At 70.0% G+C, this 51,248-nt stretch carries 51 protein-coding genes (1 of these 51 running past the window's edge); 38 read left to right on the plus strand and 13 right to left on the minus strand.

The features are described from left to right. Together Ahu01nite_RS23050 and Ahu01nite_RS23055 are read left to right on the plus strand one after the other, a co-directional pair. A protein-coding gene (locus Ahu01nite_RS23050) for a gamma-glutamyl-gamma-aminobutyrate hydrolase family protein (RefSeq protein WP_203838658.1) crosses the window boundary here: on the plus strand, nt 1–181 show its final stretch. 512 nt of this gene lie to the left of the window's left edge; 181 of the gene's 693 nt are visible here — the last part of the coding sequence; its start codon lies beyond the left edge, outside the window; it ends in the stop codon at nt 179–181. Nucleotides 182–206: 25 nt separating this feature from the next. Further along, on the plus strand, nt 207–938 hold the full coding sequence (locus Ahu01nite_RS23055; RefSeq protein ID WP_203838659.1) for a gamma-glutamyl-gamma-aminobutyrate hydrolase family protein: 732 nt from the start codon (nt 207–209) through the stop codon (nt 936–938). On the opposite strand, the gene Ahu01nite_RS23060 is transcribed toward Ahu01nite_RS23055, so the two are convergent. After that, on the minus strand, nt 935–1,513 hold the full coding sequence (locus Ahu01nite_RS23060) for an HD domain-containing protein (protein WP_203838660.1): 579 nt from the start codon (nt 1,511–1,513) through the stop codon (nt 935–937). The genes Ahu01nite_RS23055 and Ahu01nite_RS23060 overlap by 4 nt on opposite strands. A 66-nt stretch (nt 1,514–1,579) precedes the next feature. On the opposite strand from Ahu01nite_RS23060, the gene Ahu01nite_RS23065 reads away from it, so the two are divergent. Continuing rightward, nucleotides 1,580–5,221 carry a SpoIIE family protein phosphatase gene (locus Ahu01nite_RS23065; RefSeq protein ID WP_239159055.1) on the plus strand — a complete coding sequence of 1,214 codons (3,642 nt, stop codon included), beginning with the start codon at nt 1,580–1,582 and terminating at the stop codon, nt 5,219–5,221. A gap of 19 nt (nt 5,222–5,240) precedes the next feature. Here the strand turns inward: Ahu01nite_RS23065 and Ahu01nite_RS23070 are convergent, their stop codons facing one another. Beyond that, on the minus strand, nt 5,241–5,543 hold the full coding sequence (locus Ahu01nite_RS23070; protein ID WP_239159056.1) for an STAS domain-containing protein: 303 nt from the start codon (nt 5,541–5,543) through the stop codon (nt 5,241–5,243). Nucleotides 5,544–5,632: 89 nt separating this feature from the next. Here Ahu01nite_RS23070 and map point away from each other — a divergent pair, with 89 nt between their 5' ends. Continuing rightward, nucleotides 5,633–6,490 carry a type I methionyl aminopeptidase gene (gene map, locus Ahu01nite_RS23075; protein ID WP_203838662.1) on the plus strand — a complete coding sequence of 286 codons (858 nt, stop codon included), beginning with the start codon at nt 5,633–5,635 and terminating at the stop codon, nt 6,488–6,490. Then, entirely contained in the window at nt 6,487–7,179 is a 693-nt protein-coding gene (locus tag Ahu01nite_RS23080; RefSeq protein ID WP_203838663.1) for a VIT1/CCC1 transporter family protein, read from the plus strand. The genes map and Ahu01nite_RS23080 overlap by 4 nt, the downstream gene beginning before the upstream one ends. Here Ahu01nite_RS23080 and Ahu01nite_RS23085 read toward each other — a convergent pair. From Ahu01nite_RS23085 to Ahu01nite_RS23095, 3 genes are read right to left on the minus strand one after another with little or no spacing between them, the layout of a single operon-like run. Continuing rightward, complete coding sequence (locus Ahu01nite_RS23085; protein WP_203838664.1) at nt 7,168–7,878, minus strand: nucleotidyltransferase domain-containing protein; 711 nt, start codon at nt 7,876–7,878, stop codon at nt 7,168–7,170. The genes Ahu01nite_RS23080 and Ahu01nite_RS23085 overlap by 12 nt on opposite strands. A gap of 1 nt (nt 7,879) precedes the next feature. Further along, nucleotides 7,880–8,302: a ferritin-like domain-containing protein gene (locus Ahu01nite_RS23090; protein WP_203838665.1), complete on the minus strand. Its 423-nt coding sequence runs from the start codon at nt 8,300–8,302 to the stop codon at nt 7,880–7,882. Beyond that, on the minus strand, nt 8,299–8,748 hold the full coding sequence (locus Ahu01nite_RS23095; protein ID WP_239159057.1) for a hypothetical protein: 450 nt from the start codon (nt 8,746–8,748) through the stop codon (nt 8,299–8,301). The genes Ahu01nite_RS23090 and Ahu01nite_RS23095 overlap by 4 nt, the downstream gene beginning before the upstream one ends. Nucleotides 8,749–8,957: 209 nt before the next feature. Between Ahu01nite_RS23095 and rimP the strand changes: the two genes are divergently transcribed. The 11 genes from rimP (at nt 8,958) to truB (ending at nt 19,870) form a co-directional block, all read left to right on the plus strand. Then, nucleotides 8,958–9,623 carry a ribosome maturation factor RimP gene (gene rimP, locus Ahu01nite_RS23100; protein ID WP_203838666.1) on the plus strand — a complete coding sequence of 222 codons (666 nt, stop codon included), beginning with the start codon at nt 8,958–8,960 and terminating at the stop codon, nt 9,621–9,623. Further along, the gene (gene nusA, locus Ahu01nite_RS23105; protein ID WP_203838667.1) at nt 9,620–10,636 is read left to right on the plus strand and encodes a transcription termination factor NusA; all 1,017 of its coding nucleotides are present in this window, start codon (nt 9,620–9,622) and stop codon (nt 10,634–10,636) included. Before rimP ends, nusA begins: the two co-directional genes overlap by 4 nt. 19 nt (nt 10,637–10,655) lie before the next feature. Next, nucleotides 10,656–10,997 carry a YlxR family protein gene (locus Ahu01nite_RS23110; RefSeq protein ID WP_203838668.1) on the plus strand — a complete coding sequence of 114 codons (342 nt, stop codon included), beginning with the start codon at nt 10,656–10,658 and terminating at the stop codon, nt 10,995–10,997. Nucleotides 10,998–11,108: 111 nt separating this feature from the next. Continuing rightward, a complete protein-coding gene (gene infB / locus Ahu01nite_RS23115) occupies nt 11,109–14,180 on the plus strand; it encodes a translation initiation factor IF-2 (protein WP_203838669.1) in 3,072 nt (1,023 codons plus the stop codon). Between the two features lie 92 nt (nt 14,181–14,272). Next, nucleotides 14,273–15,298, plus strand: coding sequence for a TRM11 family SAM-dependent methyltransferase (locus Ahu01nite_RS23120; RefSeq protein WP_203838670.1), 1,026 nt, complete (start codon nt 14,273–14,275; stop codon nt 15,296–15,298). A 33-nt stretch (nt 15,299–15,331) separates the two neighbouring features. Then, a complete protein-coding gene (locus Ahu01nite_RS23125) occupies nt 15,332–15,625 on the plus strand; it encodes a DUF503 domain-containing protein (RefSeq protein ID WP_203838671.1) in 294 nt (97 codons plus the stop codon). A gap of 100 nt (nt 15,626–15,725) precedes the next feature. Further along, nucleotides 15,726–16,193 carry a 30S ribosome-binding factor RbfA gene (gene rbfA / locus Ahu01nite_RS23130; protein WP_203838672.1) on the plus strand — a complete coding sequence of 156 codons (468 nt, stop codon included), beginning with the start codon at nt 15,726–15,728 and terminating at the stop codon, nt 16,191–16,193. Then, nucleotides 16,190–17,227: a DHH family phosphoesterase gene (locus tag Ahu01nite_RS23135; RefSeq protein WP_239159058.1), complete on the plus strand. Its 1,038-nt coding sequence runs from the start codon at nt 16,190–16,192 to the stop codon at nt 17,225–17,227. Before rbfA ends, Ahu01nite_RS23135 begins: the two co-directional genes overlap by 4 nt. A 151-nt stretch (nt 17,228–17,378) precedes the next feature. Continuing rightward, nucleotides 17,379–17,585 carry a hypothetical protein gene (locus Ahu01nite_RS23140; protein WP_203838724.1) on the plus strand — a complete coding sequence of 69 codons (207 nt, stop codon included), beginning with the start codon at nt 17,379–17,381 and terminating at the stop codon, nt 17,583–17,585. Between the two features lie 60 nt (nt 17,586–17,645). Beyond that, nucleotides 17,646–18,965, plus strand: a complete 1,320-nt coding sequence (locus tag Ahu01nite_RS23145; RefSeq protein WP_203838673.1) for an MATE family efflux transporter — start codon at nt 17,646–17,648, stop codon at nt 18,963–18,965. 23 nt (nt 18,966–18,988) lie between these two features. Then, on the plus strand, nt 18,989–19,870 hold the full coding sequence (truB, locus tag Ahu01nite_RS23150) for a tRNA pseudouridine(55) synthase TruB (RefSeq protein ID WP_203838674.1): 882 nt from the start codon (nt 18,989–18,991) through the stop codon (nt 19,868–19,870). Between the two features lie 4 nt (nt 19,871–19,874). Here the strand turns inward: truB and Ahu01nite_RS23155 are convergent, their stop codons facing one another. Further along, entirely contained in the window at nt 19,875–20,282 is a 408-nt protein-coding gene (locus tag Ahu01nite_RS23155) for a response regulator (RefSeq protein WP_203838675.1), read from the minus strand. Beyond that, nucleotides 20,279–22,963 carry a hybrid sensor histidine kinase/response regulator gene (locus Ahu01nite_RS23160; RefSeq protein WP_203838676.1) on the minus strand — a complete coding sequence of 895 codons (2,685 nt, stop codon included), beginning with the start codon at nt 22,961–22,963 and terminating at the stop codon, nt 20,279–20,281. The genes Ahu01nite_RS23155 and Ahu01nite_RS23160 overlap by 4 nt, the downstream gene beginning before the upstream one ends. Before the next feature lie 101 nt (nt 22,964–23,064). On the opposite strand from Ahu01nite_RS23160, the gene Ahu01nite_RS23165 reads away from it, so the two are divergent. From Ahu01nite_RS23165 to dapB, 6 genes are all read left to right on the plus strand, one after another. Next, nucleotides 23,065–23,988, plus strand: a complete 924-nt coding sequence (locus tag Ahu01nite_RS23165) for a bifunctional riboflavin kinase/FAD synthetase (RefSeq protein ID WP_203838677.1) — start codon at nt 23,065–23,067, stop codon at nt 23,986–23,988. A gap of 134 nt (nt 23,989–24,122) precedes the next feature. Then, entirely contained in the window at nt 24,123–24,392 is a 270-nt protein-coding gene (gene rpsO, locus Ahu01nite_RS23170) for a 30S ribosomal protein S15 (RefSeq protein WP_023561775.1), read from the plus strand. Between the two features lie 199 nt (nt 24,393–24,591). Then, nucleotides 24,592–26,928 carry a polyribonucleotide nucleotidyltransferase gene (locus tag Ahu01nite_RS23175; protein ID WP_203838678.1) on the plus strand — a complete coding sequence of 779 codons (2,337 nt, stop codon included), beginning with the start codon at nt 24,592–24,594 and terminating at the stop codon, nt 26,926–26,928. A gap of 7 nt (nt 26,929–26,935) precedes the next feature. Next, nucleotides 26,936–28,312 (plus strand): M16 family metallopeptidase, encoded by a 1,377-nt coding sequence (locus Ahu01nite_RS23180; protein WP_203838679.1) that lies wholly within the window; start codon nt 26,936–26,938, stop codon nt 28,310–28,312. An 11-nt stretch (nt 28,313–28,323) separates the two neighbouring features. Further along, nucleotides 28,324–29,298, plus strand: coding sequence for a phosphatase PAP2 family protein (locus tag Ahu01nite_RS23185; protein WP_438874812.1), 975 nt, complete (start codon nt 28,324–28,326; stop codon nt 29,296–29,298). Further along, nucleotides 29,295–30,029, plus strand: coding sequence for a 4-hydroxy-tetrahydrodipicolinate reductase (gene dapB, locus Ahu01nite_RS23190; RefSeq protein ID WP_275411774.1), 735 nt, complete (start codon nt 29,295–29,297; stop codon nt 30,027–30,029). Before Ahu01nite_RS23185 ends, dapB begins: the two co-directional genes overlap by 4 nt. On the opposite strand, the gene Ahu01nite_RS23195 is transcribed toward dapB, so the two are convergent. Beyond that, the gene (locus Ahu01nite_RS23195; RefSeq protein ID WP_203838681.1) at nt 30,012–30,578 is read right to left on the minus strand and encodes a GNAT family N-acetyltransferase; all 567 of its coding nucleotides are present in this window, start codon (nt 30,576–30,578) and stop codon (nt 30,012–30,014) included. The genes dapB and Ahu01nite_RS23195 overlap by 18 nt on opposite strands. A 100-nt stretch (nt 30,579–30,678) precedes the next feature. Between Ahu01nite_RS23195 and Ahu01nite_RS23200 the strand changes: the two genes are divergently transcribed. From Ahu01nite_RS23200 to Ahu01nite_RS23225, 6 genes are all read left to right on the plus strand, one after another. Next, nucleotides 30,679–31,893: a winged helix-turn-helix domain-containing protein gene (locus Ahu01nite_RS23200; RefSeq protein ID WP_203838682.1), complete on the plus strand. Its 1,215-nt coding sequence runs from the start codon at nt 30,679–30,681 to the stop codon at nt 31,891–31,893. Nucleotides 31,894–32,043: 150 nt separating this feature from the next. Then, nucleotides 32,044–32,589, plus strand: coding sequence for a DUF2752 domain-containing protein (locus Ahu01nite_RS23205; RefSeq protein ID WP_203838683.1), 546 nt, complete (start codon nt 32,044–32,046; stop codon nt 32,587–32,589). A 60-nt stretch (nt 32,590–32,649) separates the two neighbouring features. Then, nucleotides 32,650–33,537: a 4-hydroxy-tetrahydrodipicolinate synthase gene (gene dapA / locus Ahu01nite_RS23210; RefSeq protein ID WP_203838684.1), complete on the plus strand. Its 888-nt coding sequence runs from the start codon at nt 32,650–32,652 to the stop codon at nt 33,535–33,537. Between the two features lie 17 nt (nt 33,538–33,554). Then, entirely contained in the window at nt 33,555–35,243 is a 1,689-nt protein-coding gene (locus Ahu01nite_RS23215) for a ribonuclease J (RefSeq protein WP_203838685.1), read from the plus strand. An 86-nt stretch (nt 35,244–35,329) separates the two neighbouring features. After that, nucleotides 35,330–36,640: a S1 family peptidase gene (locus Ahu01nite_RS23220; protein ID WP_203838686.1), complete on the plus strand. Its 1,311-nt coding sequence runs from the start codon at nt 35,330–35,332 to the stop codon at nt 36,638–36,640. A 145-nt stretch (nt 36,641–36,785) separates the two neighbouring features. Then, on the plus strand, nt 36,786–37,148 hold the full coding sequence (locus tag Ahu01nite_RS23225; protein ID WP_203838687.1) for a DUF2784 domain-containing protein: 363 nt from the start codon (nt 36,786–36,788) through the stop codon (nt 37,146–37,148). On the opposite strand, the gene Ahu01nite_RS23230 is transcribed toward Ahu01nite_RS23225, so the two are convergent. Next, nucleotides 37,119–37,535: a type III secretion system chaperone family protein gene (locus Ahu01nite_RS23230; protein WP_203838688.1), complete on the minus strand. Its 417-nt coding sequence runs from the start codon at nt 37,533–37,535 to the stop codon at nt 37,119–37,121. The two genes, Ahu01nite_RS23225 and Ahu01nite_RS23230, sit on opposite strands and share 30 nt — an antisense overlap. 87 nt (nt 37,536–37,622) lie before the next feature. Here Ahu01nite_RS23230 and Ahu01nite_RS23235 point away from each other — a divergent pair, with 87 nt between their 5' ends. The 7 genes from Ahu01nite_RS23235 (at nt 37,623) to pspM (ending at nt 45,308) form a co-directional block, all read left to right on the plus strand. After that, on the plus strand, nt 37,623–40,154 hold the full coding sequence (locus Ahu01nite_RS23235; RefSeq protein ID WP_203838689.1) for an FtsK/SpoIIIE family DNA translocase: 2,532 nt from the start codon (nt 37,623–37,625) through the stop codon (nt 40,152–40,154). Between the two features lie 19 nt (nt 40,155–40,173). Continuing rightward, nucleotides 40,174–41,700 carry a 30S ribosomal protein S12 methylthiotransferase RimO gene (gene rimO, locus Ahu01nite_RS23240; protein WP_203838721.1) on the plus strand — a complete coding sequence of 509 codons (1,527 nt, stop codon included), beginning with the start codon at nt 40,174–40,176 and terminating at the stop codon, nt 41,698–41,700. Continuing rightward, nucleotides 41,697–42,287 (plus strand): CDP-diacylglycerol--glycerol-3-phosphate 3-phosphatidyltransferase, encoded by a 591-nt coding sequence (gene pgsA, locus Ahu01nite_RS23245; RefSeq protein WP_239159059.1) that lies wholly within the window; start codon nt 41,697–41,699, stop codon nt 42,285–42,287. Before rimO ends, pgsA begins: the two co-directional genes overlap by 4 nt. Further along, nucleotides 42,284–42,775, plus strand: a complete 492-nt coding sequence (locus tag Ahu01nite_RS23250; RefSeq protein WP_203838690.1) for a CinA family protein — start codon at nt 42,284–42,286, stop codon at nt 42,773–42,775. The genes pgsA and Ahu01nite_RS23250 overlap by 4 nt, the downstream gene beginning before the upstream one ends. 191 nt (nt 42,776–42,966) lie before the next feature. Continuing rightward, the gene (locus tag Ahu01nite_RS23255; protein ID WP_203838691.1) at nt 42,967–43,371 is read left to right on the plus strand and encodes a helix-turn-helix domain-containing protein; all 405 of its coding nucleotides are present in this window, start codon (nt 42,967–42,969) and stop codon (nt 43,369–43,371) included. A gap of 301 nt (nt 43,372–43,672) precedes the next feature. Continuing rightward, entirely contained in the window at nt 43,673–44,527 is an 855-nt protein-coding gene (locus tag Ahu01nite_RS23260; RefSeq protein ID WP_203838692.1) for a PspA/IM30 family protein, read from the plus strand. Nucleotides 44,528–44,543: 16 nt separating this feature from the next. After that, nucleotides 44,544–45,308 carry a phage shock envelope stress response protein PspM gene (gene pspM, locus Ahu01nite_RS23265; RefSeq protein WP_203838693.1) on the plus strand — a complete coding sequence of 255 codons (765 nt, stop codon included), beginning with the start codon at nt 44,544–44,546 and terminating at the stop codon, nt 45,306–45,308. A gap of 29 nt (nt 45,309–45,337) precedes the next feature. Here pspM and Ahu01nite_RS23270 read toward each other — a convergent pair whose 3' ends face one another. Beyond that, entirely contained in the window at nt 45,338–46,495 is a 1,158-nt protein-coding gene (locus tag Ahu01nite_RS23270; protein WP_203838694.1) for a Scr1 family TA system antitoxin-like transcriptional regulator, read from the minus strand. A 157-nt stretch (nt 46,496–46,652) separates the two neighbouring features. Between Ahu01nite_RS23270 and Ahu01nite_RS23275 the strand changes: the two genes are divergently transcribed. Then, the gene (locus Ahu01nite_RS23275; RefSeq protein ID WP_203838695.1) at nt 46,653–46,811 is read left to right on the plus strand and encodes a hypothetical protein; all 159 of its coding nucleotides are present in this window, start codon (nt 46,653–46,655) and stop codon (nt 46,809–46,811) included. Here Ahu01nite_RS23275 and Ahu01nite_RS23280 read toward each other — a convergent pair. Both Ahu01nite_RS23280 and Ahu01nite_RS23285 read right to left on the minus strand, forming a co-directional pair. Beyond that, nucleotides 46,804–47,592: a DNA-formamidopyrimidine glycosylase family protein gene (locus tag Ahu01nite_RS23280; protein WP_203838696.1), complete on the minus strand. Its 789-nt coding sequence runs from the start codon at nt 47,590–47,592 to the stop codon at nt 46,804–46,806. The genes Ahu01nite_RS23275 and Ahu01nite_RS23280 overlap by 8 nt on opposite strands. Before the next feature lie 17 nt (nt 47,593–47,609). After that, the gene (locus Ahu01nite_RS23285) at nt 47,610–48,395 is read right to left on the minus strand and encodes an SAM hydrolase/SAM-dependent halogenase family protein (protein WP_203838697.1); all 786 of its coding nucleotides are present in this window, start codon (nt 48,393–48,395) and stop codon (nt 47,610–47,612) included. 67 nt (nt 48,396–48,462) lie between these two features. Here Ahu01nite_RS23285 and Ahu01nite_RS23290 point away from each other — a divergent pair, with 67 nt between their 5' ends. Together Ahu01nite_RS23290 and Ahu01nite_RS23295 are read left to right on the plus strand one after the other, a co-directional pair. Then, on the plus strand, nt 48,463–49,392 hold the full coding sequence (locus Ahu01nite_RS23290; RefSeq protein ID WP_203838698.1) for an LLM class F420-dependent oxidoreductase: 930 nt from the start codon (nt 48,463–48,465) through the stop codon (nt 49,390–49,392). A gap of 86 nt (nt 49,393–49,478) precedes the next feature. Then, the gene (locus Ahu01nite_RS23295) at nt 49,479–49,985 is read left to right on the plus strand and encodes a GNAT family N-acetyltransferase (RefSeq protein WP_203838699.1); all 507 of its coding nucleotides are present in this window, start codon (nt 49,479–49,481) and stop codon (nt 49,983–49,985) included. Here the strand turns inward: Ahu01nite_RS23295 and Ahu01nite_RS23300 are convergent. Further along, entirely contained in the window at nt 49,972–51,201 is a 1,230-nt protein-coding gene (locus Ahu01nite_RS23300; protein ID WP_307794540.1) for an RNA polymerase sigma factor, read from the minus strand. The two genes, Ahu01nite_RS23295 and Ahu01nite_RS23300, sit on opposite strands and share 14 nt — an antisense overlap. Nucleotides 51,202–51,248 lie beyond the last annotated feature (47 nt).

A 51,248-nucleotide genomic window follows, 5' to 3' on the forward strand; every position in this document is an offset into this window, starting at 1 on the left:
CCATCAGGGTGTGGCTGATGCCGGTTCTCTGACCGTTGCTGCCCGGGCGGGGGATGGGCTCATCGAAGCGGTGGAAGACCCGGGGAAGAGGTTTGTGCTTGGCGTGCAGTGGCACCCTGAGGTTGTCAGAGACAAACGTATTTTCGGCGCGTTCGTGGAAGCGGCGAGCGGACGCCGGTAAGGCGCGAAGGGGAGGATGGCACCGCATGCGCAGGCCATTGATTGGATTGACCTCGTACGCCCAGAATGTCCAGTATGGCGGTACTGATCTGCTGGCGGGGATGTTGCCGATGTCCTACGTCAAGGCAGTTCATGCCACGGGTGGGCGTGCGGTGCTGATCACGCCTGACGATCCGGGCACCGACGTGCTGGAGTCGCTGGACGGCATCGTGTTCTGCGGTGGTGGGGACGTCGATCCGGCGCTGTACGGTGCCGAGCAGCATCCGGCGACGGAGGCTGACAACGTGCGGGACACGTCCGAGCTGATGTTGATGCGGGCCGCGCTGGATTCCGGGTTGCCGCTGCTCGGGGTGTGCCGGGGCATGCAGGTGATGGCGGTGGCCACGGGCGGTTCCCTGCACCAGCATCTGCCTGACCTGGTCGGCCATGAACGGCACCGGGCGGCTCCGGGCACCGACCCGCTGGCCGCGGATGCGTCCTCTTTCGGGCGACACGATGTGGTGGTCCGGGAGGGTTCGGCGGCGTTCTCGCTGCTGGGCGAGCGGCTCACCGTCAACTCGTTCCATCATCAGGCAATCGATGATCCGGGCAAGTTCACGATCACCGGGTGGTGTCCCGACGACCGGATCGTGGAGATCATCGAGGGCACCGGGCCGGTCTTCCAGCTCGGCGTTCAGTGGCACCCCGAACGCACCGGCGACCTCAGGGCGTTTGCAGCGCTGACCGAGGCCGCAATGCGTACAAAAATGGTGGTCTAGGAGACCGGGAAGGCCGACTGGAAGGCCAACCGTGTGTCGGCACCGGCTGCCACGTCCTGAATCAGGTCGTCGAGGATCATGAACGCCTCCCACGGCGCCGCGCCGAGATGCGACCCCACGCGTTCCTCCAGCTCAGGGACCCGGGCGCCTTTCCAGACCTGGTCGGCAAGGCTGACCAGGAGATCCTCGAGATCCGCGCCGGTGCTGTCCGGATGCCACGACGATCCGTGGGTGCCGGCGAAGCGCGCGAGATGCCACGGCACCCCGTACGAGAGAAGCAACTCCCGCCCGGCGTCCTCATGCAGACGGCCCGGCTGCGAGAGCTCGGAACCGTGGATCGTCTTGCCGATGTCGTGGGTGGCAGCGCCGAACAGCACCGCCGTCGTGTCGAATTCAAGGTCGGGACGGCCGCGCCCGAGCCGGTCGGTCAGCGTCCACGCGACGTCGTGGACGGCCCGCAGGTGGGCGGCCAGCCGCGGCTGAGCGTTCGTGATCAGCAGCAACTCGGTCGCCGCGGCGGGCAGTGGCCGCAGGGACGATTCGGTCAGGGCACGGTCGAGGGCCGAGGTTGTCACGCGCGCAACGATAGCTACGGTTACCGTGCAGGTTCTGTTGCGGACAGTTGACGGTACGGAGGATGGATGGCCAGCGCCCTGCCGGTTGGTGTGCAGCTCCGGGCGGCGTTCGAGCGGGGCGGCGAGATGGGTCGCCGGATGCTCGGGCTGGACTGGGCGGCGACTCCGTTGGGGGTGCCCGCGTCCTGGCCGGCCGAGCTTGTCAATGCTGTGGCGCGAATGCTCGCGTCCAAGGCTCCGATCGTCATTTTCTGGGGGCCTGAATACTGCGGCCTCTACAACGACGCGTACATCCCGGCTATGGGCAGTAAGCATCCCGATCATCTCGGCCGTCCGGGCCGGGAGATGTGGTCGGAGGCGTGGGATGTGCTTCTGGCTCTGTTCGACGGAGTTGTGGCGGCGGACGAGGCTTTCTGGGCCTCCAATCACCCGTTCATGCTGGAACGGCGCGGCTTTCTCGAAGAGACCTATTTCGACGTTTCGTACGACCCGATCCGGCGTGCGGATGGCACCGTAGGCGGCGTTTTCTGCATTGTCAGTGACACCACGCAGCGGGTGCTCGGTGGCCGCCGGGTGCGGGCGCTCAGCCGGCTCGGGTCGGGGCTGGCGGATTCACCCGATCAGGCCGCGCTCGGTGCGCAGGCCACCCGGATTCTCGGGGAGAACGACGCGGATGTGCCGTTCGCGGCGCTCTATCTGGATGATCCCGGCACCGGGGGACTGGCACTGTCCGGTTCCTACGGCGTGCCGCCGGCTGCGATCTGGCCTCTGCGGGGTGCGGCACTGCAGGCGGTGGAGACCGCGATCAAGACCGACAACGCCGGCACCGTACGCGTGGAAGACGTCGCCCATCCCCCGCCGGTGAGCGCCGCTGACCAGGCCTTGGTGCTCCCGGTCGGCATCGGCACCAGCAACATCGGCGCGCTGGTCGTCGGGGTGAGCCGCTTCCTGGCGATGGACGACGGCTACCGGGACTTCCTTCTGCTGGCCACGGCGCAGATCTCGCGGGTGGTGGCGAACCTGCGGGCGTACGAGCAGGAGCGCCGGCGTGCCGCGGAGCTGGCGGCCCTCGACGCGGCCAAGACCGGTTTCTTCTCGAATGTCAGTCACGAGTTCCGGACCCCGCTGACCTTGATCCTGGGTCCGCTGGAGGATCTGCTCGCGATGCCCGGCCTCGACCCCGGGCAGCGTGAGCGGCTGGAGCCGATGCGGCGCAACGGTCAGCGCCTGTTGAAGCTCGTCAACACCGTCCTGGACTTCTCCCGGCTCGAGTCCGGGCGGATGCGGGCCGCGTATCAGCCGACCGATCTGGCCGATTACACCGCGCGGCTGGCCAGCGCCTTCCGCGCCACCGCCGAGCGGGCCGGGTTGACGCTCGACGTGCGGTGCCCGCCGCTGCCGGCGCCCGTGCACGTCGACCGCGAGATGTGGGAGAAGATCGTCTTCAACCTGCTCTCGAACGCGGTGAAGTTCACCCGCTCCGGGGGGATCACGGTCCGGCTGAGCGAGCGGGACGGCTCCGCGTTGCTCGAGGTCACCGACACCGGCGTCGGGGTGAGCGCGGACGATCAGGCGTTGCTCTTCGACCGTTTCCACCGGGTCACCGGTGCCTGGTCACGCAGTCATGAGGGTACGGGTATCGGCCTCGCCCTGGTCCGTGAGCTGGCCGAGCTGCATGCCGGCACGGCGTCCGCGCAGAGCGAGCCGGGGGTGGGCAGCACGTTCCGGGTCAGCGTCCCGCTCGGCGCGGCGCATCTGCCGGCCGACCGGATCGTCGAGCGGGCGGGCGCCGCCACTCCGGACGATCACGGCCGGCTCTATGTCGAGGAGGCGCACTGGTGGTCGGGAGAGGTCGTGCCCGAGCCTCCGGTGCCGGCGGTCCCCGGTGCGGTGCAGGACGCGCGTCGCGGGCGGGTGCTCGTCGCCGATGACAACGCCGATCTGCGTGACCATGTGGTGCGGCTGCTGCAGCCGTACTGGGACGTCACGGCGGTCAACGACGGACAGGAGGCGCTCAGGCTGGCTCGCGAGGAGCAGTTCGACCTGGTCCTTACCGATGTCATGATGCCGGGGCTGGACGGGTTCGCGCTGATCAAGGCGTTGCGGGCCGATGAGCGTACGCGTGACCTCCCGATCCTCGTCCTCTCCGCCCGCGCGGGTGAGGAGTCCTCGGTCGAGGGCCTCGACGCCGGTGCCGACGACTACCTGGTCAAGCCGTTCTCGGCGCGCGACCTGACCGCCCGCGTCCGCGCCAACCTGGAGCTGGGGCTGCTCCGGCGCCAGATCATCAGCCGGCTGCGTGGCCTGGTCGACGCGGCCGCGGCCGTCAACACCGTCCGGACCACGGCGGAGGTGCTCGACGTCGCGGCGCGGCACGTGCGGGCGATGACCTCCGCCGGCCGGGTCGTGGTGACCACGCCGGGGGCCCGCGCCGAGGTGGACGGTGGCGCGCCCGACGCGGCCACGCCCGACACGGTGCTGGCGCTGCCCGACACCTCCGGTGCGACGCTCGGTGAGCTCAGCGTCTGGTCCGGCGAGGACGGACCGGCCGAACCGGTGCTGCTCACCCAGCTGGCCCGGCTGATCGGGTTGCGGCTGGAGAACGCCCGGCTCTACGAGGCCGAGCACCGGATCGCGAGCACGCTGCAGCACAGCCTCCTGCCGCAGTCGCTGCCGCGGGTCCCGGGCGCGATCGTGGCCAGTCGCTATCTGCCGGGCAGCACCGAGGCCGAGGTGGGCGGTGACTGGTACGACGTCATCCTCGCCCCGGGCGGGCAGCTGTTCCTGGTCATCGGGGATGTCGTGGGCAAGGGAGTGCAGGCCGCGGCGATGATGGGGCAGCTGCGTAATGCGCTCCGGGCGTACATCCTCGAGGGTTTTGACTGTGGTGAGGCCCTGAGCCGCCTCAACCGGCTGGTGGACAACCTGGGCCGGCGGCAGTTCGCCACGGTGGTCTGCGTGCGTTTTGATCCGCGTACGCAGGAATTGCACTACTCCTCCGCGGGGCACCCGTCACCGGTGATCGCGACGCCGGGTGAGGAGGGCGTGTTCCTCTACACCGCCGCGCTCGGTCCGCCCATCGGAGCGCTGGGCAGCTCGCAGTACCCGACCAGGCAGGCCACGCTCGCGCCGGGCCAAAGACTGTTGCTCTACACCGATGGCTTGGTGGAGGATCGGCGCCAAGGCATTGATACCGGACTCGCCGAGGTCCGTGCCGATCTCGCCAAGCCCGCCGACCATGTCGAGGATCTCTTGGACAACCTGCTGGCGAAGGCCGCCGCGCGCCCCCGCCGCGACGACATCGCGCTGCTGGCCGTGCAGGCCACCGAGCCGCGTGAGTTCGTGCTGCGGCTGCCCGCCGATCCGACCCGGCTCAGCGTGCTGCGCAAGCGGCTGGAGGATTTCCTCACCGCCAACGACGTGCCGGAGAACGACATCTTCGACCTCACGGTGGCGGTGTCGGAGGCCGCGGCGAACGCGATCGAGCACCCGATCGAGCCGGCCGAGCCGGTGATCACGGTGGAGGTGTCCCTGGTCGATGACGCAGTGGTGGCGACGGTGCGTGACACCGGGAGCTGGCGACCGGCGACCGGGCCCGGCTTCCGCGGCCGTGGCCTGGCGCTGATCGGCGCGTTGTCGGAGCTGTCGGTGGTTCGTTCGGAGAGCGGCACCTCGGTGACGCTGCGCCGCCCGGTCAATCGGTCATGAGCCCGGGCGGCCGGCCCGGTCAACCGTTAGTGAGCCAGGGTTGATCGCTGAGGCCTGAGATGTCGAGCACACGATGGACCTGGGGTGAGGGCAGCACCCGCAGCGCGTCCGGGTAACGCTCCGCCAGCCGGACCAGCGCGTGGATCGCGGCCGAGTCGAAGAACGTGACACCGCGCAGATCGAGGACCGCGGTGGAGGCATCCTGGCCGGTCACGGCCTCGACCATGGAGTGGGCTGTCGACATGTCGACCTCTCCGGTCACCACGGCGGTGACGAGGTCACCGGCCACCGAGGTGGTGACCGAGAAGAAGTCTTGATCCACGCTGACACGATTACACAGGGGCATCGGGGCGGCAACATCCGATACCGGACCCTCGGTGCCGCGCGCGGAGGCGGCGATAGTCTGGGGACATGACCGTTCGTGCCCCGCTGACCCCGGGAAAGCTCTCGCCATGGCGGGCGGTGCCGCCGCAGATCACCCGTCCCGAGTATGTCGGCAAGAAGCGCCCGAAAGAGTGGCGCGGCTCGCACGTGCAGACGGCGGAGACCATCGAGAAGATGCGGGTCGCCGGCCGGCTCGCGGCGCAGGCCACGCAGCTCGCGGGTGAGCACTGCAAGCCCGGTGTGACCACCGACGAGATCGACCGGGTCGTGCACGAGTTCCTCGTCGACCACGGCGCCTATCCGTCGACGCTGGGTTACAAGGGTTTCCCCAAGTCGTCGTGCACCTCGCTCAACGAGGTCATCTGTCATGGCATCCCCGACACGACGGTGCTCGAGGACGGCGACATCATCAACGTCGACGTGACCGCGTTCAAGGACGGCGTGCACGGCGACACCGACGCCACGTTCCTGGTTGGCGATGTCAGCGACGAGGCCCGCCTGCTGGTGGAGCGCACCCACGAGGCGATGATGCGCGGCATCCGGGCCGTGGCTCCCGGCCGGCAGATCAACGCGATCGGCCGGGTCATCGAGGCCTACGCGCGCCGCTTCGGTTACGGCGTGGTCCGCGACTTCACCGGGCACGGCATCGGGGAGACCTTCCACAGCGGCCTCTACATCCCGCACTACGACAACCCGCGGCTCGACGCGGTGATGGAGGTCGGCATGACCTTCACCATCGAGCCGATGATCACCCTCGGGACCTACGAGTACGAGATGTGGGACGACGGCTGGACCGTGGTCACCAAGGACCGCCGGTGGACGGCCCAGTTCGAGCACACCCTCGTGGTCACCGAGGACGGGTTCGAGATCCTGACGCTGCCGTGACGATCTCCGCTGTCGCGCCGCACCACCACGCGGACGTCTCGGGTGGCTGGCTGCGCGCGGCGACGTTCGGGGCGATGGACGGCCTGGTCACCAACATCGCCCTGATCGCCGGGGTCGGCGGTGGCGGGGTCAGCCGGCCCACGCTGATCCTCACCGGCGTGGCCGGGCTGGTCGCGGGCGCCATCTCGATGGGGCTAGGCGAGTACACCAGCGTGCGCACCCAGAACGACCAGGTCGCGGCCGAGCTCGCCAAGGAGCTGCACGAGCTGCGGGCCAACCCGGACGGTGAGGCCGCCGAGCTTGTCGAGATGTGGACCGCCCGGGGGCTCCCCGCGGATCTCGCCCGGCAGGTGGCCGACGTGCTCAAGGACAACCCCGAGCAGGCGCTGCGGGTGCACGCCCAGGAAGAGCTTGGCGTCGTCCCGGACGAGTTGCCCAGCCCGTGGACGGCGGCGTTCTCGTCGTTCGTCTGCTTCTCGATCGGTGCGGTGGTCCCGCTGCTCACCTATCTGCTGGGCTTCGACTCGCTCTGGCTGGCGCTGGCTGTCGGCGGGGTCGGCCTGTTCACCGCCGGGGTGCTCGTCGCGCGGTTCACCCGGCAGAGCTGGTGGCGCAGCGGTTCGCGGCAACTCCTGCTCGGCGCGGCGGCCGCGGCGGCAACCTACCTGATCGGGCTGCTATTCAAATAGGGCGCTGAGCGGGCCGTCCACGGGGCGGCCCCGGGCCGCGAGTTCGTCCGCCTGTGCCCTGAGCGTCGCGCCGAGCTCGGTCATGTCCGCACCGGCCAGACCGCTGCGCCGGACGGCGTCGGCCTGGTTACGGAAATGGGTGCGGCCGAGCAGACCCGCGACCATCGCGGTGTGCAGGCGCGCCTCGGCCATCAGCACCATCGCGGTGTCGGTCTCGTACCACCCGGCCAGCCGTTCGGCGCGGGCATGCGCGGCCGACGCGACGCACCAGTTGCTCCGGGCGGGTGTGCTGAACTCGGCGGGCCGGGCCGACGCGAGCTTGGCCAGGTGCGCCTCGCGCAGGTCGGCGAACCAGCCCCGCGGGTCGTAGAGGGCACGGGTGGTCAGCCAGCGGTCCGCCTCGAGCGGCCAGCGCGGGGTGATCTCCCCGGCTCGCCGCAGCACCTCGTCACCGGTGACGACGACCAGGTCGGCCAGGATCCCGTCGACCCGCCGCCGGGTGGCGCGCGGCCCGGCGCCCGCCCGGTAGGTCACGACGACCAGGTTGACGTCGCTGCTGGTCGTGTCGTCCCCGTGGGCCAGCGAGCCGTTGACCCCGATCGCCCGGACCTCGGCGGACCAGCGTTTCAGAATGACGTCGCGCAGCCGGACGGCCAGGTGCCATCGGGGGTTGGCCAGATCGATCTCGTCCGGTGCCATGTCAGGGTCTCCCCGGCCAGGCAAGGGTCGCCGGGCTGACCTTGCCGAGCCGCCGCCAGCGCGCCGCCCGGACCGCGGCATCGGTCAGCGCGCTCAACGCCGTCGCACGGTCACCGTCCTGCGTCACCGGGAGCACGGCCCGCCACGCCTGTGCGACACCATCCTCGACCTGGATCGCCAGCCTGAGGGCGGTGTCACGGTCGGTGATCTCGAACGGGAGCTCGTACCCGGCGGGTGCGGGGGCGGTGCTCGCCTTCAGTGCGGCGAGGGTCAGGACCAGGGCGTCACGCCGGTCGCGGTGGATCGCTTCGGACGACCGCGCCTCGGTCAGGTCACCCTTGGTGGTCAGTTTCACGCCCAATATTCCGTACGCGTAAATGGCCGCTTCTTCCGCCGCCAGCGCAGCCGCCATCTCGCCGCTCATCGCAGTGCCTCCGCGTGGGCGGCCCGGGCCGCGGCGATCGATCCCACCAGCGCGGCACGCCCGCTTGGCGCCGCCTTGCAGGCCGCCGTAGCGGTCTTCAGCGCGGACTGCTCGGCCTTGCGCAGCTCGGCGAGCGCGTCGGTGCCCGACTCGGTCGGCGGGCCCGACGCACCGCCCGACGGCAGCGTCGCACCGATGAGCTTTGCCAGCTCGGTCGCGTGAGCCCGGTGGTCCAGCGCCATCGGCGACAGGCGCGCGGCGAGATCGGGGGAGGCCAGGCCGGCACGTTCGTAGGCCATCGCCAGGGTGAGCGCCTCGTCCAGCACGGGCTGCAGCGCGTCCGGTGGCGGGGCCGGCTCGGGGTCGGCACCGAACAGCCCGCAGCCGGTGAGAGCGGCGAGACCGGCGCTGCCCGCGACCGCGCCGAGAACCTGACGTCTTCTCACGTGGCAATCCAACACCATCACGAGCGAACCGGGCTCGCTGACCTGCGCGTGGCGTCGATTCGGTGCGGCGCTAACCGGTCACCTGGCGTGGCGCGTTACGCTCTGCGTCAGCTGCCGGGGATTTGGCCCCGGTGGCATGCCGGTGTTCCCGGTGGTAGACCGGCGGGCGGTTCACTACCCGCCGTACTCAAGCAGAAGGGTTGGGCCCGATGACGCAGCGTGGTCGCGCCGGTGCCCGGCCGACGAATCGCCGCTCCGGTGGTGGGCGAGGCAATCAGGCCGCTCCCGAGACTCAGGCGCCCACGGCGCCACGGATCGATCTGGTGGCCGCCCGCGCGCGGGTCCGTGCCGTGATCGAGCCGGTCATCGCCACCGCGGGATACGACCTCGAAGAGGTCAATCTTTCGCGGGCGGGCCGCCGGCACGTGGTGCGGGTGCTCGTCGACGCCGACGGGGGCATCAGCCTCGACGACGTCGCGGTGGTGTCCCGGGAGATCTCGAACGCGCTCGACGCGGCCGAGGAGGCCGGCGGCGAGGTGCTCGCCGGTGAATACCAGCTAGAGGTGGGATCGCCCGGTATCGACCGGCCGCTGACCCTGCCCCGGCACTGGCGGCGCAACGTGAGCCGCCTGGTCACGGTCACCGTGGCGGGCAAGTCGGTGACCGGCCGGGTCACCTCTGCCGACGACAGCGGCATCGTGCTGGACGGCGACCGGCCGGTGGCATTCGCGGACCTCGGTCCCGGCAAGGTGCAGATCGAGTTCAAACGACTCGACGAGGCCGTCTTCCCGGACGACGAGGACGACGAAGACGACGACGATCTTGAAGATGACGACGACGAAGATGACGAGAATGGGGAGGGCGAGGACAAGTGAACATCGACCTCGCGGCGCTGCGCGCCCTGGAGCGCGAGCGGGAGATCCCGTTCGAGACGATCCTCGCGGCGATCGAGACAGCACTACTGACCGCCTACCGGCACACGGACGGATCCGAGTCCCACGCCCGGGTGGAGATCGACCGCAAGAACGGTGCGGCACAGGTTTTCGCGCAGGAGCTCGACGACGAGGGCACGCTGGTCCGGGAGTGGGACGACACCCCGCACGACTTCGGCCGCATCGCCGCCATGACCGCCAAGCAGGTCATCCTGCAGCGGCTGCGGGAGGCGACGGACGAGGCCCACTTCGGTGAGTACGCAGGACGCGACGGTGATCTGATCACCGGCATCGTGCAGGCGGACGCCGCGCGGGCCGAGAAGGGCATCGTCACCGTCGACCTAGGCAAGATCGAGGCGGTGCTGCCGCAGTCCGAGCAGGTGCCCGGCGAGGCGTACGACCACGGGTCGCGGATCCGCGCGATCGTGGTGCACGTCGCCAAGGGGTTCCGCGGGCCGCAGATCACTCTTTCGCGCTCGCACCCGGCGCTGGTGAAGAAGCTCTTCGCGCTCGAAGTGCCCGAGATCGCCGATGGCACGGTCGAGATCGCGGCGATCGCACGTGAGGCTGGTCACCGTACGAAGATCGCGGTGCACTCCAAGGTCCCCGGCGTGAACGCCAAGGGCGCCTGCATCGGCCCGATGGGTCAGCGGGTCCGTGCGGTGATGAGCGAGCTGCACGGCGAGAAGATCGACATCATCGACTACTCGGAGGACCCGGCGCAGTTCGTCGGAAACGCGCTCTCACCTGCGAAAGCCCTGCGGGTGGAGGTCGTTGACGCGGCCACCCGGACCGCTCGCGTGACCGTCCCGGATTTCCAGCTCTCGCTGGCCATCGGGCGCGAGGGCCAGAACGCCCGGCTCGCCGCCCGGCTGACCGGCTGGCGCATCGACATCCGGCCCGACAACGAGCCGGCACCGGCCGCGGAGCGGGATGCCGCCGAGACCGGAAGCTGACCGGATACGCGGGACCGGCATGCGAGGAGTAGACTTTTCATCGGCTGGCCCGGTGCGAACCTGCATCGGTTGTCGCTTGCGCGCGCCGGCCAAGGAGTTACTGCGGTTCATCGCGGTCGAAGCAGGAGACATTTTCCAGCTTCAGCCCGATCCGGACCGTCGACTGCCGGGTCGGGGAGCGCACGTGCACTCCGAGCCGGCCTGCTTTGCGCAGGCGGAGCGGCGACGCGCCTTCGGGCGTGCGTTGCGTCTCACCGGTGTTGCTGACACCGGCTTGCTTGCCGAGCACATCCGCGCGGTTATGCCGCGTGGAACGACCGATGACGAGGCGTTGGCGCCTCGTCACGACCCAGCAAGGTAGGACGACCGCAATGAGCACACGATGAAGTCCCTGAAATGACCAGGCTTCTAGTGCACGAGTGAGGTCGCTGCGGGTGCTTGCTGCTCGCACGACCTCAAAGTGAGGAGTGCAGTGCCAGGCAAGGCCCGCGTACACGAGCTCGCAAAGGAGCTCGGGGTCGACAGCAAGACCGTTCTCGCCAAGCTCAAGGAGATGGGCGAGTTCGTCAAATCCGCATCCAGCACGGTTGAGGCCCCTGTGGCCCGGCGTCTGCGTGGAGCCCTCGACGCGGACAGCAGCGCTCCGGCGCCCGCTGCCCCGGCGTCGAGTTCCCCCGCGCCCAGCGCCCCCCGTGCCAACCCGATGACCGCGCGGCCTCAGCCGCCGCGGCCAGCGCCGGTCCCGGGAGCGCCCAGTGCGCCCGCGGCCCCGGCACCCGCTCCGGGCGCCACCGTGCGGCCCGGTCCCAAGCCGCCGGTTCCCGGCCGTCCCGGCCCCAGGCCGGGCCCGGTCGCCAAGCCGGCGAGCGCTCACGACATCGAGGTCGCGGCCGCCGAGGCTCGTGCCTCGGCCCTCAAGGCCGAGCAGGAAGCCGCGGTCAAGGCAGCTCAGGCTGCCCGCACCCGCGACGCCGAGCGCCGGGCGCAGCTGCCCCCGGCCGACCCGACCTCCCGTCCGCGTCCCGCGGGTCCGGGTCCCGGTTCGGTTCCGCCGCGTCCGGGTTCCCCGGCTGCGACGCGTCCCGCTCCCGGTGCGCCCGCTCCCGGCGGCCGTCCGGCTCCCGGTGGTGGCGCTCCGCGTCCGCCGGCCCGCGGTCCGGGTAACAACCCGTTCGGCGTCTCCGGCGGTGCCGGTGGTGGCCGTCCCTCTCCCGCGTCCATGCCGCGGCCCAACCAGCCCGGCATGCCGCCGCGGCCGAGCCCTGCCTCCATGCCGCCGCGGCCCAGCCCGGCGTCCATGCCGTCGCAGCGCCCCGGTCGTCCGGCAGGTCCGGGTGGCGGCGGTCGTCCCGGCGGTCCCGGTGGCGGCGGCGGTCGTCCCGGCGGTCCCGGTGGCGGCGGCGGCTTCCGTCCCGGTGGCGGCGCAGGTGCCGGTGCCGGTGGCGGCGGTTACCGTGGCGGCGCTGGTGGCGGCGGCGGTGGCGGTGGCTACCGCGGCGGTCCCGGTGGCGGCGGTGGTGCTGGTGCCGGTGGCGGTTTCCGTCCCGGTGGCGGCGGCCCGGTCGGCGGCGCTCCCGGACGTCCGGGTGGCGGCGGTCGTGGCCGTGGCGGCGGTGCAGCGGGTGCCTTCGGGCGTCCCGGTGGCCGGCCGACGCGCGGTCGCAAGTCGAAGAAGCAGCGGCGTCAAGAGTTCGACAACCTGTCGGCTCCGCAGATGAGCTCGGGTGCTCCGCGCGGTTCGGGTCAGGAGATCCGGCTGTCGCGTGGCGCCTCGCTGTCCGACTTCGCCGACAAGATCAATGCGAACCCCGGTTCGCTGGTCCAGGAGATGTTCAACCTGGGCGAGATGGTGACGGCTACCCAGTCGTGCTCCGACGAGACGCTGCTGCTGCTCGGCGAGCACCTGGGCTTCGATGTCCAGATCGTCAGCCCCGAGGACGAGGACCGTGAGCTGCTCGCGCAGTTCAACATCGACCTCGACGCCGCGGTGGCCGAGGATCGCCTCGTCGTCCGTCCGCCGGTCGTGACCGTCATGGGTCACGTCGACCACGGTAAGACGAAGCTGCTCGACGCGATCCGCAAGACCAACGTGGTCGCCGGCGAGGCGGGTGGCATCACCCAGCACATCGGTGCCTACCAGGTCGGCTTCGAGCACAACGGCGTCGAGCGGGCCATCACGTTCCTGGACACCCCCGGTCACGAGGCGTTCACCGCCATGCGTGCCCGTGGCGCCCAGGCGACGGACATCGTGATCCTGGTGGTCGCGGCCGACGACGGCGTCATGCCGCAGACGGTCGAGGCCCTCAACCACGCGAAGGCCGCCGAGGTCCCGATCGTGGTCGCGGTCAACAAGATCGACAAGCCGGGTGCCAACCCGGATAAGGTGCGCCAGCAGCTCACCGATTACGGCCTGCTCGCCGAGGAGTACGGCGGCGACACGATGTTCGTCAACGTCGCTGCCAAGCCTGGCATCGGCATCGACGAGCTGCTCGAGGCGGTTCTGCTGACCGCCGACGCGTCGCTGGAGCTCACGGCTCCGATCGACGGCCCCGCACAGGGTGTCGTGGTCGAGTCGCACCTCGACAAGGGCCGCGGTGCGGTCGCCACCGTCCTGGTGCACAAGGGCACGCTGCGGGCCGGCGACTCGATCGTGGCGGGTGGCGCGCACGGTCGCGTCCGGGCCATGCTCGACGAGAACGGCAACACCGTGGCCGAGGCCGAGCCGGCTCGTCCGGTCCTGGTCCTGGGTCTCACCTCGGTTCCCGGCGCGGGCGACACGTTCCTCGCCGCCGAGGACGACCGCACGGTGCGGCAGATCGCGGAGCAGCGTCAGGCACGTCGCCGCGCGGCGAGCTTCGCGAACTCGCGTGGCCGGGCCACTCTCGAGACGCTCATGGAGCAGCTCAAGGAGGGCGAGAAGACCTCGCTCACGCTGCTCATCAAGGGTGACTCCTCCGGTTCGGTGGAGGCTCTCGAGGACGCGCTCTTCAAGATCGAGATTCCGGACGAGATTCAGCTCAAGGTCATCCACCGCGGTGTCGGTGCGATCACCGAGAGCGACGTCAACCTGGCCTCGGCGTCGTCGGACCAGACGGCGACGATCATCGGGTTCAACGTCCGGGCCTCGAACAAGGTCAAGGAGCTCGCCGACCGCGCCGGCGTGGAGATCCGCTACTACAGCGTGATCTACCAGGCCATCGAGGAGATCGAGGCGGCGCTCAAGGGCCTGCTCAAGCCGGAGTTCGAAGAGGTCGAGCAGGGCACGGCGGAGATCCGCGAGGTCTTCCGCTCGTCCAAGATCGGTCTCATCGCCGGTACGATCGTCCGGTCGGGTCTCATCAAGCGCAACGCCAAGGCTCGCGTCCTGCGCGACGGCGTCGTGGTTGGCGAGAACGTCACGATCAACTCGCTGCGCCGGTTCAAGGACGACGCCACGGAGGTCCGCGAGGGCTTCGAGTGTGGTGTGACGTTCTCGGGCTTCGGCACGCCGCAGATCGGCGACATCTTCGAGACCTTCGAGATGCGCGAGAAGCCGCGGGCGTAACGCCCAGCAAGTAACGCCTAACAAGTAACGCTCAGCAAGGCAGTGCGGCCCCCGGTGCGAAAGCGCCGGGGGCCGTTGTCTTTACTACGGGGATGTCCCGCTACGCCCTGTTGCTCGCACCCTCCGCCAACCGCGTCTACGCCGACCAGGCCGGCCGCCTCTCCCGCGCGGAGCTGGCCGCCTTTTCCCCGGTCCTCTCGGCGCCGCTCACCGAGGTCGCGGAGACCACGATCGGTGGCGTCGGCTACGTCACGTTCCTGGGCGACCTCGCCCCGCGGGACGTCGCGTACCTCTCGAACCTGTCCTCGGGTTACGCCCTGTTCGAACGGGTCGGCGAGGACCTGCTGCGCCCGGTCACGCTGGAGCCGCTGGCCCGCTACGACAGCGACCTGATCACCATCCCGAAGTACGCCGGCAAGACCAACGAGCAGTTCACCAAGCTCCTGCTCAACCTGACCCTGCTCGCGTCCGCGTCGGCACCGCGCATGCTCGACGCCCAGCTCACCGTCTGCGACCCCCTGGCGGGCCGCGGAACCACGCTGAACCAGGCCCTCATGTACGGCTACGACGCGCTGGGTGTGGAGATCGACGGTAAGGACGTGGAGGCGTACAAGCTGTTCCTCCAGACCTGGCTGAAGCGCAAGCGGCTCAAGCACACCGCGGATCTCGTCCCGGTACGCCGTCAGGGCCGTCGCGCGGCCCGCCGCCTCGAGGTCACGCTCGCGGCCAGCAAGGAGGATCACAAGTCCGGCGCCGTGCAGAAGATCACCCTGCTCAACGCGGACACCACCCACTTGGATGGCCTGCTCAAGCCGAACTGTGCCGACGTGCTGGTCGCGGATCTGCCGTACGGCGTCGCGCACGGCAGCTACGACGACGAGGGTGGCATCAACCGCCGCCCGCTCGACCTGCTGGAGCGTGCGCTGCCCGTGTGGCTGCCGTTGCTGCGTGCCGGTGGAGCCCTCGGCCTCTCCTGGAACACCAAGGTCGCCAAGCGCGAACTGGCCGAGGACATCCTGCTCGCCAACGGTCTCGAGCTGGTCGCCTACGAGGAGCTGAGCCACCGCGTCGACCAGGGCATCGAGCGCGACGTCGTCGTAGCCCGGAAACAGGGCTGATCTTGTCGCTCGGCGGGCGTATCGTGCTCGCTGATGTATACGGAGACTGCGATATTCGATCTTCTGCTCCCCGGTGACTCCCAGTCGCTCAAGCAGAAGCGTTCCTACGTGCGGCCGATCATCGCCATGCTGCGCAAGTTCGAGGTCAGCGTGGCGGAGGTCGGCGTGCACGACCTGCTGGGCCGGGCCGAGATCGGCGTGGCCGTGGTCGCTGCCGAGGCGGCCCAGGCCAGGGCGGTGATCGACACCTGCGAGAACCAGATCGCGGGCCGGCCCGAGATCGAGCTTCTCTCGGTGAAGCGCCGGCTGTTCACCGATGAGGATTGACCGGTAGGCGCGACGTTCGACGCCGGTCGGGCATGGGTAGGCTTCCAGGGTTAGGCGGGGCTGGTGCAGCCCCGCACGCACGGTTGTCGGAGGTGGCGATATGTCGGACCCGGCCAAGGCGCGGCGGCACGCGGAGCGGATCAAGGAGCTCGTGGCCTCGCTGGTACGCGAGATCAAGGACCCCCGGCTCGGCATGCTGACCGTCACGGACGCCCGGATCACGGGAGACCTGCGCGACGCGCACGTCTACTACACGGTTCTCGGCGACCCCACCGAGCAGGCCTCGACGGCGGCCGCGCTGGACAGCGCCAAGGGCATGCTGCGCACCAGGGTCGGCCACGCGCTGGGCCTGCGTCACTCGCCGAGCCTCACGTTCGTGCTGGACAACGTCCTGGACAACGTCAAGGAGATCGACGACCTGCTCGAGGCCGCCCGGCACCGCGATGCCGAGGTGCAGCGGCTGGCCGCCGGCAAGAAGTACGCCGGTGACGCCGACCCGTACAAGCCCGAGACGGACGACGAGGACGAGGACGCCGACGAGCGAGTGGGCGCCGAGGAGAAACGGTGACGGACACGGTCGCCCGGGCGCTGCCCGCGGCCATCCCGGACGCGGAGTGGTCCGCGGCCGTCAGGATGGTCCGCGAGCTGGCCTCGGGCGGCCGTGTGCTGCTCATCTGTCACGTCAACCCCGACGGGGACGCGCTCGGGAGCATGCTCGGCTTCGCGCTGGGGCTGCGCAGCCTGGGCGTGGCGGACATCCAGGCGACCTTCCCCGGTGAGTTCGAGGTCCCGGCGCCGTTCGCGGCGATGCCCGGTCTCGATCTGCTCGTCGCGGCGGGGGAGGCCTGGGCCGACCCCGATCTGCTCATCATCTTCGACGTGGCGGCCGAGTCACGGCTGGGCGCGCTCGCCGACCGGCTGGACCGGGCCCGCGAGAGCATCGTTCTCGATCATCACGCCTCCAACACCGGCTTCGGTGGGGTGCAGCTCGTCGACCCGCACGCCGCCGCGACCTCCGTGGTCGTGGAGCAGTTGCTGGACCGGCTGGACATCCCGCTCGACCGCGGGATCGCTGAGTGCCTCTACATCGCGTTGTCGACCGACACCGGGTCGTTCCGGTTCGACATGACCACGCCGCGGGTGCACGAGATGGCTGCCCGGCTGATCGCGACCGGGTTGCGTCCGGCCGAGATCTCACGCCGCATCTTCGACAGCCGTCCCTTCGGTGCCATGAAGCTCTTCGCCGACGTGCTCGCGCGCGCCGAGCTGGAGCCCGGGGCCGCGGGCGGGCTCGGGTTGGTGTGGACCTACGCGACCCTCGACGACCTGGCCCGGCACGAGCAGCGACCGTATGTGCTCGACGCCCTGATCGACCCCGTGCGTTGTGTCGCCGAGGCGGATGTCTCGGTTGTCGTCAAGCAGGTGGCCGAGGGCGAGTGGGCGGTGTCACTGCGGAGCAAGGGCGCGGTGGACGTCAGCGCCGTCGCGGTAGCTCTCCGTGGTGGCGGCCATCGGTTAGCGGCCGGTTTCACCGGTTACGGAACTCCGAGTGAGGTAATGGCAACAGTGCGTGACCAGCTGAACCACCAGACCGCCATCTAGCAGCACAAACATCGATGAAAGGCCAGCCTTCGGGCTGGCTTTTCGCGTTTTGGTGTCCCGTTTGCTGGGATGGGCTGCGCAAGGGGCGGGACTTAACGATAGCTTGGGTGAACGGTGATTTGGTTTTTGCACGGTCACATCATGACCATGAGTGAAGGCCGACCTATGGGGTTTCCCCGCGTTGCCGCACCGCCCGTCCGGTGATCCCGGGCCGGTCCACGCGACGCTCGCCCCGACCGATTTCTGTGGAAGGACCGCCATCATGGCCGCCATGCCCAAGCCCAAGCCCCAGCCCGCCGACGAGGCCCGCGAGCAGCTCCGCCGTGCGCTGCAGACGTCGATGGACACCCGGCAGTAGAGATGTAACTGGCTGGAGCGCATTGCGCTCCTTACGGCGCAGCGGGCATCATGACGATTCATGAGCCCGCCCGCCGTGGTCATCGACCGCTCCCTCACGCGCCGCATCGCCGCCCTGGCGTTGCCTGCCCTGGTTGTGCTCGCCGCCGAGCCGCTCTACGTGCTCGTCGACACGGCCGTGGTCGGTCATCTCGGGAGCGTGCCGCTCGCCGCCGTCGCGGTCGGCGGGACGGTGATGTCACTCGCCGTCTGGTTCGGCACCCTGATGGCCTACGGGACGACCGGCCGGGCCGCCCGGCGCTTCGGTGCCGGTGACCGCACCGCCGCGGTCGAGGAGGGTGTGCAGGCCTCCTGGCTCGCCCTGACCACCGGTGTCGTGCTGGTCCTGCTCGCCCAGGTCTTCGCCGGCCCGCTGACCCGCGCTCTCGCGAGCGATCCCGAGGCCGCGCACGCCGCCGCGGGCTGGCTGCGCATCGCGGTTCTCGGCATCCCCGGTCTGCTGCTCGCCGCGGCCGGCAACGGCTGGATGCGCGGGGTCCAGGACACCCGCCGCCCGCTGTACTTCGTGCTCGGCGCCAACGTCCTGTCCGCGGTGCTCTGCCCCGTGCTCGTCTACGCGGCGGACTGGGGGCTCACCGGCTCCGCGGTCGCGAACGTCACGGCCCAGTCGATCACCGGTGCCCTTTTCCTGTGGGCGATCATTCGGGAGCGGGCGCCGCTGAGACCCGTACCGTCGGTGATCGGGAATCAGTTGGTCCTCGGCCGTGACCTGCTCATCCGGGGTGCGGCCTTCCAGGCCTGCTGGCTCTCCGCCACCACAGTCGCGGCACGTTTCGGAGTCGCCGCGCTCGGCGCCCACCAGATCGCCCTGCAACTGTGGTTCTTCGCCGCGCTGGCCCTCGACGCGGTGGCGATCGCCGCCCAATCGCTGGTCGGCGCCGCGCTCGGAGCCGGTGACGAACCGGCCGCCCGGGAGGTCGCCCGCCGGGTCACCCTCGTCGGCGGGATCGCCGGTGTCTGCTTCGCGGTCCTCGCCGCGGCCGGCGCCGGCATCATCCCCGGCCTGTTCACCGCGGACCGGGCGGTGCACGACCAGGCCGCGATCGTCTGGCCCTGGTTCGTCGCGATGCTGCCGTTCGCCGGGGTGGTCTACGCCCTCGACGGGGTGATGATCGGTGCCGGGGACGTCGGCTACCTGCGCACCATGACCCTGGTGGGCGCGCTGGGCGGCTTCCTCCCGCTCATCTGGCTCTCGTACGCCCTGAGCTGGGGCCTCCCCGGCATCTGGGCCGGCCTGGCGATGTTCACCCTCGTCCGGCTCGTTGCCCTCCTACTACGGTGGCGCGGAACCCGATGGGCGGTGGTGGGCGCGACCCGCTGAGCGCCGTCTGATTGGGTGGAGCCGTGAACGTCGACGGTCTCATCGTTGTGGACAAGCCCGCCGGGATGACCTCCCATGATGTGGTCGCCCGGATCCGGCGCCTCGCCAAGACCCGGCGGGTGGGTCATGGCGGCACCCTCGACCCGATGGCCACCGGCGTGCTGATCATCGGGGTCAACCGGGCGACCAAGCTCCTCACGTACGTCATCGGCTCCAGCAAGAGCTACACGGCCACGATCAGGCTCGGACAATCCACGGTCACCGACGACGCCGAGGGTGACGTGACCTCGACCGCCCCGACCGGCGACGTCACCGACGAGGCGATCCGGGCCGAGCTCGCCGCCCGCACCGGCGAGATCGACCAGGTGCCCAGCGCCGTCAGCGCCATCAAGGTGAACGGTCAGCGGGCCTACAAGCGGGTCCGCGACGGCGAGCAGGTCGAGCTCGCCTCCCGCCGCGTCACGATCTTCCGCCAGGACGTCCTCGATATCCGCCGCACCGGCGACGCGATCGACGTCGACGTCGACGTGACCTGCTCCAGCGGTACCTACATCCGGGCCATCGCCCGCGACCTGGGAGTCAAGCTCGGCGTCGGCGGCCACCTCACGGCGCTGCGGCGTACGGCGGTCGGAGATCTGACCCTGGCCGAGGCGGCCACCCTGGAGCAGCTGGAGGAGCGAGCCCCGGACGTGGTGTCGCTGCCCATGGCCGAAGCGGCGCGCCAGACCTTCCCGCAGCGCGAGGCGACCCCGGAGGAGACCCGCACGCTCAGCCACGGCGGGCCGCTCGAGCCGGTGGGCATCGAGGGTCCCTACGCCGTCTTCGACCCGGACGGCAACGTCCTGGCGATCGTCGCCGAGCGCGACGGCAAAGCCCGCGCCGAGATCGTGCTGGCCCCGGCCTGATCTTCTAACGCTTCGACAGGTGCTCGGCGACGACGGCGACCAGGTCCGCGGCGGCATAGGGCTTGTCGAGGAAGCCGTCGCAGCCCGCCTCGATGGCGGCCGCGCGGTCCTGGGGCAGCACGCTCGCCGTCACGGCGACCACGCTCGGCTTGCGGCGGCCCGCGCCGACCTTGCCGGCGGCCAGCTCGCTCGCCAGGGACAGGCCGTTGCCGTCGGGCAGGTTCATGTCGAGCAGGACGAGGTCGACGTCCTGGCTGCTCAGCTGGGTGCGCGCGGCGCCGAGGCTGGAGGCGTCCAGGACCTCGGCGTCGCGTACGGCGGCGATCGCGGCCCGGGCCAGGACGGCCTTGACCAGCGTACGGTTCAGCTCCTCGTCCTCGACCAGCAGGATTCGGGGATTGTCGGCCGTCACGGGCTCTCCTTCTCGTCCACGTCTTCCGCACCGCGTACGCCCAGCAGCGGAGCGAGCTTCTCGGAGCCGGCGCCCCCGGCCATCGCGTCGGCGACGATGCCGCCGGCCATCGCGGTCGCCACCAGGGAGGCCTCGCCGGCCGTCGACGCGAGACCGAGCACGGGGGTCCGCCGGGTCGACGGCTCCTGCTCCATGGCCGCCAGCATGCTGAAACCGTCGACGGCCGGCGACTGCATGTCGCAGACGATCAGGTCGAACTGGCTCTCGCGGCTCATCGCCAGCCCGTCGTGCCCGTCGGCCACGGCCACCACGTCGGCACCGCCGGCCCGCAGGCCGTCCTCGATCGCCTGCCGGATGGTGTCGTCGTGATCGACGACAAGCACCCGCGGGGCGGCCGGGCGGGCGGCCACCGAGCGGGCCAGCGCGCCGAGCAGGGCGGCCTGGTCGACCGGTTTCACGAAGTAGTCGCGGGCGCCGAGCGCGAGCCCGGCCTGCCGCTCGTCGATGATCGTGGCGAAGAAGACCGGGATGTCGGCGAGGCGCCGGTCGGCCTTCAGCTGCCGGATCACCTCGAAGCCGTCGATGCCGGGCAGGGCGACATCGAGCACGATCGCGTCCGGCGGGCGGGCCCCGGCGGCGGTCAGGCCCGCCTCGCCCGTCCCGGCCACGTCGACCTGGTACCCGGCGTGCTCCAGCTGGGTCTGCAACAGCTCGGCGGACTGCGGGTCGTCCTCCACCAGCAGCACCCGGGCGCCCTGGCCCGCGCTGGTGGAGGTGAGGGACTGGACCACGACGGCGCCGGGTAGGCGTACCGAGAAGGCACTGCCGTAGCCCAGCTCCGAACGCACCCAGATCTCCCCGCCGTGGGCTTCGACGAGGCGTTTGGTCAGCGCCAGCCCGAGCCCGGTGCCGGCCCGCTGCCGGTCAGGATCGCCGACCTGCTGGAACTCCTCGAAGACCCGTTCCTGGTCCTCGACGGCGATGCCCACACCGTCGTCCGCGACCGTGACCAGCACGTTCTCGCCGTCGCGAACCGTCGAGACGGTCAGCTGGCCGCCCTCGGGCGTGAACTTGATCGCGTTCGAGAGCAGGTTCTCCACGATCTGCCGGAACCGTACGCGGTCGGCGCTCGCGGTGGCCGGCGACAGCTCGGTCACCACCGTCAGGGACTTCGTGATGAGCAGCGGCGACAGCCCGGTGAGCAGTTCCTGCACCGCGGTGTCGATGCGCAACGGCGCCAGCCGCAGCTCCAGCCGCCCGGCTTCGACCTTCGCCAGGTCGAGGATGTCGTTGATCAGCCCGAGCAGGTGCCGCCCGCTGGTGTGGATGTGCTCGACCCAGTCCGCGGGGACCAGGCGGCGGTCGCCGTCCGGCTCCTCCTGACGCATCAGATCGCTGAAACCGATGATCGCATTCAGAGGGGTACGCAGCTCGTGGCTCATGTTCGCCAGGAACGCGCTCTTCGCCTGGCTGGCCCGGGTCAGCGCTTCCACGGAACTGCTCAGCTCCGTCGCGAGCCGGCGCTGCGCGGTCACCACGGACATCCGCTCGGCGAGAATCCCGGCCTGCCCGCCGAGCAGCGCGAAGAGCCGCAGGTCATCGTCGCTGAACAGGCTGCGGTGCCGGTTGAACAGCAGCACCGCGCCCTCGGAGTCGGGCGGCACCGGCATGCTCAGCAGGGTCACGAAGTCGTCGCCCAGATCATCGCCGTAGTGCTCGACCAGCGCGTCGCCACCCTCGCGCAGCCGGGCCGGCTGACCCGCGCGGATCAGTTGGGTCAGGTCATCAAAACCGAGCTCTTCGGGGGTACGGATGCGGGGGCCCGCGTACGCGATGGGAGCGAGAAGACCGTCCTTGCGGGGCATGAGCACGGCGACCGCGTCAGCCCCGGTCTGCACGCGCATGATGTCCGCGTAGGTCTGCCAGACCTCTTCGGCGGATTCGACCTGGGCCCGCAGCATGCGTTCGCTGACCGACTGCGCTGTGCTCGCCGAGAAGAGGCGGCGCAGCCAGCGGGGCGGCGCGAACGCGATCAGGTACCCGATGCTGCACATCAGGCCGAGCACCCGGTAGGCCGCGATGAAGTTGTCCGCCAGCGGATGCGGCTCCTGGGGATTCATGGCTTCCCAGGGGAGGCGAGAGATCGAACCCGCGGCCAGCAGGGCGACCATCAGGCCGAACAGCAGCGTGGTCGCGGCGGCGGTGGTCAGCCGCGCCCGGTTCGCGCCGGTGCGGGTCTGTGCCTTGCTGAGCAGGAGGCGGGCGGCGACCACCTCGACCAGGATGAAGCCGGCAGCGGCGAGAGCCCAGCGCCACCAGCCTTCCGGCCGCATCGGGTGCGGGCCGAACAGGAGCGGCGTCGCGGTGCCCACGTAGACCGCGAGGGACGACCAGTTGATCCAGCGTGGCACCGCGCGGAGGCGGGCAGCGAGCCGGACGGTCAGGTAGGGCTGGGCGAAGAGCACTGTCTGTGTGATGACAGTCACCGATGTGGGTGTCGGCACCTCCGTCACCACGAGGGTGATGAAGGCGAACCACAGGGTGCAGGGCAAGAAGACGAGGGTGACATCTCGCTGCAGAGGGTCGCGCCGCCGCAGGTAGCCGACCACCGCCCGCACAAATAGGACCGCGAACATGCACTCCGCGGCGAGCGGGACGAGCGAACCAAGGCCGTCTCTCATATCGGGATCAACTGTAGCGTTTCAGGCACTCGGGGAGACCGATACTCTTACGCCTGGTCGACGCAGGTGAAATCGGTCGGCACACAGGGGAGGGCGCGGAGATGCAGCGGTGGCGCGGCTACGAGGCGGTGCCGGGCGGTTTCGGGCGGTCCGTGGTGACGATCGGCGTCTTCGACGGCGTGCACCGCGGGCACCAGGCGATCATCGGGCACACCGTGAAACGGGCGCGCGAGCTCGGCCTGCAGTCCGTCGTGGTCACGTTCGACCCGCACCCGGCCGAGGTGGTGCGCCCGGGGTCACACCCGGCGGTGCTCACCGAGCCGGTGCGGCACGCCGAGCTGATCGAGCAGCTGGGTGTCGACGCGTTGTGCGTGGTGCCGTTCACCCCCGAGTTCTCGCGGCTGAGCCCCGAGGAGTTCGTGCACGACGTCCTGGTCGAGGCCCTGCACGCCAGCGTGGTCGTCGAGGGGGACAATTTCCGCTTCGGGCACAGGGCGGCCGGTGACCTGGCGATGCTGGCGAAGCTGGGCAACACGTTCGGCTACACCGTCGAGGAGGCGCCGCTCGTCACCGCCGACGGGCTGGTCTTCTCCTCCACCTACATCCGCAGCTGCATCGCCGCCGGTGATGTCGCCGCCGCCGCTGCCGCGCTCGGCCGTCCGCACAATCTGGCGGGCGTCGTCGTCCGGGGTGACCAGCGGGGCCGGGAGCTGGGTTTCCCGACCGCCAACCTGATGTGCCACCGCTACGCGGCGATCCCGGCGGACGGCGTCTATGCGGCCTGGATGCGGCGGGGCTCCGAATCGCACCGTGCCTCGGTTTCCATCGGGACGAATCCGACATTCTCGGGTACGGAGCGCCGGGTAGAGGCCTATGTTCTCGACTTCGACGGCGACCTTTACGGCGAGCGGGTCGAGCTCGACTTCGTGGCGCACCTACGTGAGCAGCGGACATATACGGCCATCGAGCCCTTGATCACCCAGATCAACGAGGACGTGCAACAGACCCGCGAGCTGCTGCCTTAATCGGCTGGTAAAGTTAACGCCGGATCGGCATATCTGATCCCTGCATCGAAACTGATGTGCGGTCTCGCCCGCCTGCCCGACGCCGCGGGCCGCGAGGAAACCGAGTCAATCGGCAACACGGAATCACGGAGAACATGGCGCTCGATCAAGAGACCAAGACCAAGATCATGACCGAGTACGCGACCCTGGAGGGCGACACCGGCTCTCCCGAGGTTCAGGTCGCGATGCTCACCAAGCGGATCGCCGACCTCACCGAGCACCTCAAGGTGCACAAGCACGACCACCACAGCCGTCGTGGTCTGCTGCTGCTGGTGGGTCGTCGCCGCCGCCTGCTGAACTACGTTCAGAAGAAGGACATCGCGCGCTACCGGACGCTCATCGAGCGTCTCGGCCTGCGCCGATAGCTTGACCGGGGGAGTGGCCCAACGGGGCCGCTCCCCCGAGCTTTAACCCACGGACCCGCGCGGCCACAGTTCTTCTGACGGCACCGGTCCTCGGTAGTGGTTCCCGGGCCAGAATCCCGGGCACTTCGATCGAAGACCGGCCACGCTGCAACCGCGCTGTAGAGACCGCCGGGTCCTCGACGAAGGAGTACCGCACCACATGACAGAGCAGAAAGCTCTCGGCACCGAATCTCGCACCGCAGTGATCGACAACGGATCGTTCGGCACCCGTGAGATCACTTTCTCCACCGGCAAGCTCGCGAAGCAGGCCGGCGGATCGGTCATCGTCCAGCTGGGCGAGACCACCGTTCTCTCGACCACCACGGCCGGTAAGCACCCGAAGGAGCACTTCGACTTCTTCCCGCTGACGGTCGACGTCGAGGAGCGGATGTACGCCGCGGGCCGCATCCCCGGCTCGTTCTTCCGCCGGGAGGGCCGCCCCAGCGAGGACGCGATCCTCACCTGCCGCCTGATCGACCGGCCGCTGCGCCCGTCGTTCACCAAGGGCCTGCGCAACGAGGTCCAGGTCGTCGAGACCGTCCTCGCGCTCGACCCGGCGCACCCCTACGACGTCGTCGCCATGAACGGCGCCTCGATGTCGACCAAGCTCTCCGGCCTGCCGTTCAGCGGCCCGGTCGGCTCGACCCGCGTGGCGCACATCGAGGGCCAGTGGGTCGCGTTCCCGACCATCGAGGAGCTCGAGCGGGCCACCTTCGACATGGTCGTCGCCGGTCGGGTCGTCGGTGACGACGTCGCGATCATGATGGTCGAGGCCGAGGCCACCCCGCACGCGGTCAAGCTGATCGCCGCCGGTGCCACCGCGCCGACCGAAGAGGTCGTGGCGAGCGGCCTGGAGGCCGCCAAGCCCGCGATCCGCGAGCTGTGCCGCGCGCAGAGCGAGCTGGCCGAGATCGCCGCGAAGCCGGTCCAGGAGTTCCCGGTCTTCCTCGACTACCAGGACGACGTCTACTCCGCGGTCGTCGAGGCCGTTCGCGAGGAGACCGCCGAGGCCCTCAAGATCGCTGCCAAGCAGGAGCGCGAAGAGGCCCTCGACCGGGTCAAGGACAAGGCGCACGAGCTGCTCGACGCCCAGTTCGAGGGTCGCGAGAAGGAGATCAGCGCGGCGTTCCGCTCGGTCACCAAGTCCGAGGTGCGCCAGCGCGTGCTGCGCGAGCAGGTCCGCATCGACGGCCGTGGCCCGCGTGACATCCGCCCGCTGAGCGCCGAGGTCGGCATCCTGCCGCGGGTGCACGGATCGGCGCTGTTCGAGCGGGGCGAGACCCAGATCATGGGCGTCACCACGCTGAACATGCTGCGCATGGAGCAGGCCCTGGACACCCTCTCCCCGGAGAAGTCCAAGCGCTACATGCACAACTACAACTTCCCGCCGTACTCCACCGGTGAGACCGGCCGCGTCGGTTCGCCGAAGCGCCGCGAGATCGGTCACGGCGCGCTGGCCGAGCGGGCCCTGGTGCCCGTCCTGCCGTCGCGTGAGGAGTTCCCCTACGCGATCCGTCAGGTGTCCGAGGCACTCGGCTCCAACGGATCCACCTCGATGGGTTCGGTCTGCGCCTCGACGCTGGCCCTGCTCAGCGCCGGTGTGCCGCTGAAGGCGCCGGTCGCCGGCATCGCCATGGGCCTCATCTCCGACGAGGTCGACGGCAAGACCCAGTACATCGCGCTGACCGACATCCTCGGTGCCGAGGACGCGTTCGGTGACATGGACTTCAAGGTCGCCGGCACCAGCGAGTTCGTCACCGCGCTGCAGCTCGACACCAAGCTCGACGGCATCCCGTCGGACGTGCTCGCCGGTGCGCTGCAGCAGGCCCACGAGGCCCGCGCCACGATCCTCGATGTGATGACCGCGGCGATCGAGGGCCCGGCCACGATGAGTGACTACGCCCCGCGGGTCACCACCGTGAAGATCCCGGTCGACAAGATCGGCATGGTCATCGGCCCGAAGGGCCAGACGATCAACGCCATCCAGGACGAGACCGGCGCCGACATCTCGATCGAGGACGACGGCACGATCTACGTCGGCGCGACGAACGGCCCCTCGGCCGACGCCGCGGTGGAGCGGATCAACGCCATCGCCAACCCGACGCTGCCGAAGATGGGCGACAAGTTCCTCGGCACGGTCGTGAAGACGGCCGCGTTCGGCGCGTTCATCTCGCTGCTCCCGGGCCGCGACGGCCTGCTGCACATCTCCAAGGTGGGCGACGGCAAGCGCGTCGACAAGGTTGAGGACTTCCTCAACGTCGGCGACAAGGTCGAGGTCTCGATCGCGGACATCGACAACCGCGGCAAGATCTACCTGGACAAGGTCCGCCCCGAGGGCGAGGAGGCTCCGGCCGCCCCCGCCGCCGCTGCGGATGGTGACAAGCCCCGCGAGGAGCGCGCACCGCGCGCCGAGCGTGGTGGCGACCGGGCCGAGGGTGGCGAGCCTCGCCGCCGCCGTGCCCGTCCCGCCGGTGACCGCGGCGGAGACCGCGGCTAATCACCACATGACAACGAGCACTAACCGCGGGCAGGCCGAAAGGCCTGCCCGCGCGTCTACCCCGTCCGGCCGCCCCGCCGCCACCCCCAGACGGACGAAGACCGATTCCCTGCAAGACGGTGTACGCCGCACGACTCTCCCGAGCGGCCTGCGCATCCTCACCGAGGCGATCCCGACAACCCGCAGCGCCGCACTCGGCGTGTGGGTCCGGATCGGCTCCCGCGATGAGACGCCCGCGATGTCCGGCGCCTCGCACTTCCTCGAACACCTGCTGTTCAAGGGCACGGAGAAGCGCTCGGCCCTCGACATCTCCGCGGAGATCGAGGCCGTCGGCGGCGAGACCAACGCCTTCACCACGAAGGAATACACCTGCTACTACGCGCGGGTGCTCGACGCCGACCTGCCGCTCGCCATCGACGTGCTCTGTGACGCCGTCGCCAACTCGGTGCTCGCCCCGGCCGACGTGGAGACCGAGCGTGGCGTGATCCTCGAGGAGATCGCCATGCACGACGACGAGCCCGGTGACGAGGTGCACGACGTCTTCAGCGAGGCGATCTTCGGTCCGGGCACGGCGCTGGGCCGGTTGATCTCCGGCACCGAGGAGACCATCACGCCGATGACGCGTACGCAGATCAACCGGTTCTATCGCAGCCGGTACAAAGCGTCCGAGATCGTCATCACCGCGGCCGGCAACCTCGACCATGCGAAGGTCGTCAAGCTCGTCCGGGCAACGCTCGCGGGCAGTCCGCTCGATCACGAGCCCGAGCAGGCGAAACCGCGCTCGACGACCCGGCACAAGACGCAGCGCCCGACGACGGTTGTCCGCAACCGGGACACCGAGCAGGCCCACCTCGTCCTCGGCGGGATCGGCATCACCCGCGACGACGAGCGGCGTTTCGCGCTGGGCGTGCTCAACAACGTCCTCGGCGGGGGCATGTCGAGCCGGCTGTTCCAGGAGATCCGGGAGAAGCGCGGGCTCGCGTATTCGGTCTACTCCTACGGCAGCCAGTACGCCGACGCGGGCCTCTTCGGCGTCTACGCGGGCTGCGCGCCGGGCAAGGCCGACGAGGTGCTGAAACTGATCCGCGCCGAGTTGGCCGCGGTGGCAGCCGACGGCATCACCGAGGCCGAGCTGGCCCGGGGCAAGGGCATGGTCAAGGGCTCGTACGTCCTCGGCCTGGAGGACACCGGCTCGCGGATGAGCCGCCTCGCGAAGTCCGAGCTGCTCTACGGCGACCTGATGGGCGTCGATGAGCTGCTGGCCCGGGTCGACGAGGTCACCCTCCAGGAATGCAACGAGCTCGCCGCCGACCTGTTCACCCAGCCGATGTCCCTCGCGGTGGTCGGGCCGTTCGACGACGACGCCTTCGCGGCCGCCAGCTAACCTGGGACCCCGTGACCGTCGTCAGCCCCCCGCCCCCCGTCGAGGAAACGGCGGCCCCTGCGGCTCGCCGCAAGCGCCGCATCATCGGCATGTCCATCTGGGCGGTGCTCTTCGCGGTCGGCACGTACTTCATCGGCGTGCCGACCAGCGACCCGCTCATCGCCTTCGGCTGGCTGTGGCTCGCCACCATCGCGTGGCGCAGCGACCTGCCCTGGCGCCAGCACCTGCTCTTCCTGCGTGACTGGCTGCCGATCTCGCTGCTGCTGGTGCTCTACAACATCTCCCGCGCGTACGCCGACGACCTGTTCGCGCCGCACGTCTTCCCGCTGATCCACGCCGACGAGGCGATGTTCGGCTGGGCGACCGGCGACGTGGTCCCCACGGTGTGGCTCCAGGACCACCTCTACCGGCCCGACGTGGTGCAGTGGTGGGAGGTCGTGGTCTCGCTGGTCTACGTCTCGCACTTCCTCGCGGTGCCGACCATCGGCGTGCTGCTGTGGCTGCGCCAGCGCGAGCTGTGGGCCCGGTTCATGCGCCGCTGGTTCGTGCTCAGCTTGTTCGGCCTCATCACGTATTTCCTCTACCCGGCCGCGCCGCCGTGGTGGGCGTCGCTCTACGGCCAGCTCCCGCAGCACGTCGAGCGCATCTCGACGAACGGGTGGAACGCGATCGGGCTGCACAGCGCCGGTAACACGCTCAACGCGCTGCAGGTCGACGCCGCCAACCCGGTCGCTGCGATGCCTTCGCTGCATACGGCGTACGCCATGATGGCCGTCTCGTTCTTCCTGCCGATGGTGGCGAAGAAGTGGTGGCCGCTGCTGCTCGCCTACCCGCTCGCGATGACCTTCACCCTGGTGTATTCCGGCGAGCACTACGTCATCGACGTGCTGGTCGGCTGGGCGTACGTAGCGGGGATCTTCCTGCTCGTGGGCTTCGCCGAGCGCTGGTGGGCCCGCCGTCGTGATGCCGATAGGGTGTCCGCGTGACGATCCGAGTGGGTGTTCTGGGAGCTCGGGGCCGGATGGGCTCCGAGGCGTGCAAGGCGATCGAAGCGGCCGGTGATCTCGAGCTGGTCGCGGCCGTCGTCCGTGGCGACAAACTCGAAGACGCCGCGGGCGCCGACGTCCTGGTCGACCTCACCACGCCGGACGCGGTCATGGACAACCTGCGCTGGGCCATCGACCGGGGCCTCCACGCGGTCGTCGGGGTCAGCGGCTTCGACGAGCAGCGCCTCGGCCAGGTCCGCTCGTGGCTCGCCGACCGCCCGGAGGTCGGCGTGCTGATCGCCCCCAACTTCGGCATCGGCGCGGTGCTGATGATGCAGTTCGCGGCCCGCGCGGCGAAGTATTTCGAGTCCGCCGAGATCATCGAGCAGCACCACCCGCGCAAGCTCGACGCCCCCAGCGGCACCGCCTCGCACACGGCCCGGCTGATCGGCGCCGCCCGATCCGAGGCCGGCCTGGGACCCATGCCGGACGCCACCAAGGAGGAGATGTCCGGGGCACGCGGCACCGAGATCGACGGCGTGCGGGTGCACTCGATCCGCGCAGCCGGCCTGGTCGCCCATCAGGAGGTCCTCTTCGGCACCACCGGGGAGACGCTCACGATCCGCCACGACAGCCTGGACCGGTCGTCGTTCATGCCGGGCGTGCTGCTCGGCATCCGCACCATCCAGAGCCGGCCCGGCCTGACCCTCGGGTTAGACCCCCTGCTCTAGGGAAACGTGCAGGCGTAGCTGGTTGACCAGCATGTCGTCGACGTCGAGGGCCCGGCCGACACCATCGGGCTCCCAGCCGGCCGATACGAGGAACTTCCGCATCGCGTCGTCGGCCTCGTAGGCCCATGCCACCGCCGAGACGAAGCCGTCCTCCCGCCACAGATCCACGGTGGCCTGCAGCAGCCGGCTGCCATGGCCACGGCGGCCCCAGCGCGGCTCCACCAGCAGGTCGGTGATCGCGGCGACGTTGTCCGGGAGGGCCGGCTCCTCGGGCGCCAGCGCCTGCTCGTCGGCGGGACCGGAGGCGGCGAAACCGATCACGGTCTGCGCGCTCTCGCTCTGCTCGACGGCGATCAGGACGCGGTGGCGGGGTGACGGGGTCGCGTCGATCGCCTCGGCCCAGCCCCGGGCCAGGTAGGCCTCGTCGAGGTTGGCCAGCACGTGGGCGGGGAACATCCGCCGATATGCCGTACGCCAGGTCGTGAGCTGAATGCGGGCGATCTCCGCGGCGTCCTCGGGACGGGCGGGACGGACGAAGCCGAGAGCCATGCCCGGCAGCCTACAGATCCACGATGTACGCCCACCGCGGCAGTGTCACCACCGGGTTACGGGGCGTCTTGTCGTACCCGTGGGCTAATCTCCTGCGACGATGGCTGTTCCTGAATCCCTCAGCGTCGCCCAGGCCCGCCGCATCACGCTGGCCGCACAGGGCTTCACCGACCGCGCACCCGGCGGCGCCACCGACCTGCGCCACCTGCGCCGCGTCCTGCGCCGGCTCCACCTGATCCAGATGGACTCGGTCAACGTCCTCCAGCGCGCGCACTACATGCCGCTCTACAGCCGCCTGGGGCCGTACGACCCGGCGCTGCTGGAGCGTGCCGCCTACCGCAACCCGCGCGAGCTCTTCGAGTTCTGGGGGCACGAGGCGTCGCTGATCACGGTGGACCTCCAGCCCCTGTTCCGCTGGCGGATGGCCCGCGCCAAGGACTACGCGTGGGGCAACATGGTCCGGATCGCCACCCAGCAGCCCGAGCTGGTCGCCCGCGTCCTCGGCGAGGTCCGCGACCGGGGCCCGATCACCGCCGCCGAGATCGAGCACGACGTCCCCCGCGCCAAGGACAACTGGGGCTGGAACTGGTCGGTGGTCAAGCAGGCCCTCGAGTGGCTGTTCTACTCGGGCGAGATCACTGCTGCCACGCGTACGACTTCCTTCGCCCGCAGCTACGACCTGACCGAGCGCGTTCTGCCCCGGAAGATCCTCGACACCCCGACGCCGAGCCCGCAGGACGCCTTCCGCGCGCTGGTCGAGCTCGCCGCCCGCTCCCTGGGCGTCGCCGCCGAGGGGGAGCTCCGCGACTACTTCCGCCTCCCCGTCCTCGGCTTCAAACAGGCCGTCGCCGAGCTCGTCGAGGACAAGGTCCTGCTCCCGGTCACGGTCAAGGGCTGGAAAGCCTCCACCTACCTGCACCACGAGGCGAAACTGCCCCGCCGCGTCCAGGCCGCCACCCTTGTCAGCCCGTTCGACCCTCTCATCTGGGAGCGCGCCCGCACCGAGCGCCTCTTCGACATGAACTACCGCATCGAGATCTACGTCCCCGCGGCCCAGCGTCTCTACGGCTACTACGTCCTGCCGTTCCTGCTCGGCGACACGTTCGCCGCCCGCCTCGACCTCAAGGCCGACCGCAAGGCCGGCGTCCTGCAGATTCCCGCGGCCTGGCAGGAACCCACCGCCGACCCCGACGAGACAGCCGCGGCCCTGGCCATCGAGCTCCGCCGCCTCGCGTCCTGGCTCGGCCTCTCCGCCATCAGCCCACCCGAACGAGGCGATCTGGCCGGCCCCCTCACCGCAGCGCTCAAAGCCTGACCCTGCCCGCTCCGGCCAGGCCGTTCCGCGCGGCCTGATCGGGGACGGCCTGCGCTGTTTCGCACGGCCTGATCGGGGACGGCCTGCGCTGTTTCGCACGACCTGATCGGTGGACGGCTGCGCTGTTCCGCCGGGTGTACCGTGGCGCCCATGAGCAGCACGGCCACCCCGCAGCCCCCCGCACCCCCCAGCGCGGAGTGGGCGGGTTACCCGGGCTACGCGGGCTACCCGCCGTACCCGCCGCCGAAGCAGGACCGGGTCTCACGCTTCATCCAGTCCAAATGGCAGTCGTCCCCGCTCTGGGTGGCCCCCACGGCGATGCTGGTCTGCATGGCAGGCGCGGTCGGCTACACCCTGGCATCGAACCCCGCAGCGGCCGACGCGGGCTCAGCCCCCACCTGCCTGCTGAAATACACCACCGGCTTCGTCTGCCCCGGCTGCGGCGGCACCCGGGCGGCCTGGTTCCTGCTCCACGGCGACATCCCTGCAGCAGCGCGCCATCACGCCTTGTTCGTCTTCGCCGTCCCGTTCCTGCTCTACATGTACGTAGCCTGGGCCGCGAAACGGGTTTTCGGCTGGAAGATCCCCCAGCTCACCCTCACCCCCACGGTCCTGGGCATCTTCATCGCCGCCTGGGGCCTCTTCAGCATCGCCCGAAACCTCCCCTGGGCCCCCTTCACCTCCCTCTACGTCTGAGGCCGTCACCGCCCGGAAGCCCACCCGGTGGCAAAACAGCTAGTCGGATAAGTTAAAGGCATGACGCAGCACCCCTTCGGCCGCCTGATCTCCGCCATGGTCACCCCGTTCACCCCGGACGGTGCCATCGACCTGGAGGGCGCAGCTGTCCTCGCCAAGTGGCTGGTTGACGAGCAGGGTCATGACGCGCTGGTCATCAGTGGCACGGGTGGGGAGTCACCGACCACGACCGATGCCGAGAAGGAGCAGTTGCTGCGGGCCGTCGGCGAGGCTGTCGGCGATCGGGCGAAGATTCTGGCGGGTGTGGGGACCAACAACACCGCGCACACCGTGGAGTTGGCGCGTTCGGCGGAAAAGGCCGGCGCTCACGGGTTGCTCGTGGTCACGCCCTACTACAACAAGCCGCCGCAGTCCGGGCTGTTGCAGCATTTCACCACCGTGGCGGACGCCACCGGGCTGCCGGTGCTGCTGTACGACATTCCGCACCGGTCGGGCGTACCGATCGCTACTGAGACTTTGGTGCGGCTGGCCGAGCATCCGAATATCGTCGGGGTGAAGGACGCGAAGGGTGACATCGCGGCTACCTCTGACGTGCTGCGGCGTACGGACCTTGCCTTCTATTCGGGTGAGGATGCCGCGACGCTGCCTCTGCTGGCAGTGGGTGCGGCCGGGGTGATCGGCACGTCGACGCATTTTGTGGGGCCGCGGACGAAGGAGATGATTCTGGCTTACGAGCGGGGTGACGTCGCCGGTGCGCTCGCGTTGCACCGGCAGATGCTGCCGCTCTACACCGGGATCTTCCGCACCCAGGGCACGATCCTCGTCAAGGCCGGGCTGCGCGCCCTGGGGCTGCCCGCGGGCCCCGTGCGGCTGCCGCTGGCCGACGCCACAGACGCGGAAATGGACCAACTGCGCCAGGACGCCAAAGCGGCCGGCGTGGACCTCTGAGAACCGGAAAGAAGTAGATGAGCCAAGCGCACGCCGAGCTGGATCCGCCACCGCCGTTGCCGGAAGGCGCCCTGCGCGTCATGCCGCTCGGCGGCCTCGGCGCCATCGGCCGGAACATGACCGTTTACGAGTACGACGGCAAGTTGCTGGTCGTCGACTGCGGGGTCCTCTTCCCCGACGTGGAGCAACCCGGCGTGGATCTGATCCTGCCGGACTTCACTCCTATCCTGGACCGCCTCGACGCCGTGCAGGCGATCGTCCTCACCCACGGGCACGAGGACCACATCGGCGCGGTGCCCTACCTGCTGGCCCACAAGCCGGACATCCCGCTCGTCGGGTCCGAGTTCACCCTCGCGCTCGTCGAGGCGAAGCTGGCGGAGCGCCGCCTGGACCCCTACACGCTGACGGTGCGGGAGGGTCAGCGCGAGCGAATGGGCCCGTTCGAGCTGGAGTTCTTCGCGGTCAACCACTCGATCCCGGACGCTCTCGCCGTGGCAGTGCGGACCCCCGCCGGCCTGGTGCTGCACACCGGTGACTTCAAGATGGACCAGGTGCCGCTCGACGGCCGGATCACCGACCTCGCCGGGTTCGCCCGGCTGGGTATGGAGGGCGTCGACCTGCTGCTGTCGGACTCCACGAACGCGGAGATCCCCGGCTTCGTCACGCCCGAGCGCGACATCGGCCCGGTCCTCAACGCGATCTTCGGCAAGGCCCACGGCCGGGTCATCGTCGCCAGCTTCGCGTCGCACGTGCACCGCGTGCAGCAGGTCTTCGACGCGGCGTACGAGTACGAGCGCAAGGTCGCCCTGATCGGCCGGTCGATGGTCCGCAACATGGGCATCGCCCGGGATCTCGGCCTGCTGCACATTCCGGAAGGCCTGCTGGTCAGCCTGGACGAGGCGACGAACCTGCCGCCGGACGAGATCGTCTTCATGTCGACCGGGTCGCAGGGCGAGCCGATGAGCGCGCTGGGCCGCATGTCGACCGGCGATCACCGGCACATCACGATCGCCCCGGGTGACACGGTGGTGCTGGCGAGCTCGCTGGTGCCCGGCAACGAGACGAGTGTCTACCGGGTGATCAACCAGCTGGCCCGGGCCGGTGCCACGGTGGTGCACAAGGACACCGCGAAGGTGCACGTCTCCGGGCACGCTCCGGCGGGCGAGCTGCTCTATCTGCTCAACGTCGTACGCCCGAGCAACCTGATGCCCGTGCACGGAGAGTGGCGGCATCTGCGGGCCCACGCCCAGCTCGGCATCGAGTCCGGGGTCGCGCCGGACCGCGTCGTGCTGTGTGAGGACGGCGATGTCGTGGACCTCGTCGAGGGTCACGCGCGGCACGTCGGCAGGGTCAAGAACCGCTATGTGTACGTCGACGGGCTGGCCGTCGGTGACGTCAGTGAGTCGCTGCTGACCGAGCGCCGGATACTGGGCGACGGCGGGTTCATCTCGGCCACCGTGGTGATCGATTCGGTCACCGGCAAGGTCGTGGGGGAGCCCACGATCATGGCGAAGGGCTTCTCCGAGGACCCCGAGGCATTCAACCCGATGATTCCCTTGCTCACTGCGGCCCTGCATCGCTCGGCCGAGGAGGGTGTCGTCGACACCCACCAGTTGCAGCAGGTCGTACGGCGTACGGTCGGTCGCTGGGTGAACGACGCCTACCGTCGCCGGCCGATGATCGTGCCGACTGTGGTCGAGGTTTGACCGTTTTTTGAACTGTTCCGGGCTCCCCTTCGTATCGATGAGCACGGTGCCGCCCCCACGGCACCGCGATGCGAGGGGAGTACCGAATGCAGCGCAGAACGGTTGTCGCGATCGCGGCGACAGTGACGGCAGCGGGCGCGGCGGTGGCTTTCACACTGCCTTCCATGGCGGGCACCAGCCCGTCGGGGTCCGCCGCCGCACAGCCTGGCGCAGTGGCGCCACAGCTGCTCGCGGCCATGAAGCGGGATCTCGGTGTCAGCACCGATGAGGCCACCGCGCAGGTCGAGCGGGCGAAGTGGGCGGCCGGCGTGGCGACTACGCTGCGTGACACCTCCGGGGATTCCTACGGCGGTTCCTGGCTCACGAACGGCACCACGCTCAACATCGCGATCACCGACCCGGGCCTGGCGGACGACGTCAAGGCCGCCGGTGCGGTGCCGAAGCTGGTGAAGCGCAGCGTCGCCCAGCTGGACTCCGCGAAGAAGGCGCTCGACACCACCGCCACGAAGGCAGACCTGGTCCTGCCCGGCTGGTATGTCGACGTGGCGTCGAACAAGGTCGTCATCCAGGCGCTGCCGGGCTACACCGAGTACGCCGCGGAGCTCGCCGAGGACGCCGGTCTGCCGGATTCCGCCGTGAAGGTGGCCACCGTCAAGGCGGCGCCGAAGCCGCTGGCGGACGTCATCGGTGCCCAGCCGTACTTCATCAACCTCGACGGCGGCCAGGCCCGCTGCTCGATCGGGTTCGCGGTCGAGGGCGGTTTCGTCACCGCCGGGCACTGCGGCGCGGCGGGCACCGTGACCACCGACTTCGAGGGCGGCGCGCAGGGCGTGGTCGAGGCCTCGGTCTTCCCCGGCGACGCCGACATGGGCTTCGTGAAGACGGAGGCGGGCGTCGGCCTGCAGCCGTTCGTCGACGACTTCCAGGGCAACGCGCTGCCGGTCGCCGGCAGCACCGAGGCGCCGATCGGTTCGGCCGTGTGCCGCTCCGGTTCCACCACGGGCCTGCACTGCGGGACGATTCTGGCGAAGAACCAGACGGTCAACTACCCGGAGGGCGCGGTCACCGGCCTCACCCGTACGGATGCCTGCGCCGAGGGTGGCGACTCCGGCGGCTCCTGGTTCACCGGTGACCAGGCCCAGGGCGTGACCTCGGGCGGTTCGGGTGACTGCACGGTCGGCGGCGAGACGTTCTTCCAGCCGATCACCGAGATCCTCGACACGAACAACCTCACGCTGATCACCACCGATGGCGGCGCCGCGACCCCGCCGCCGGCCGAGGCTTCGACCCCGCCCGCGTCGGCTGAGCCCACAGCGTCGGCTTCGGCCGAGCCGACCACGCCCCCGGCGTCGTCGGGTGGCCAGCACCACCGTCGCGGTCACCACCGCCACAACTGACCCACCTGAAATACCCGCTCGAAGACGTGCTGCCCGCGTAGGCCATCCTCCGTCCTACGCGGGCAGCGCTGTGCTGCTACCCAAGCTGTGCTTACCACCCCAAGCCTGGACTATCAGTCGGCGGAGCTATCTGTACCTTGGCGCCGTGGGTTACGAACTGGTTGTCGCGTTTGCCGTCGGCGCGCATTACGCGTTCCTGGCGTTCGGTATCTTCGGCGGCTTCCTCGCCTGGCGCTGGCCCCGCCTGATCTGGGTGCAGGTGATCGCCGCGCTCTGGCTGCTGGTCATCGTGGTGGCGAAGCTGAAGTGCCCGCTCACCTGGCTCGAGGACCGCGGTCGTGAAGGGCTGGGCAAGCCCGCGCTCGAGGGCGGTTTCCTCGACAACCACGCCGCCGGTGTCTTCTACCCGCACGGCTACGAGTGGGTCGCGCAGATCGTGGTGGCCGTCCTGATCCTGACCTCGTGGACCGGCTTCGCCCTACTTCAGCGCCGCCGCCGCCTCCGCTAGCTCCACGCCGGTGGCGATCCCGCAGATCATCACCTGGTCGAGCTGCTCCAGCGTGACGCCGTGCTCGAAGTCCGCGCCGACCTCGCCGACGACCCGCACGACTCCGTCGTCGCCGGTGTGGACGTACGCCTTGGGCCAGAGCCGGTCGTGGTTCCAGGCGTTGCAGAACGCGTACAGCTTGGGCACGTCGTCCGTACTGAAATCGGTGTGGGTCAGGATGCGGACCTGGAAGATCTCGCCGTCCTTGCCCACCCGGAAGAAGTAGATGTGGCAGCTCTGCCAGTCGCCGGCGATGTCACCGTCCTCGTCGGTGAAGTAGGCGAACTCGCGCGCGTCCAGGGCCGCGGAGATCAGTTCGTTGCTCAGGGGCTGCAGAAACGCGGACATCGCTTGATCCTAAACGTTCTCAAATGCGAAAGATGGTCGCGGTGCGGCGCGCGTACGCGTGAGCGCGCACAAGTTACGGTATGAGGCATGGCGGGCCGTACTCCTCCGGCGAGCCGGGGCAGCACATCCAGGGGCGGCGCCGCATCGAAGGGCGGCACCGCGTCTTCGCGTGCCCGGCAACCGGCTCCTCGCAAGTCGGCGCCCCGTAAAGCCGCGGCCCCACGGGTCAGGGCGAAGAGCGCGACGAAACCGCGGCCGAACCCCGGCGCGGTGGTCGGTAGTGGCGTCAGGGTTCTTTTCATGGGTGTGGCGCACAGCGTCGGCTGGGCCGCCCGCGGTGTCGGACGCCATGCCGCGACGGCCAAGGACATCGATCCGGAGCATCGCCGCGACGGCGCCGGGCTGCTCATGCTGGGCCTGTCGATCCTCATCGGCGTCGCCGTCTGGGCTGGTTCCGCGGGCCCGGTCGGCAAGCGGCTGGCCGACGCGGTCCATCTTTTCTTCGGCGGCCTGGCCGTCCTGCTTCCGCTTCTTCTGCTGTACGGCGCCATCCGCCTGATGCGTAAGCCCGCGGATCCGGAGCACCGGGGCCGGTCCCTGGTCGGCTGGTCGGCGCTGGTGGTCGCGACCGCGAGCCTGCTGCACGTCGCCCAGACACCGAGGGACAGCGCAGGTCTCGACGACGCGGGCGGTCTCATCGGGTACGGAGTCGGCGCCCTGCTCGAACGCGCCGTCACCGCCTGGGTGGCGGTGCCGCTGCTGATCCTGCTCTTCGTCTTCGGGCTGCTGGTGATCACCGCGACGCCGATCAGCCGGGTCCCGGAGCGCGTGATGCTGCTCGCCGACATGCTGCTGGGCCGCTCGTCGACGATCCGGTCGCCGCTGCCCACCGCCGACGAGATCATGCCCGACCTCGACGCGGAGGACGGCGAAGAGGAGCCCAAACGCCGCCGGCCCCCGCGGCGCCGGCAGGGTTCGCTGGCCGACATCGGGCTGGGCTCCGCCGAGGACGACGAGCCGCCGGTCGAGGACGAGATCCTGCACGACACGGTCGCCCTGCCCCGGATCCCGAAGGTCCCGTCCCGGCGCAAGGCACCCGAGCATTCCCCGGCGCCGGTCGTGGCCGAGCAACTGGAGATCAAGCCGGTCCCGGGGCAGTACACGCTGCCGCCCGCCGCGATGCTGGGCACCGGCTCCGCGCCCAAGACCCGCAGCAAGGCCAACGACGAGGTGATGGTCGCCCTCACCGGCGTCTTCGACCAGTTCCGGGTCGACGCGCAGGTCGTCGGGTTCACCCGGGGCCCGACGGTCACCCGCTACGAGGTCGAGGTCGGCCCGGGGGTCAAGGTCGAGCGGATCACCCAGCTCTCCCGCAACATCGCGTACGCCGTGAAGTCCCCGGACGTGCGCATCCTCTCGCCGATCCCGGGCAAGAGCGCGGTCGGCGTGGAGATCCCGAACACCGACCCGGAGAACGTCTCGCTCGGTGACGTGCTGCGCTCGCGAGCCGCCACCAACGACCAGCACCCGATGGTCGTCGCGCTCGGCAAGGACATCGAGGGCGGCTTCGTCGTCGCCAACATGGCCAAGATGCCGCACATCCTGATCGCGGGCGCGACCGGTGCGGGTAAGTCGTCGTGCCTCAACTCGCTGCTGGTGTCGATCCTGACCCGGGCCACGCCGGACGAGGTGCGGCTGCTGCTGGTCGACCCGAAGCGGGTGGAGATGACGGCGTACGAGGGCATCCCGCACCTCGTGACGCCGATCGTGACGAACCCGAAGAAGGCGGCCGACGCGCTCGAGTGGGTCGTGCGCGAGATGGACATGCGCTACGACGATCTTGCGGCCAACGGCGTACGCCATATCGATGATTTCAACCGCAAGGTCCGCAGCGGCGAGATCGTCGCGCCGCCGGGCAGCGAGCGGGTCATGAAGCCGTACCCCTATCTGCTGGTTGTCATCGATGAGCTCGCCGACCTGATGATGGTGGCGCCCCGCGACGTCGAGGACTCGGTGGTCCGGATCACCCAGCTCGCCCGGGCGGCCGGCATCCACCTGGTCCTCGCCACCCAGCGCCCGTCGGTCGACGTGGTCACCGGCCTCATCAAGGCGAACGTCCCGTCCCGGCTCGCGTTCGCGACGAGCTCGCTCGCCGACTCCCGGGTCATCCTCGACCAGCCGGGCGCCGAGAAGCTGCTCGGCCGGGGCGACGGTCTCTTCCTGCCGATGGGCGCCTCCAAGCCGGTGCGCATCCAGGGCGCGTGGGTGGACGAGAAGGAGATCCACGACGTCGTCAAGTTCTGCAAGGACCAGCGCGAGGCGGAGTTCCGCGAGGACGTCACCGCGCCGCCGCCGAGCAAGAAGAAGGACATCGACGAGGAGATCGGCGACGACCTGGACGTCCTGATCCAGGCGATCGATCTCGTGGTCACCTCCCAGTTCGGCTCCACCTCGATGCTCCAGCGCAAGCTGCGGGTCGGCTTCGCCAAGGCCGGCCGGCTGATGGACCTCATGGAGACCCGGGGCATCGTCGGGCCGTCCGAGGGGTCGAAGGCCCGCGAGGTCCTGATCAAGCCCGACGAGCTCGAAGAGACGCTCGCCACGCTCCGCCTCGACTGATCGGGCCGTGCGGGGGACGATGCTTTCCGGGGATGCCGGTAACCTTGGACGAGTGTCAGTAACCCCTGCCCCCCGCCGCGTTGCCCTCCTCACCCTCGGCTGTGCTCGGAACGAGGTCGACTCCGAGGAGTTGGCGGCACGCCTCGATGCCGGCGGATGGCAGGTCAGCACCGACGCCGAGGGCGCTGACGTCGTCGTCGTCAACACCTGTGGCTTCGTCGAGAAGGCCAAGCAGGACTCGATCGAGACCCTGCTCGCCGCCGCCGACACCGGGGCCAAGGTCGTCGCCGCCGGCTGCATGGCCGAGCGTTACGGCAAGGAGCTGGCCAAGAGCCTGCCCGAGGCCGAGGCGGTGCTCGGCTTCGACGACTACACCGACATCGCCGCGCGGCTCGACGGCATCCTGGCCGGGGAGAAGTTCGACTCCCACACCCCGCGTGACCGCCGCGAGCTGCTGCCGCTGACCCCGGTGAAGCGCCAGGAAGCCAAGGTCGTCATCCCGGGGCACGCCACCGTCGACGAGCACACCCCGGCCCACCTGCGTCCGGTGCTGCGCCGCCGGCTCGACACCGGCCCGGTCGCCAGCCTCAAACTGGCCAGCGGATGCGACCGGCGCTGCGCGTTCTGCGCGATCCCGGCGTTCCGCGGGGCGTTCGTCTCGCGTGACCCGCAGGAGCTGCTGGCCGAGGCCGAGTGGCTGGCCAAGAGCGGCGTGCGCGAGCTCGTGCTCGTCAGTGAGAACAGCACCTCCTACGGCAAGGACCTCGGCGACCCGCGGGCGCTGGAGAAGCTGCTCCCCCAGCTCGCCGCCGTGGACGGCATCGTGCGGGTGCGGGCCAGTTACCTGCAGCCGGCCGAGACCCGCCCCGGCCTGGTCGAGGTCATCGCGAACACCCCGGGTGTCGCCGCCTACTACGACCTGTCCTTCCAGCACTCCAGCGAGCCCGTGCTGCGCCGGATGCGGCGTTTCGGGTCCACCGACCGCTTCCTCGAGCTGCTCGCCTCCGCGCGCGCCCTGGCGCCGCAGGCGGGGGCCCGGAGCAACTTCATCGTCGGTTTCCCCGGCGAGACCAAGCAGGACGTCGACGAGCTGGTGCGCTTCCTCACCGAGGCCCGCCTCGACGCGATCGGCGTCTTCGACTACAGCGACGAGGACGGCACCGAGGCGGCCGGCCTGACCGGCAAGGTCCGCGAGGCCACCATCAAGCGCCGCTACCAGCGGATCAGCGACCTCGCCGACGAGCTCTGCGCCCAGCGCGCCGAGGACCGGCTGGGCTCGTTCGTCGAGGTGCTCATCGACACCGTCGACGCGGGCGAGATCGAGGGCCGCGCCGAGCACCAGGCGCCCGAGGTCGACGGCTCGACCATGCTGGTCGCCGGTGACGAGGGCGCCGACCTCGCCGCGCTGCGCCCCGGTGACCTCGTCCGCGCCCGCGTCACCGCGACAGAGGGCGTCGACCTGGTTGCCGTGCCCGTCGAGATGATCTCCGCTGCCCCGTCGGCCGTCTCCGCGCGGACGGCTCCGGTGTCCTCGGCGGCGTCGTGACCGACGAGCCCGTGCCTGTTGCCTCGGCCGCACGGCGGGTTCCGCTGAACAATCCGGCCAACATGCTGACCGCCGTACGCATAGTGCTGGTCCCGGTCTTCGTGATGTTCGTCGTGGCGTCGCAGATGACCGACTCGGGCTGGCGCATCGCCGCGTGCCTGACGTTCTGCGTGGCGTCCGCGACGGACTTCGCCGACGGGTGGATCGCCCGGCGCTACGAGCTGGTCACGTCGTTCGGCAAGGTCGCCGACCCGATCGCCGACAAGGCGCTGACCGGGAGCGCGTTGATCCTGCTGTCCGCGTACGGTCAGGTGTCCTGGTGGGTGACCGGTCTGATCCTGCTGCGTGAGTGGGGTGTCACCGCCCTGCGGTTCTGGGTGATCCGTTACGGCATCATCCCGGCGAGCCGCGGCGGCAAGCTCAAGACCGCCCTGCAGATCGCGGCGATCGCGTGGTTCCTCTGGCCGGTGCCCTCGCCGTTCGACCTGGTCGGCGTCGGCCTGATGGTGGCGGCGCTAGTGATCACTCTCGTGACGGGGGTGGACTACGTGCTCCAGGCCCTGCGGCTACGCCGGAAGGCGATATGACAGCGCCGGAGGGCGATACGGCAGTGCCGGCCGCGGCCGCCGTAGCTCTGCTGATCGAGCGTGGGCAGACGCTGGCGGTGGCCGAGTCGCTCACCGGCGGGCTGCTGGCGGCGACGATCGTCGAGATCCCCGGGGTGAGCGCCGTCTTCCGGGGTGGGCTGGTCGTTTATGCGACAGACCTCAAGCACTCACTCGCGGGAGTGCCGTCGAGCCTGCTCGACGAGCGCGGGCCGGTCGACGGGGATGTGGCGCAGGCCCTGGCCGAGGGCGCCCGGGAGCGCTGCGGGGCCGACTGGGGACTGGCCACCACCGGTGTCGCGGGGCCCGACCCCCAGGACGGCAAGCCGGTCGGCCTGGTTTACGTCGCAGTGGCGGGTCCCACTAATAAAATTGTGCGGGAGTTGCGACTGACCGGGTCGCGGGCCGCCATCCGGCTCTGGGCGATGCTCTCCGCGCTCGACCTTCTCGCGGATGAGCTGCGAAAATAACACCGGGGAATCCGTCGGTGATCGTAAGTGTTGATGTCCTCGGATGAATAGTCACACCCGTCCCGCGGGCAGACGACGGTTCCCAGGCGCCCCGGAATTCGGCGGGGCGGGATGTCGGCGTCGCCCGCAGCGGGTACGGTTGCGGGAAGCCTCCGGCGGTTGCCGGCGGCCCCGCCGCAGGAGGAGGTGCCATGGTCCTGCTACGCCGGGTTATCGGTGACGCACTTCGGGCGCGCCGGCAGGGACAGCACCGCACGCTGCGTGAGGTGTCGACCGCCGCCAACGTCAGCCTCGGGTATCTCTCCGAAATCGAACGTGGCCAGAAGGAAGCGTCCAGCGAACTCCTCGCTGCGATCTGCGAGGCCCTCGGCGCACGCCTGTCCGAGCTGCTCGGCGAAGTGAGCGGCACGCTCGCCCTCGCGGAGGGCATGGAAGGCGTGCTCGTGCCGGTCGACCAGGATTCCGCTCCCAAGAAGGCCGCCGCCGCGATCGCCACCAACGGCAGTGTCTCGGTCTCGGTCCGCCAGGACACGCCGCTCAAGGCGACCCTGCGCGCGACCCGCAAGCGTGAGCGTGACGTCGTCTACGCGGCCTGATCTTCAAGCAGCGCGATTCCGTTTCTTCCATAGCTTTGGTGTATTTCGGTCCCTCGAGCCTCGGGGGGCCTGTTTTTCGTGCTCATGTTGCTCGCCGGGTCAACCGTCCCGGCATCGCAGGAACGACGATTCACGCGTAGCCTCGACGTGGGGGATCCCCCGGGAAACCCTGAGATCCCCCGTAGGTCACGTGACGCCGGTGGCGTGGAGCTGACACGATGGAACCCGCGCCATCGTGAATGCCCCTCGGGCCGCGTCGGTGGCGCGTACGAGGCAGCGACATTGAGGGGATACCGCGGATATGGCGAACCCGTTCGTCAAGGGCTACCGATACATGATGGCGCTGTTCGGCGCGAAGATCGACGAATATGCCGATCCGAAGGTGCAGATCCAGCAGGCCATCGAGGACGCCCAGCGACAGCACCAGGCGCTCGTTCAGCAGGCCGCTGCCGTGATCGGCAACCAGCGCCAGCTCGAGATGAAGCTCTCCCGGCAGATGTCGGAGGTCGAGAAGCTGCAGGGCATGGCCCGGCAGGCCCTCGTCCTGGCCGATCGCGCCCGCTCCGGCGGCGACGAGGCCGAGGCGCAGAAGTATGAGTCGACCGCTCAGACGCTCGCCACCCAGCTCGTCTCCGGCGAGCAGGCGATGGAGGACCTGAAGACCCTGCACGACCAGGCCCTGGCCGCGGCCGGGCAGGCGCGCAACGCGGTCGAGCGCAACGCGACGGTGCTCCAGCAGCGCATCGCCGAGCGGTCGCGCCTGCTGAGCCAGCTCGAGCAGGCCAAGATGCAGGAGACGGTCGCCAAGTCGCTCGAGTCGATGTCGTCGCTCGCCGCGCCGGGCAACACCCCGTCGCTCGACGAGGTGCGCGACAAGATCGAGCAGCGCTACGCGAGCGCCATGGGCCGGGCCGAGCTCGCCGCCAACTCGGTGGAGGGACGGATGCTCGAGGTGCAGCAGTCGAGCCTCGACATGGCCGGCTCCTCGCGTCTCGACCAGATCCGGGCCAGCATGTCCGGCGACAAGCTCGGTGGCGCCCCGGCGCAGCCGGCCGTCGAGCAGGCCCCGACCTCCGACCCGGCGAGCGTCGCCCGCCTCGACGAGATCCGGGCCAGCATGAACGCCAAGCGCGGAGACACCTCAGCCGCAGGTTGAGATCGGGGGAGTGACGGTGGATGAGCGAGCCAGATACTTTCGGCGGCTCCGCAAGCTGCGCGGTTCAGCGCGCCGCTGGAGCGTCGTGGGTGGCGGTCTGACCGCGGCCACCGCCGTCCTCACCCCCTACGCGGGCATCGGCATCGCCGACGCGGTCTGGGCCGCGTCGGCGGGTGCCACGGCCGCCCTCGCCTGGTGGCGCTGGAAGGACCACCGGGAGCTGGCAGCCATCCCGCCACCACCCGCCCCGCCCGCGGTCCTCCCGGGCCAGCGCCTGGTCGCCGCGGTCGAGCGGATCCCCGCCGGCCGTCAGGTGATCCAGGAGATGCGCCGCCACCGCGACCGTTACGCGGTCCGCGGCTCGGCGGTCGCGCAGGCCTGGGACCGCCTCGACCGCGCCTCCACCACCCTGGTGGGCCTCGCGGGCCGGCTGACCGGCCCCGGCGAGGCAGCCCTGCTCGAAGCGACGGTGGCCGAGCAGTGGCTCCGCGACCTCGGCCAGCGCGTGGCCAGCGTCGAGCGTGCCCTGCCCCTGACCGCCCCGGATCGCCGTGGCGTCCTGGAGCAGTCCCACGAGAGCCTCGCGACGCAGTTCACCGAGGGCGTGACGGCCTACGAGAGCCTGGTCGCCGCGGCTGCCAGCTACGTCGCCGAAGACGGCCACCCGATCCTCGGCGGCCAGCACCCGACGCTGAGCAGCCTCGTCGACGCAACCGACCGCCTCCGAGGAATCGCAGAAGGCCTCTCCGAACTCCGCCGCCCACCCACCCCGGCCGCCTGACCCCGTCCGCTGTCGCCTGGCGGGACCCGTCAGTTCAGCAGCCGCTCGTGGAGCCGGTTGAGTAGAGCGAGAGAGCGGCCCGGCGGCTCAGCGTCGATGACCATGTGCATCATCATCGCGACGTAAGGATCCACGTCGTCGCGCGAGTCCAGGTAGATATCGCTGGTCAACTGCTCCACCTGCACGATGTCCGGCGTCTCGGGATCGCGCAGCCGCAGAACGCTGAAACCCGGTGCGGCCACTCCGGTCGCATCCCAATTCGCGTTGTGCACCTGCAGGCAGAGACCGCGCGACCGGATCCGCGTGAGCAGATGCTGAATTTGATTACGCATCACCCGCCGATCGCCGATCCCCGGGTGAAGCACCGCCTGATCCAGTACCACCCACAACTTCGGCGGCTTTTCGTTCTCCAGTATTCGCTGCCGTGCCATGTGCACCCGACTGCGTAAGACGCTTTTCTCCTCGGTCATGAAGCTGGTGCCGAGAATCTGTACCGCTTTGGCGTATTCCCTCGTCTGCAACATGGCCGGGACCAGTTTCGGCTCGTAGATCCGAATCATCTCGGCCTCCGCGGCGAGCCGCTGGTAGGTGTCCGGTTCCTTGCCCGTCAGCGCAAAGAAGCGGTCGAGCCGGCCCGGCTGATGCGCCGTGTGCAACAGCGCGGTCAACCGTTCTCTTTCCCGCGGCTTGTCGACGCCGTAAAGATCGAGCATCGGTGCCAGGCCGGAGACCGGCAGTGGCCGGCGTCCGGCCTCGACGGATCCGACCGTGTTCTCGTCGAGGCCAAGTGCCTCGGCCGCCGCAGCGCGGCTGATGCCACGGGCTTCGCGATGACGGCGCAGACCTATCCCCATCAGGACCTGCGTCACGGTGGGCTCCGGCGCTGACCCGGGGTGCTCCTCGCGCTGCCGCTCCTGCTTCTCCCGAGCGGTCACCCACATCCCGTGGAAGATCTCCACGTCGCCACCCAGTGCGCTGACGAATACCTCGATCTGTCCCCAGCGTCGCTTCTCGATGCTTCGCAGCACCTCGCTTGCGGTGGCGTGGCTGATACCTCCATGGGTTCTGGACGCGATGCTCCGCAGGCTCGGCTCCCCGGCGTGCAGATACAACCGGCGGATGGCATGGCGCAGGTCGAAGAAGGGGTCGGAGCTGACAGTGGCGTTCATAGTGCGGGCAATCTTCATGGTCATTGACCATCGGGTCCCGGTAATTGACGGGAGCCGACACCGGTGGCCTGTAAATCTTTGTCAGTGGATGTGCGCGATTGTCAATTCTCGTTTGCGCGCGTCATTTTTCGCGGCAATTCGTAAATGCGTACGCTCGCCGGACCACGCTTGACGCATGACTGAACCCGATGCTGGATTACCGCTGCGCTGGGCACTTCTTGTCGTCGTCGCGCTGGGTGGCGGGCTCGCCGTGGGCATGGCGGCGGGCCTGGTGCCAGGTGTGATGGTAGGGCTGGGCGCTGCGGGGCTGCTCCACTCGATCCTGCCTAAGTAGGTTTGGGCTGGCAGCGGGGGCACCAGTAGGTGACGCGTTCGTCGAGGTCGGCTTTCTGGATGGCGGAGGCGCAGCGGCGGCAGGGTTGTGCGCGGCGGCCGTACACATAGCTGGTCTGGCCTCTTCGCAGTTGACCCGTGGTTGTCTGGGTCCAGCGGCCGCGGTTGGAGGCGACGAGCTTCTGGGCGAGGACGACCGTGCCCCGCAGATCCTTGACCTCGTTGACCGGCAGCCAGGGCCAGAGCCCGCGCAGAAACAGCGTCTCCGCCTTGTAGAGGTTGCCGACACCTGCGAGGTTGCGCTGGTCGAGCAGGGCCTCCGCGATTGTCGTGTCCGGCGTGGCGGCGATGCGGCGGACCGCCTCGTCCGGGTCCCAGTCGGCGCCCAGCAGATCGGGGCCGAGATGGCCGACGAGGGTGTGCTCCTGCTCGGTCGGGATCAGGGCGAGCTCGTGCAGGTGAAATCCGACCGCGACCGCCTTCTCCGCGCGAAGGACCACCCGGATGAGATGTGCGGGCCGTCCTCCCCAGCGTTCCCCCAGGGCGTACGCACGCCACGCCCCGTCCATCCGCAGGTGCGAGTGCAGCGTCATCGCCCGGTCGTCCCGGGTCAGCCGCAGCAGCAGATGCTTGCCGCGGCTCGCCGACTCCGCGACCGTCCAGCCGGTGAGGTCGGTGGTGGCCAGCTGCGGGACCCGGAAGTCCGACCCGGTGAGCACGGCGCCGGTCAGCGCCTTCTCGACGACGCGGGCGGTGTTCCAGACGGTGTCACCTTCAGGCATGGCCTAGTGGTGCCCCGTCACCGCTCGGAGATGCGTACGACATCACCCGGGGTGACCGAGAGAACGACCACGGCCCTGCCCCCGTTCACCGCGACGGCGACCCTGCCGGACGAGTCCTCGAAGACGATCAGCTCGCCGGGCGCCGCGTCCCCGAACGTCTGGGCCAGCCGCGCCTTCACCCCACCGGCCACGAGCTCGGGGCCGAGACCGCTGAGCATCGACCCGTTCGCGGCGAGCTGGACGTTGCCGAACCGGTCCACCGTGACCACCTCGGCCTCGATCCAGCCGTCGCCGATCGCGACCACCGGGTCGGGCAGCCGGACGATCGTCTCCGGGTCGACGGGGGTGCCCGCCTCGGCGAGCGGGGCGCCCAGCGCAAGGTGTGCGGCGACGGGGGAGAAGATGTCGCGGCCGTGGAACGTACGCGAGACGTCGCCGAGGAACCACTCCTGGTTGGTCAGCTCCACCACCTCCTCGACGCCGCCCAGGGCCTCCGCAGCCCAGACCAGCAGGCCGTTGTCGGGGCCGACGAGCAGGCCGTTCGGCGTGCCGATGCCGATGCCGCGCCGTGCGGTGCCGACTCCCGGGTCGACCACGGCGACGTGCACGGACGGGGGCAGGTGCGGCGCGGTCTGGGCGAGCACCGCGGCACCACGGGCGACATCCGCGGGCGGGACGTGGTGTGTGACATCGATGACACGTACGGCGGGAGCGAAGCGTGCGATCACCCCGTGGCAGGCGGCGGCAAAACCGTCGAAAGTGCCATAGTCGGTGGTGAGGCTGATCCATCCATAGGTGCCCATGGTGAATCACGTTACTGCTCCGGCACGGCTCCATGGCGCGCCGCGCCACTCTGGCACTGTGGACCTCATGCGTCTCGTGATCTTCACCGAACCCCAGCAGGGCGCCAGCTACGAGGACCTGCGCCGGCTGGCTCAAGTAACCGAGGACACCGGCTACGACGGCTTCTTCCGCTCGGACCACTACCTCGCCATGGGCGGCGACGGGCTGCCCGGCCCGACCGACGCGTGGGCCACGCTGGCCGCGCTCGCCGTGCAGACCAAGCGGCTGCGCCTCGGCACGCTGGTCACCTCGGCGACGTTCCGGCTGCCCGGCCCGCTGGCCATCACCGTCGCCCAGATCGACGAGATGAGCGGCGGCCGGATCGAGCTCGGTCTCGGCGGCGGCTGGTTCGAGGCCGAGCACACCGGCTACGGCATCCCGTTCCCGCCGCTCGGCGAGCGTTTCGACCGCCTCGAGGAGCAGCTCGAGATCGTCACCGGGCTGTGGACGACCCCGCTGGGCTCGACGTACAGCTTCGACGGCAAGCACTACCAGGTCATGGACTCGCCGGCGCTGCCCAAGCCGGTCCAGTCGCCCCGCCCGCCGGTCATCGTCGGTGGCGCCGGCAAGAAGCGCACCCCCGCCCTGGCGGCCCGTTTCGCCGACGAGTTCAACACCCCGTTCGCCAAGCTCGAGGAGCTGCCCGCGATGTACCAGCGGGTTCGCGACGCCTCGGCGGCGATCGGCCGCGCGACCCCGCCGGCGTTCTCGGCCGCTGCGGTGCTCTGCGTGGGCCGCGACGACGCCGAGGTCGCCCGCCGGGCCGCCGCGATCGGCCGCGAGGTCCAGGAGATGCGCGACAACGGCGGCATCGTGGGCACCCCGAACGAGGTCGTCGACATCCTCGGCCGCTACGCGGAGACCGGCGCGACCCGGATGTACCTCCAGGCGCTGGACCTCGCCGACCTCAACCACGTGGAGCTGGTCGCCACGGCGGTGGCGCCGCAGCTCGCCTGAGGAATGCTTGCTCAATCGGCCCCACCTGGTTACTCAACCGGGTGGGGCCGATCCGTTTCCGGGATAAGGGTCGTAAAGTCCTAGCCGTGCAGATTGTCACCAAGCGACTGACTTTGCGCCGCCCGGCCCCGGCCGACATCGACGCGATCTTCGCGCTCCACCACGACCCCGAAGCCTGCGCGCACAACCCGTCGGACCTGCTCGCCACCCACGCCGACGCGGAGGAACGCTTCGCGCGCTGGGACGAGCACTGGCGGCGGCACAGCTTCGGCTACTGGGCGATCGACGACCGCGAGTCGGCGCGGACCCTCGGCTTCAGCGGCCTCAAGGTGGTCCGCTTCCGCGAGCGCGAGGTGCTCAACCTCTTCTACCGCCTCGACCCCGCCGCGTGGGGCGCCGGCTACGCCACCGAGGTGGCAACGGCAGTCGTGGCCTGGGCAGGCGAGCACCTCCCGGACTGGCCGATCCTCGCCCGCGTACGCCCGGAGAACATCGCCTCGCAGAAGGTAGCCCTCAACTCCGGCCTGACCCGTGCCGAGCACCTCGACGAGCCCGGCGAGGACGGCCCCGACTGGATGTTCACCGCGAACTGAGAAACTCCCGTTCCGCCTCGTTGCGGGTCAACGCCAACGCCTCACGGTAGGCGACCGCGGCCTCGGCGTCCCGGCCCGCTCGGCGGAGGAAATCCGCCTTGACCGCCGGAAGGTACTGGTACCCCGCGAGCCGGCCGTCGGTTTCCAGCTCCGCGATCGCCAGCAGGGCCCGCTCGGGACCGGCCACCTCGGCCAGCGCCACGGTGCGGTTCAGCGCGACAACCGGCGACGGCCACACCGACAACAACTCGTCGTAGAGTGCCAGAATCTGCGCCCAGTCCGTCGCCGCGTAGGTCGGCGCCTCCGCATACTGCGCGGCGATCGCTGCCTGCAGGACATACCGGCCCCGGCCCTGGCTCGGCTCCTCAGTGAGAAACTCGTGCGCTTCGGCAATCGCGGCACGGTCCCATTGCGACCGATCCTGCTGGTCCAGCCTCAGCAGCCGCCCCTGCGAGTCGACCCGGGTACGCCGCCGGGCATCGGTCACGAGCAGCAGGGCCAACAGCCCACGCACCTCTCCCTCACCGGGCATCAGCTCGTTCAGCACCCTGACCAGGTGCACACCTTGATCCAGGAGATCGGCCCGTATCAGCGACGCCCCCGACGGCGCGGTATGCCCTGCGGTGAAGAGCAGATGGATCACCCCGAGCACCCCGCGCAGCCGCCCGGCCAGATCAGCCGCCTCCGGCACCCGATACGGAATCCGCGCGGTCGCAATCTTCTTCTTCGCCCTGGTCAACCGAGCCGCCATCGTCGGCTCCGACACGAGCAACGCCCGCGCGACCTCCCCGGTCGACAACCCGCACACCAACCGCAACGTGAGCGCCAGCTGCGCCTCCTGCCCCAGCGCCGGATGACAACACATAAAAATCAACCGCAACCGCTCATCGGGTACGCAGCCAGCGCCATCACCTACCCCCGGCTCGCCCTCCACCTCTGCTTCCTCGGGCACCACCAGCAGCGGAAGCTTGGCCCGCAACACCCGCTCCCGCCGAACCGCATCAACCGCCCGCCGCCGCGCCGTGGTCGTCAGCCACCCCACCGGACTGCCAGGCACCCCACCCCCGGGCCACCCATCCAAAGCCGCCGCGTACGCCTCCTGCACACACTCCTCCGCCAGATCCAGATCCCGGGTGACCCGCACCGTCGCAGCCAGCACGATCCCCCACCCCCGCCGATGCGCCTCCGCAACCTCAGCCCTGACATCAACCGCCACCTCCGGCCCAGCGTCTCGCGCGCGGTCCGGCCCGGTCCCTCTCGTGC

Origin of the sequence: Winogradskya humida, from assembly GCF_016862215.1 — a bacterium.
GTDB classification, from domain to species: Bacteria; Actinomycetota; Actinomycetes; order Mycobacteriales; family Micromonosporaceae; genus Actinoplanes; species Actinoplanes humidus.

Excerpts from the sequence above, each read along its gene's own strand:
- Ahu01nite_RS23180 (WP_203838679.1), top strand. The coding sequence starts at position 26,936 with ATGACAACGAGCACTAACCGCGGGCAGGCCGAAAGGCCTGCCCGCGCG.
- Ahu01nite_RS23120 (WP_203838670.1), top strand. The coding sequence starts at position 14,273 with ATGTCCCGCTACGCCCTGTTGCTCGCACCCTCCGCCAACCGCGTCTAC.
- Ahu01nite_RS23065 (WP_239159055.1), top strand. The coding sequence starts at position 1,580 with ATGGCCAGCGCCCTGCCGGTTGGTGTGCAGCTCCGGGCGGCGTTCGAG.
- Ahu01nite_RS23255 (WP_203838691.1), top strand. The coding sequence starts at position 42,967 with ATGGTCCTGCTACGCCGGGTTATCGGTGACGCACTTCGGGCGCGCCGG.
- rbfA (WP_203838672.1), top strand. The coding sequence starts at position 15,726 with ATGTCGGACCCGGCCAAGGCGCGGCGGCACGCGGAGCGGATCAAGGAG.
- Ahu01nite_RS23205 (WP_203838683.1), top strand. The coding sequence starts at position 32,044 with ATGAGCAGCACGGCCACCCCGCAGCCCCCCGCACCCCCCAGCGCGGAG.
- Ahu01nite_RS23090 (WP_203838665.1), bottom strand. The coding sequence starts at position 8,302 with ATGAGCGGCGAGATGGCGGCTGCGCTGGCGGCGGAAGAAGCGGCCATT.
- Ahu01nite_RS23145 (WP_203838673.1), top strand. The coding sequence starts at position 17,646 with ATGAGCCCGCCCGCCGTGGTCATCGACCGCTCCCTCACGCGCCGCATC.
- rpsO (WP_023561775.1), top strand. The coding sequence starts at position 24,123 with ATGGCGCTCGATCAAGAGACCAAGACCAAGATCATGACCGAGTACGCG.
- Ahu01nite_RS23230 (WP_203838688.1), bottom strand. The coding sequence starts at position 37,535 with ATGTCCGCGTTTCTGCAGCCCCTGAGCAACGAACTGATCTCCGCGGCC.
- Ahu01nite_RS23235 (WP_203838689.1), top strand. The coding sequence starts at position 37,623 with ATGGCGGGCCGTACTCCTCCGGCGAGCCGGGGCAGCACATCCAGGGGC.
- Ahu01nite_RS23125 (WP_203838671.1), top strand. The coding sequence starts at position 15,332 with ATGTATACGGAGACTGCGATATTCGATCTTCTGCTCCCCGGTGACTCC.
- Ahu01nite_RS23260 (WP_203838692.1), top strand. The coding sequence starts at position 43,673 with ATGGCGAACCCGTTCGTCAAGGGCTACCGATACATGATGGCGCTGTTC.
- Ahu01nite_RS23200 (WP_203838682.1), top strand. The coding sequence starts at position 30,679 with ATGGCTGTTCCTGAATCCCTCAGCGTCGCCCAGGCCCGCCGCATCACG.
- Ahu01nite_RS23280 (WP_203838696.1), bottom strand. The coding sequence starts at position 47,592 with ATGCCTGAAGGTGACACCGTCTGGAACACCGCCCGCGTCGTCGAGAAG.
- Ahu01nite_RS23290 (WP_203838698.1), top strand. The coding sequence starts at position 48,463 with ATGCGTCTCGTGATCTTCACCGAACCCCAGCAGGGCGCCAGCTACGAG.
- Ahu01nite_RS23110 (WP_203838668.1), top strand. The coding sequence starts at position 10,656 with ATGCGAGGAGTAGACTTTTCATCGGCTGGCCCGGTGCGAACCTGCATC.
- map (WP_203838662.1), top strand. The coding sequence starts at position 5,633 with ATGACCGTTCGTGCCCCGCTGACCCCGGGAAAGCTCTCGCCATGGCGG.
- Ahu01nite_RS23270 (WP_203838694.1), bottom strand. The coding sequence starts at position 46,495 with ATGAAGATTGCCCGCACTATGAACGCCACTGTCAGCTCCGACCCCTTC.
- Ahu01nite_RS23195 (WP_203838681.1), bottom strand. The coding sequence starts at position 30,578 with ATGGCTCTCGGCTTCGTCCGTCCCGCCCGTCCCGAGGACGCCGCGGAG.
- Ahu01nite_RS23055 (WP_203838659.1), top strand. The coding sequence starts at position 207 with ATGCGCAGGCCATTGATTGGATTGACCTCGTACGCCCAGAATGTCCAG.
- dapA (WP_203838684.1), top strand. The coding sequence starts at position 32,650 with ATGACGCAGCACCCCTTCGGCCGCCTGATCTCCGCCATGGTCACCCCG.
- Ahu01nite_RS23275 (WP_203838695.1), top strand. The coding sequence starts at position 46,653 with ATGACTGAACCCGATGCTGGATTACCGCTGCGCTGGGCACTTCTTGTC.
- Ahu01nite_RS23165 (WP_203838677.1), top strand. The coding sequence starts at position 23,065 with ATGCAGCGGTGGCGCGGCTACGAGGCGGTGCCGGGCGGTTTCGGGCGG.
- Ahu01nite_RS23085 (WP_203838664.1), bottom strand. The coding sequence starts at position 7,878 with ATGGCACCGGACGAGATCGATCTGGCCAACCCCCGATGGCACCTGGCC.
- Ahu01nite_RS23250 (WP_203838690.1), top strand. The coding sequence starts at position 42,284 with ATGACAGCGCCGGAGGGCGATACGGCAGTGCCGGCCGCGGCCGCCGTA.
- Ahu01nite_RS23220 (WP_203838686.1), top strand. The coding sequence starts at position 35,330 with ATGCAGCGCAGAACGGTTGTCGCGATCGCGGCGACAGTGACGGCAGCG.
- rimO (WP_203838721.1), top strand. The coding sequence starts at position 40,174 with ATGCTTTCCGGGGATGCCGGTAACCTTGGACGAGTGTCAGTAACCCCT.
- Ahu01nite_RS23215 (WP_203838685.1), top strand. The coding sequence starts at position 33,555 with ATGAGCCAAGCGCACGCCGAGCTGGATCCGCCACCGCCGTTGCCGGAA.
- Ahu01nite_RS23285 (WP_203838697.1), bottom strand. The coding sequence starts at position 48,395 with ATGGGCACCTATGGATGGATCAGCCTCACCACCGACTATGGCACTTTC.
- Ahu01nite_RS23160 (WP_203838676.1), bottom strand. The coding sequence starts at position 22,963 with ATGAGAGACGGCCTTGGTTCGCTCGTCCCGCTCGCCGCGGAGTGCATG.
- Ahu01nite_RS23175 (WP_203838678.1), top strand. The coding sequence starts at position 24,592 with ATGACAGAGCAGAAAGCTCTCGGCACCGAATCTCGCACCGCAGTGATC.
- rimP (WP_203838666.1), top strand. The coding sequence starts at position 8,958 with ATGACGCAGCGTGGTCGCGCCGGTGCCCGGCCGACGAATCGCCGCTCC.